Here is a 57,671-nt window from a genome sequence, read left to right as displayed (position 1 = left end):
CAGACCCAGCAGGAACACTTCGCCGTTTTCGGTGGTCACTTTCACGTTCGACGATTTCACCTGATCGCTGCCCAGCAGTTGTGAGCGGATTTTGGTGGTGATCCAGGTGTCATTAGAGGATGTACCGAGGCTGACTTTCTGGCCGGTACGGATTTCGTTGTACACCTCAGTCGCGCCATCGACACCCATCGCGATCTGTTTCGCGCGGCTGGCGAGATCCGCCGACGGTGACTGACCGGTCAGTAGCACTTTGCCCTGATAGGCGGTCACTACGACGCGCGCCTGGTTTTTGATCTGTTCATCTTTTGCCAGCGCGTTGCTGACGCGTAACTCCAGCGTACCGTCATCCACCTGGGTGCCCACGGTGCGGGGATCGGTGGCGGTTTTGGTGGCTACTGCGGCACCGCCAGCGACGACAGCAACGCAGCCCTGCAACATCATGGCGGTGAAAAGAATGGCGACAGCGTTCAATGCTTTCATCTTAGCTCCTTCAGTCATTCCTGGTGGGGGAACAAGGTGTTATCGATCAAATCGCACAGGCAGTTCAGCGTCAGCATATGCATCTCCTGAATACGCGCACTGCGATGTGACGGAATGCGAATTTCCACATCGTGTGGGCCGAGCAGGCCGGCCAGCTCACCGCCGTCGTAGCCGGTCAGCGCCACGATGGTCATATCGCGTGTAACCGCAGCTTCAACCGCTTTAATAATGTCACGGGTGTTGCCACGGGTGGAAATGGCCAGCAGAACATCACCGGCCTGGCCAAGCGCTCGCACCTGCTTGGCATAAATTTCATCGTGCAACCGATCGTTACCAATGGCCGTCAGCATTACGTTGTCGGCACTGAGCGCCAGCGCGGGCAGGCTGGGGCGTTCGGTCTCAAACCGGTTGATCATACTGGCGGCAAAATGCTGAGCGTTGGCCGCTGACGCGCCATTACCACAGCTAAGGATTTTGTTACCGCTCAGCAGCGACTGCACCAACGTCATGGCCGCACGGGAAATGGCATCCGGCAGCGCCTCGGCGGCAGCGATTTGAGTCTGAATACTTTCGGTAAAACACGCTTTAATTCTGTCCTGCACAAGACCACCTGGTTCTACACATCGGCATGAAAGGCATCGGGCAGCCACTCCAGCTCGCGCCCGGTAATGGCTATGATGTCAAAGCGGCAATTTACCGTGTCAAAACTGCCGTTACGTCCCAGCAGCCATAGCGCTGCGGTACGGAGTAGCTTTTGTTGTTTCTGACGCGTTACGCTGGCGGCTGCACCGCCAAAACGCGCATCGCGTCGATAGCGCACTTCGACAAAGACCCAGCAGTCGCCATCCTGCATGATGAGGTCAATCTCACCGCTGCGACAGCGAACATTGCTGGCAATCCATTGCAGCCCGGCGCGCTCCAGATAGCGGCGCGCCTGCTGCTCTTGCTCAGCGCCAATGCGCTGGCGATTTACTGTACCGGAACGATTTGTCCCTGACGATACTGGTTCCATGCCAACTTCCTGTTGATCACGCAATCCGGGGTGGCGCTCAGCTTGCCGGTGTTGCCATCAATGGCAAAGCCCGGAACCTGACGCATCTGGTTAAAGTGGTTCGCCAACGTCCAGGCATCAATGCCCATTGCGTACAGGCGTACCAGCGAATAATCATTGTTAAACGACTTCGCCGCTTGCTGCATCAGCGCCGGGTTGCTACCCGAAAGCAGCGGAATGTCACTGAATTGTAAGCCATCCATCTCCAGACGGAAGTCCGGACCCGCACCGGCCTGGAAGCTGCGTGAGCTGGCGTACAACGCGATATTGTTGCGGCTGCTGGTACGCATCGCAATCATCGGCTTGATCAGCTGTAGCTCATCCTGGTTGGCGACGATATACACCGCATCAAGGCTGCCACCGCTGGTATCGGCTACCGGGGTGCTGGTCTGCGGCGCCGGGATGTTCAATCCGGCAATCGATACGCCCTGCGACTGTGCGGGTTCCACCACCAGCGGTGTGCCACTCAGGTTGATACCGGCACCGCTGTTGATACCCTGTTTCAGCTCGCTGACGGAACCAAAACGTTGTTGCAACACGGTCGAACCACCCAGCGTCTGCCACTCTTGCGCAAAGGCCTTACCAACACGATCGCCATAACTGTTACGCGGCAACAGCAGCAGCGGCTGGCGTTTGCCTTGATCCCACATATGGTGGGCGGCATCGCGCGCTTCGTCTTCAGGAGAAAGCGCAAAGTAACAAATATTCGGATGGTTCTGGATCTGTTCCGGCTCGTTCAGGGCCAGTACGTTAAGCGGCGAGTTGCTGTTAGCGACAGTCTCTACATCACTTTTCAACAGCGGGCCGACGACGATGGTTGCGCCATCCTGCTGCGCCTGCTGCATCACCTGCTGAATCGGCTGACTGCTGGTGTCATACACCTTGACCTGGGCATTGCTATCACCTGCGCTGGCTGCCGGGGCAGGTGCAGCAGCAGGTTGCGGCTGGGTGCTTTGATCCGGGGTGATGGCAGCAGCGGCCGGGCTGACTACGGTATTGGCGGTCGCATCTGGCGTTGCAGCGGCTGGCTGCGGCTGGGCGCTGGCATCCGCGCTCGCCGGTGTCGCTGTCGGCTGTGGTTGTGGGGCTGCGGCCGGGGCGGTTAGCACACCGTTTTTCGCATCGTTAAAGCCTTTCTGAATGGCGTTGGCGAAGATCTGCGCCTGACCATTCAGCGGCAGCAGCAACGCGATGGTGCTGGTCGAAGCTTTGCTGAAGTTCTGCACCTGACTCAGGGCGGTCGGCAGGGTTTTGGCACCCGGATTGAGCGGATAGCGTGTTTGCCAATCCTTGATGGCGGCTTTCAGCATTTCCGGGTCCTGGCTGTTGGTATGCCAGGTGTTGAGCAGATCCAGCCAGCCCTGCAAGGTATTCTCGTCGGCATTGATCACCAGGCTGTTGAGCTGATCTTTGGTCATCTGCGTCAGCGCCTGCCAGGTGGCGTCAATATTGCTCTGGTGATCGTCCGCTTTCAGCAGCGGTTCCTGAGCGATATAGGCGCGCAGCAATGCCAGCGAGGGACGATTCTGAGCGGCAGCGATTTGCAGGCCGTAGAAGCGCGCCTGTTGATCCTGCGACAGACCGTCGGTTTTCACCTGGCTCAACAGTTGCTGTGCACCGTTGAAATCCTGCTGACCAATCTGCATCTGCGCCCGCAGCAACTGTAATTCCTGCTGCTGCACATCAGAGAGCTGCTGCGGCAATTGTTTGATCTGATCGCTGGCCTGTGGATACTTTCCTTCCTTCAACAAGGCACGGATGGCAAGTAATTGCCAGTCGGTCTTGCTATCATCGCTGCTTTGCTGCACCTGTTGCAGGTAATAGTCAGACTGGGCCGTGATCGGACCCTGAACATTGACGGAAGACGTTTGCTGTGGTCCCTGACCGCTACAGGCGGCTAAAATTAGCCCAGCGAGAAGAACAGGTACAAAGCGTCCTGCTTTACGACGTAAGACTTTTGAAGGAAGCATACTGTATCCAGTGATGTTTTTTTCTAGATGCTCAATATTAAATCGGCAATTCGGATGAAACAATGAAACAACTCGATCGGGCAGACATTTCTGCCAGCACGCTCTATATCGTTCCTACCCCGATCGGTAACCTGGGTGATATTACGCAGCGTGCGTTAACGGTGCTTGCGAGCGTCGATCTGGTCGCTGCGGAAGATACACGTCATACCGGGCTGTTGCTACAACATTTCGCCATCAATGCGCGACTGTTCGCACTTCACGACCACAATGAGCAGCAGAAAGCCGAAGTGCTGCTGGCCAAATTGCAGGAAGGCCAAAGCATTGCGCTGGTTTCTGATGCCGGAACGCCGTTAATCAACGATCCCGGTTATCATCTGGTGCGTCGTTGCCGTGAAGCGGGTATCCGCGTGGTGCCCTTACCGGGTGCCTGCGCGGCGATTACAGCATTAAGCGCAGCGGGATTACCGTCCGATCGTTTCTGTTACGAAGGGTTTCTGCCGGCGAAAACCAAGGCGCGCTGCGATGCTTTACGTGCTCTGGCGCAGGAGCCGCGCACCCTGATCTTCTACGAATCGACCCACCGTTTAATCGATAGCTTACAGGATATGGTCAGTGAGCTGGGGGCTGAACGTTATGTGGTGTTGGCGCGGGAAATTACGAAGACCTGGGAGTCATTGCACGGTGCGCCAGTGGCCGAGCTATTGGCCTGGGTGCTGGAAGATGAAAATCGCCGCAAAGGGGAGATGGTGCTGGTGGTGGAAGGCCATAAGGCCGATGAAGAAGCCTTACCGGCAGATGCGCTGCGCACCCTGGCGCTGCTACAACAGGAGCTGTCCTTGAAGAAGGCGGCTGCGCTGACGGCGGAAATTCACGGTGTGAAGAAGAACGCACTGTATCGCTACGCACTCGATCAGCAAGAGGCGTGACAAACGACGGCGGATCGCCTATTATCCCGCGCCGAAGCTGACCAGACAGTCGCCGCTTTGTCGTCGTCCCTCTTCGGGGGGAGACGGGCAGAGGGGAGGAAAGTCCGGGCTCCATAGGGCAGGGTGCCAGGTAACGCCTGGGGGGCGCAAGCCTACGACCAGTGCAACAGAGAGCAAACCGCCGATGGCCCAGTAATGGGATCAGGTAAGGGTGAAAGGGTGCGGTAAGAGCGCACCGCGCGGCTGGTAACAGTTCGCGGCACGGTAAACTCCACCCGGAGCAAGGCCAAATAGGGGTTCACAAGGTACGGCCCGTACTGAACCCGGGTAGGCTGCTTGAGCCAGTGAGCGATTGCTGGCCTAGATGAATGACTGTCCACGACAGAACCCGGCTTATCGGTCAGTTTCGACTTTTTAATGCAAAAACCCCGCTTCGGCGGGGTTTTTGTTTTTGCCCGGAATGAATAACTGTCCACTCCTCTTTCTATGAAAAGAACGCGGCTTATCGGTCAGTTTCGGCTTTTTAATGCAAAAACCCCGCTTCGGCGGGGTTTTTGTTTTTGCCCGGAATGAATGACTGTCCACTCCTCTTTCTATGAAAAGAACGCGGCTTATCGGTCAGTTTCGGCTTTTTAATGCAAAAACCCCGCTTCGGCGGGGTTTTTGTTTTTGCCCGGAATGAATAACTGTCCACTCCTCTTTCTATGAAAAGAACGTGGCTTATCGGTCAGTTTCGGCTTTTTAATGCAAAAACCCCGCTTCGGCGGGGTTTTTGTTTTTGCCCGGAATGAATGACTGTCCACTCCTCTTTCTATGAAAAGAACGCGGCTTATCGGTCAGTTTCGGCTTTTTAATGCAAAAACTCCGCTTCGGCGGGGTTTTTGTTTTCAGCATGCACTGAACCGTAGCGGCGCGATTTATCGCGCTATTCCGTGCTCGGTGCCAGAAAAATCCGCGCGATAAATCGCGCCGCTACGAATTTATCCCCGTCCGTGCGGCTCATCCCAGTTAAATGCCGGTCCAAGCGAGATCACCCCACTCGGGTTGATGGTCTTATGGCTGCAATAATAGTGATGACGGATATGCGGCAGATTGACGGTTTCGGCAATCCCTGGCATTTGGTAAATATCACGCAGAAAGCCGCTGAGGTTGCGATAATCGCTGATCCGGTGGCGATCGCACTTGAAATGCGTGACATATACCGGATCAAAACGTACCAGGGTGGTCCACAGACGCAGATCGGCTTCGGTCAATTGATCGCCGGTCAGATAGCGATGCTGACCCAGGATCTGCTCCAGGCGCGCCAGTGAATGGAACAGCGCCGTTACCGATTCATCATAAGCAGCCTGCGAAGTGGCGAAGCCCGATTTATACACGCCATTGTTTACCGTTTCGTAAATCCAGCTATTCAGCTCATCAATTTGTGGCCGCAACGCCTCGGGGTAGTAATCGCCAGCGCGTGCGCCCTGCGCATCAAACGCGCTATTCAACATCCGAATGATGTCGGCCGATTCATTGCTGACAATGGTGTGCTGATGTTTGTCCCACAGCACTGGCACGGTAACGCGCCCACTGTAGTGAGGATCGGCATGCAGATAGAGTTGATACAGGTATTCGTTCTGATATAGCGAATCGCCGGTAGCGTCGGGGAAATCGTCGTCGAAGGTCCAGCCATTTTCCAGCATCAGCGGATGTACCACCGACACGGAAATCATCTCTTCCAGTCCCTTCAGCTTGCGCATCAGCAGAGTACGATGCGCCCACGGGCAGGCGAGTGAAACGTATAAATGATAGCGGTCGCGTTCGGCGGCAAAACCGGCTTTCCCGGTGGGACCCGCGCTGCCATCAGCGGTAACCCAGTTACGCCACACCGCTTCTGTACGTTTGAAGCGGCCACCGGTTGACTTCGTATCGTACCAGGTGTCATGCCAGACACCGTCAATCAGTTGTCCCATAAGCCCTCCACAAAAAAATGGGGCGAGGAATATCCTCGCCCCTTTTCAGTATACGCTGCTTGTGTACTTAGCGTGCGGTTGCAGTCTGGAAACGCTGACGAATCAGACGGTCGATGCTGTATGCACCTGGACCAACCAGACCCAGCACCAGGAAACCACCAGCGATTGACAGGTTTTTCATAAACATCAGCTGGTTAACACCTTCAGCGAAGTTACTGTGGAACAGGAACGCCGTCAGAATGGTGAAGCCGGCAGTAAACAGCGCCGTGAAGCGGGTCAGGAAGCCGAACAGAATCGCCAGACCGCCACCCAGTTCCAGCAGAATTACCAGCGGCAACAGGAAGCCAGGGACGCCCATTGACTGCATGTACTGTGCGGTGCCTGCATAACCGGTCAGTTTGCCCCAGCCAGCGGTGATAAACAGAATGGTCATCAGAACGCGTGCCAGTAACAGGCCAGAATCTTCGAATTTTTTCATCATCTACTCCAACAAGGTTTTTATTGCAGGTTGCTGGCCTGCGGCAATGTATCCCGCCGAATCACGCCTTGTGATTCATTGGGCTGATGGCTAGAGATGATAATCGCGGGTTGGAAAGGTTGTAAGCGAGATAATCTGTCGATGTTGTTCAGGAATTCTGATTAAAGGAAAAACGGACCTGAAAAAGGTCCGTTGTCAGAAGGAGTTAGCCTAACGTGGTGGCAGCGCTGATTTGATCATCCGCCAGGTGCTCCATAGCCCAAAGCCGCGTTTCGCCCAGCGTAGTAGCCGATTAGGGCTGCGAATTGACCAGATTGCCAGCGCGCTGCTACCAATCGCCAGATAGCGGCGCAAACTGAGGAAGGTGAGCCAGCCCCGATCATACTGCGCGGTGCTCTCCAGCCAGTCACGCCTGGCTGCGCTCAGATCCAGCCGTTGCTGTTGTACCTGATTCAGCAATGCGTGGATGCGTGCTTCGCGCTCGCGGCGGCTCATGAGCGATGCTCCTCCAGCAGTTTGCGATCGGTATCCAGCTCTTTGCGCGTATGGCGCAGCAGTGTGGACTGGCGGGATTTACGCAGTGTCCAGACACCAAAAATCAGCGCCAGCAGGAACAGGACGGCAGTGGTAATCGCAATCGCCATCAGCCGATATTGCGCATCCACCGCCCAGATGATCAGCACCATCAGGCTCATTAACCCGAAAGCGGTAAACAGCATGGTAAGGCCCACCATCATCAGCATCTGAATCAGGTTGGCTTTTTCCTCTTCCAGTTCCACCACTGCCAGGCGGACGCGTGTCTCAACGATACTGACCAACGTGGTAACGATACGTTGACCAATGTTGATGACCCCTTTGCCCGGGCCGTGGCTTTGCTGACTGTCACTCATCATTAACGCCGTGAAAGCAGAATGCCGATGACCACACCCACCGCAGCACCAATACCGACGCCGTGCCAGGGATTTTCACGCACGTAATCATCTGCTTTATGTGCGGCTTCGCGGGTGGATTGCGCCAGGCGTTCGCCAGACTCGCCCAGGCGTTCACGCGAAGTGTCGAGCGCTTCGCGGGCTTTCTGACGCAATTTATCCAGCTCAGTCTTTGACTTCTCGCCGGTGCTGCTCAGCACTTCTTCCAGGGTGTCGGCCAGGTTTTTCAGTTCGGCACGCAAATGTTCTGATGTTGGTTCTTTAGCCATGAAAATCTCCTTTTATGCCCGTCATACTTCAGGCTACAGGTACGTTGGCTGCGTTCATATACCTCAGTCACTTACTGGAGTAAGCTCCTGAAGTCTATGAGCTTGCCGCCTTCCTGTAACCTGAATTATTTAGGGCATGTAACAGTAAGTCCGATTAATAGCGTTCAGCTTCGAGTTGCTTTAACTCGTGCTGCGCTTCTTCCAGCTTGCGCTCGCGTTTAGCGATCTTCTCTTTGTCATTACCTTCCTGGCGCTCTTCTTTCAACTCACGCTCACGTTCGGCGACATCATGCTTTTGCGCCTCAATACGCTCATGATGTGCAGCTTTCAGTTTTTCATCGGTACAACTGGCGCGCACTTCGGTTAGCGCACGCTCCAGCCCGTTTACCCGGCGCTGGTTATCATGCTGCTTTGCCATACCAATTTCGCGCTGAATGTCCTGCTCCTTCTGCTGACATAGTGACTCTGCTGCCAGAAGTGAGCCGGAGAGGGAGAGGAGAACAGCACCCAGGAGTAATTGACGTTTCATCAGGTAAAACCTTCCTTTGTGAATGACCTGCCGCAAACCGGGCAGGAGAGGCTTCCCAGCTTGTCTTGTGCTCGCGCTACCTTTAAGCATAGACAGCGGATGAAAAAATTCAAAGAAGACGCGGGGATAGCGAGGGTTGTGGTCGCCCGGACGAGTATCCGGACGACGCAATTTAGCTGTAAGTCAGACGACTGGGGTCCTGATTTTGCTGCGATGCCTGATGACCGGCGGCCACAACAAAACCTTGTGGCAGCAGGCGACGCAGTACCTTCTGTGCGGCCAGGCTTTGCTCTTCGTTTTCGAAATGAATCACCAATGCATCACCAGAAGGCGTGATGCTTTTAATGCGCACGCCCTGGGCGGAGAGTTGCTGATACAGATAGAAGCCATCCGGCAGCGGGGTGCCGCTGTTGGCAACGCGAATCTGCACCACAGTTTCATGGCTCAGCAGCGCAGGGGCGAAACTGATGGCAACGAGAGCCAGCGCAGCGCCCAACAACCAGGGCAGAAGACGCCTTGGGATGCGGGTCAGAATTTTCATCACTGTGATTTCCCATTCTGATCAGACTGACGTTTACGCCACAGCACCACCAGTGACCCGACAAGACCAAACACCAGCAACACCAGGGGAAGCATCATCAGGCAAAACATCAATTCGTCTTCATAGCGACGGAAAATGGGGGTTTTGCCAAGTGCGAAACCGAGCACTGTAAGGATCACTACCCACAGCAAACCGCTCACCCAGTTAAAGAACTGGAAACGCGCATTGCTGAGGCCAGATAACCCGGCAATGGTTGGCAGCAGAGTGCGCACAAACGCGATAAAACGGCCAATCAGCAGGGCGGAAAGCCCATGACGATGGAACAGGCTGTGCGCGCGTTGATGATATTGCGCGGGTAAATGAGAAAGCCATTTTTGTACCGTGGGGGTATTCCCCAGCCAGCGTCCCTGAATGTAGCTAACCCAGCAACCGAGGCTGGCACCGGTGGTCAGGACCAGAATGGTGAGTGGAAAGTTCATGGTGCCTTTGGCGATCAGCACGCCAACCAGAATCAGCAAGCTATCGCCGGGCAGAAATGCAGCGGGCAGCAGGCCGTTCTCAAGGAAGAGAATCATGAACAGCACGCCATAAATGGCCCACACCAGTGTCGGGTCGGAAAGGGTTTCAAAATCCTGCTGCCATAAGGCATGCAGTAATGCCTGCAAAATATCCATCAATCGGTCCTGAACATCATTGTTAAACGTGCCCGAAGGGCTGGAGCACTAGCTGGCAGTTTGGTTATGCATTTTAGGAGCGCAGCTGAGCCGGATTTTCCGGATCCTTCCAGAATTGATTGTTAAATCAGCAACTTTTTAATGCCCTGTCGCAAAGGGTAAGAAAAGGGCGATAACTGTAACAAAAATCATGGATCTGAGACAGTAGAAAGTTCCCGCAAGAGAGGAGTTTTACCTTTAGATGCAACTGGTCAAAAGGAGCTTTACATGAGCTGACACTATTGCAGATTAACTGACTTTCCTGCCGGAAAAATCAGCAAAATTAGCGGGAATTATCAGTGCCTTCCGGCAGGATGACCGGGTTTTCAGCAAACATGTAACGATCGACATTAAACTCAAAATCGTCTGCGGTAGCGTTAAACAACATCTGTTTAGTATTTTCCAGATGTTGCCACATAGCCAGCTTACTGGCGGCGGGATCTTTGCGGATGAGTGCTTTCAGAATTTGATCGTGATCATCGCACCAACTGAGGATGTTGCGCTGATCAATATGCTCATGCAATTTCAGCCAATAGGGGTTATGCAGGCGGTGCAACCACATCTTCTCGACAATGGCGGCTAAGGCGCTGTTCTGCGTCGATTGTGCAATGCGGACGTGGAACTGCATATCCCATTCAGAATCACGAAAATGGTCTTCCTGGCGGGCCTTCTCCTGAATGGCCATCAGCGCGATGATATCCTGACGAGTCACCTGGGTTGCCGCGAACTCCGCGACATTACTCTCAATCAGCTGACGTGCCTGCAACAATTCAAATGGACCAAAACTGGCGAATTCCAACTGACTGGAGGTCACGATACGGTTTTGCTGTTGGCTGGCAATAACGTGAATGCCTGAACCTTTGCGCACTTCCACGTAGCCTTCGACTTCCAGCATGATGATCGCTTCACGTACCACGGTACGGCTGACCTGCATCTCCTCAGCAATTAAACGCTCGGCAGGAAGTTTATCACCCACCGGGTATTCTCCGGCTTCAATGCGGCGTTTCAGCTCGCTGGCCAGTTGTTGATAAAGACGTCGGGATTCGGTCAGGTCCATTGCGCGGTTCCGCTATGCAGGTAAACGAGGAGTTGTTATACCACTTCGGCCGGGCGGAAGAAATGGGCTGGCTCACACCAGCCCAAAGAGATTAACTACGGACCGCCGCAGTTTGTACGGGTGGCGCGCTTTCCATTTCGGAAACCGGTTTGTTTTTCAGCACACTCCAGATAACGACTGCGCCGATCAGGTCAAACACCGCCAGAGCAGCAAAAAGCGGGCTAAAGCCGAGGGTATCGGCCAGGGCACCCACCACCAGGGCAAACAGGGTGCTGGCGGTCCAGGCTGCCATACCGGTCAGGCCATTAGCGGTTGCCACTTCATTGCGACCAAACACGTCAGATGACAGGGTAATCAGCGCACCGGACAGGGCCTGGTGAGCAAAACCGCCGATACACAGCAGACCAATTGCCACATACGGACTGGTAAACAAGCCGATGGTACCGGGGCCAATCATCAGCACTGCACCCATCGTGACCACCAACTTACGTGAGACGATCAGATTGACACCGAACCAGCGTTGAAACAGCGGCGGTAAATAACCCCCCAGGATGCAGCCGAAGTCAGCAAACAGCATCGGCATCCAGGCGAACAGCGCAATCTCTTTCAGATTGAAGCCATACACCTTAAACATAAACAGCGGAATCCAGGCATTGAAGGTGCCCCAGGCAGGTTCAGCCAGGAAACGTGGCAGCGCAATCCCCCAGAACTGGCGATTACGCAGAATCTGACCAACCGACATTTTGCTGTTGTTACCGGTTTGATGCTGTACTTCCTGGCCGGCAATGATGTAGTGGCGTTCTTCCTCGCTCAGCTTGGTTTGCTGCTTCGGATGTTTATAAAACACCAGCCAGCACAGAGCCCAAATCATGCTCAGCACCCCGGTAACGATAAACGCCATCTGCCAGCTATGCGCCACAATGGCCCAGACCACCAGCGGCGGTGCCAGCATCGCACCTATCGATGAACCCACATTGAAGTAGCCCACCGCCACAGAACGTTCTTTGGCCGGAAACCACTCGCTGCTGGCTTTTAATCCTGCCGGGATCATGGCTGCTTCTGCGGCACCGACCGCACCACGCGCCAGCGCAAACCCACCCCAACTTCCTGCTAACGCAGTGGCGGCGCAGAAGATAGCCCAAAGTATCGCAAACACCGCATAGCCGACCTTCGTGCCCAGCATATCCAGCACATAACCAGCGACCGGTTGCATCACGGTGTAACAGGCCGAATACGCGGCGACGATATATGAATATTGCTGGGTGGTGATGTGAAGCTGGGTCGCCAGCGTGGGTGCTGCTACGGCAATAGTATTACGCGTCAGGTAGCCCAGAACGGTGCCCATCGTCACCAGTCCAATCATGTACCAGCGTAGCCCTTTGATCTTACGCATCATTAACCTCTTCCAGTTTGTCGTTGCGGCGTTGCCGCTGTTGTTATCTGGAGCGGGACTGCTCGTGAGACAGCTCTCTTCACGCCCGCAGACGCTGAAACGCGCCTTTATTTCCTTGCCTGTGCCATCGGTCTGGCATCAATGGAGCGAGAGGTTAACTTGTTATACAACTTTAAAAGTTGAGAGCCATCACAAAAACCCTTCAAGGCGTGTGTGATACTGTTCTTCGACGTAATAACAGCAGGTTAGCGGTATTTTTGCGGCTTTTTTGTCCATATCCACATCAAAGATCTGTCATTAATGTGAGGTTCGTCGCAAAGAATTCCGCCGTTTATCAAAATTGGTATGATAACTTTGTGTCATTAGCCAACGGGCTACAAAAATGAGGAAGCAGGTATGTCGCGTTTTATGACTGAGGATTTTTTACTGGAAAGCGAATTTGCGCGTCGTCTTTATCATGACTACGCCAAAGACCAGCCGATTTTCGACTATCACTGTCACTTGCCGCCACAGCAGATTGCCGAAAATTACCGCTTTACCAACCTCTATGACATCTGGCTGAAAGGCGATCATTACAAATGGCGAGCGATGCGCGCCAATGGCGTACCGGAAGCCCTTTGCACCGGCAACGCCACCGACCGTGAAAAATTCAATGCCTGGGCGCGTACCGTGCCGCACACCATTGGTAATCCGTTGTATCACTGGACGCACCTCGAACTGCGCCGCCCCTTTGGCATCACCAATGTGTTGCTGTCTGAGCAGACGGCAGATGACATTTGGGATCGCTGCAATGCGTTGCTGGCACAGGATGCCTTTACCGCACGCGGCATTATGCAGCAGATGAAGGTGAAAATGGTCGGCACCACCGACGACCCGCTTGACGATTTACAGCATCATCGCGCCCTGGCGCAGGATGACAGCTTCAGCGTCAAAGTGCTGCCGAGCTGGCGTCCGGACAAAGCCTTTAACATTGAGCTGGAAACCTTCCTGCCGTGGATCCACAAGCTGGAGCAAGTGGCGGATGTCAGCGTGCAGCGTTTTGACGATCTACGTCGTGCCTTAAGCAAACGCCTTGATCACTTTGCCGCTCATGGCTGCAAGATTTCCGATCATGCGCTGGATGTGGTGGTGTATGCCGAAGCTGATGAGGCCACACTTGATGGCATCCTGACGCGTCGTTTGCAGGGTGGTTCCCCATCCAGCGAAGAAACCGCGCAATTCAAAACGGCGGTGCTGGTGTGGCTGGGCAGTGAATATGCCCGTCGCGGTTGGGCGCAGCAGTACCACATCGGTGCGCTGCGTAACGCTAATCGTCACCACTTTGAGCTGCTGGGACCGGATACCGGTTTCGATTCTATCAACGATGCGCCGCTGGCGATCCCGCTGGCTCGTCTGTTGGATGCACAAAATCGGCAAAACGCATTACCGAAAACCATCCTGTATTGCCTAAACCCGCGCGACAACGAAGTACTGGCGACGATGACCGGGAATTTCCAGGGTGAAGGGGAACCGGGCAAGATGCAGTTTGGCTCGGCATGGTGGTTCAACGATCAGCTCGATGGCATGCAGCGTCAAATGACGCAACTGGCGCAGATTGGCCTGTTGAGCCGTTTTGTCGGCATGTTGACCGACAGCCGTAGCTTCCTGTCCTATACCCGTCACGAATATTTCCGCCGCCTGCTGTGCCAGATGATCGGCAATTGGGTGGAACGCGGCGAAGCACCTGCCGACGAAGCGCTGCTGGGGCAGATGGTACAAAACATCTGCTTCAACAATGCCCGTGATTACTTCGGCATTGAGTTAGGAGCCTGATGATGCAGCGGCTAAACCGTCACGACTTTCCCGGCCCGCGCTATACCGACCGCGTAATCCAGTTTGGCGAAGGGAATTTTCTGCGCGCCTTTATTGACTGGCAACTCGACTGGCTCAATGAGCATCAGGGTACCGATGCCGGTGTGGTGGTGGTGCGGCCGCGTAATCGAGAAGTGAAAGACTCGCTGAATCAGCAGGATGGGTTGTACACCACGCTGATTCGCGGGCTGAATGCGGCGGGTGAGCAGGTGAGCGAAACCCGCCTGATTCGCAGCCTCAACCGGGAAATTCAACCCTATCAACAATTCGACGATTTTCTGGCCCTGGCGCGCGCGCCAGAGATGCGTTTTGTGTTCTCCAACACCACGGAAGCAGGCATTGCGTTTGCCGAACAGGATCAACTGACCGATGCGCCAGCCTCCTCCTTTCCCGGCAAGCTGACCCAGCTGCTGTGGGCGCGTTACCAGCATTTTGCCGGGGACGCTGCTAAGGGCTGGTTAATCGTTCCCTGCGAATTGATCGACTACAACGGCGATACGCTCCGCGCGCTGGTACTGCGCTATGCCGACCACTGGCAGTTACCGCAGGCATTTGCCCACTGGGTACAGCAGCATTGCGCGTTCTACAACACGCTGGTTGATCGTATCGTCACCGGCTTCCCGGCCGACAGTGAAGCTATCGCTACCCAACTGGGTTACGAAGATCGTTTCCTGGTGGCGGGTGAGGTGTATTACCAGTTTGTGATTCAGGGACCGGCGGCACTGGCACAAGAGCTGAAGTTGGCCGTGCTGGCACCTGAAGTGAAGCTGGTGGAAGACATCACCCCTTACAAGGCGCAAAAAGTGGCGATCCTCAACGGCGCGCACACTGCGATGGTACCGGTGGCGTTCCAGTCCGGTCTGGAGAGCGTCGGAGAAGCGATGGACGATGCGCAGATCGCGGGCTTTGTTGAAGCGTTACTGCGCGATGAAGTGATCCCCACTCTCGACTTGCCGCCTGCTGAGCTGCATGCCTTTGCTGCTGCGGTACAGCGCCGTTTCCGTAACCCATTTATTCGCCATGCACTGCTTTCTATCGCGCTGAACGGCATGACCAAATTCCGTACCCGCCTGCTGCCGCAGCTATTGCTGGCGCAGCAACAACAGGGTAGCTGGCCGCCGCGCCTGACCTTCGCCTTTGCCGCGTTGCTGGCGTTTTATCGCGGTCAGCAGGGCGATAAAAGTTGGCCGTTGCAGGACGATGCCCACTGGCTGCAACGCTATGCCGAACTCTGGCCAGCAGTGCAGGCGCAACAGCTGCCCGTGGAACAACTGGTCAGCACGGTTCTGAGCGATGCCAACCACTGGGGCGAAGATTTAACCCGGCAGCCAGGGCTGGTGGCTGCGGTAAGCCAACACCTGCAAAACATCATCGTTCACGGGATGCGAACGGCGCTGACACAACTGAGATAACGCTATGCAAGATGCGATAAGAATACATTCACGCGATAACGTCGCTGTGGCGTTGCGCGATTTGGAAGCCAATACCCTCGTTGAAATCGATCACGTCCGTGTTGAGCTGCGTCAGGCCGTGGGTCGCGGTCATAAATTTGCGCTGCAACCGCTGGCGACCGATGCGCTGGTGATCAAATACGGATTGCCGATTGCGCACGCTACGCAGCCGATTGACGCGGGTGAAATCATCCATTCGCAGAACGCGCGCACCAACCTGAGCGATCTCGACGAATATGATTATCAACCCGATTTTCTTGCACTGCCGCCGCAGGCCGGGGATCGCGAAGTACAGATTTACCGTCGCGCCAGCGGCGAAGTGGGGATTCGCAATGAATTGTGGATCCTGCCAACCGTGGGTTGCGTTAACGGCATTGCGCGCCAAATTCTGCAACGTTTTCTCAAAGAGACGGACGATGCGGCAGGGATCGATGGCGTGCATCTGTTCAGCCATCCGTTTGGTTGCTCGCAGTTGGGCCAGGACCATGAAAACACCCGCACCATGTTGCAGAATATGGTGCGTCATCCAAATGCTGGCGCGGTGCTGGTGATTGGTCTGGGCTGTGAGAACAATCAGGTGGATGTGTTCCGCGACACCCTCGGCGCGTATGAAAGCGATCGCGTACAATTTATGGTGTGTCAGCAGCAGGACGATGAAGTGGAGGCCGGACTTGAGCGGCTGCACGCGTTATACAACGTGATGCGTCACGATCAGCGCCAGCCGGGCAAACTCAGCGAGCTGAAGTTTGGTCTGGAGTGTGGCGGTTCGGACGGTTTTTCCGGCATCACGGCGAACCCGATGCTGGGGCGTTTCTCCGATCAGATGATCGCCAATGGCGGCACCACGGTGCTGACCGAAGTGCCGGAGATGTTCGGGGCGGAGCGCATTCTGATGAGCCGCTGCCGCGATGAAGCCACTTTTGATAAAACGGTGGCGATGATTAACGACTTCAAACGCTACTTTATCGACCATCAACAGCCGATTTATGAAAATCCTTCACCGGGCAATAAAGCCGGGGGCATCACCACGCTGGAGGAGAAGTCACTGGGTTGTACGCAAAAAGCCGGGCAGAGCCAGGTGGTGGATGTGCTGAAATACGGTGAGCGCCTGAAAACGCCAGGTCTTAATCTGCTCAGCGCGCCAGGCAATGATGCCGTTGCCACCAGTGCCTTAGCGGGCGCGGGTTGCCATATGGTGTTGTTTACCACCGGACGTGGCACGCCTTATGGCGGCTTTGTACCGACGGTGAAAATTGCCACCAATACGCAATTGGCGGAGAAAAAGCCGCACTGGATTGATTTCAACGCCGGACGACTGATTGAGGGCATGAGTATGGATGCGATGCTGGCCGATTTTGTCGAGATGATCGTCGCCATTGCCAACGGCAAGCCTGCGCGCAATGAAGCCAATGACTTCCGTGAACTGGCGATTTTTAAAAGCGGAGTGACGTTATAAACCGCGCAGCGGCGGGATTCATCGCGCAGTTTCGTGCGCGATGCAGGAAAAAAAACGCGCAATGAATCGCGCCGCTACGGGAAATAATTATACTGCGGTGCGCGTCTCGCGTTCTGCTTCGGCCTGACATACCGCCGCGGTAAACAGAATATCGGTTGACGAGTTCAGCGCGGTTTCGGCTGAATCCTGCAACACGCCAATAATAAAGCCCACCGCAACCACCTGCATCGCTAGATCGTTGGGTATGCCAAACATATTACAGGCAACCGGGATCAGCAGCAGGGACCCCCCCGCCACCCCTGAAGCGCCACAGGCGCACAGCGAGGCCACCAGGCTAAGCAGAATCGCCGTCGGCACATCAACAGAAATCCCCAGCGTATGCACTGCCGCTAGCGTCAGCACGGTAATGGTGATTGACGCACCCGCCATGCTGATGGTGGCACCCAGCGGAATCGAGACTGAATAGGTGTCTTCATCAAGGCCCAGGCGTTTCGCCAGCGCCATATTCACCGGAATATTGGCCGCGGAACTGCGGGTAAAGAAGGCGGTGACGCCGCTTTCGCGGATGCAGGTGAATACCAACGGGTAAGGATTGCGGCGGATTTTGTTTAACACCAGCAGCGGGTTGACCACCAACGCCATCAGCAACATACAACCCAGCAGCAGCGACAGCAGGCTGGCATATTCCCACAGCGCATCAAAACCGGTGGAGGCAAGAATCGATGCCACCAGGCCGAAAATACCCAGCGGCGCACAGCGGATCACGCAACGTACCACCCAGGTCGCGGCGTTTGAGGCATCATTGAGGAAAGCTTTGCTGCTCGGGCTGGCGTGCCGGAATGCCAGGCCAAGCCCCAGTGCCCATACCAGAATACCGATGTAATTAGCATTCATCAGGGCATCAATCGGGTTCGCCACCATACTCATCAGCAGGCCATGCAATACCTCAGCGATCCCGGACGGCGGGGTGATTTCAGTTTTACCGACATTCATCGACAACATTTGCGGGAACAGATGGCTGAAAATCACCGCCACCACTGCCGCAAAGAAGGTGCTGAGCAGATACAGCATGATAATCGGGCGGATATTGGTTTTCTGCCCTTGCTGATGGTTAGCAATCGAGGAGATTACCAGCACCAGGACCAACAGCGGTGCCACGGCTTTCAGCGCGCGAACGAACAGTTCCCCCAACAGGCCGACCGCCAGCGCGGCATCACGCGAGAACCAGGCCAGCGCCACACCGGCAATCAGACCCAGCATAATTTGTTTTACCAGGCTGCCCGCAAACAGCGCGCCCAGACGTCCAATGATGTTTGTTTGCATATCACGATCTTTTTATATGGCGGTAATAAGTTTGCTGCGCGGAGCCACCACGCAGCCCTAGTTTAACGGGCGGAGTATAAGGAAAACATGCGTTGAAGAAAGAGAAAATTCTGTCTTTGTGGGAATGATTGGATTTTCGATCTGCTAATGATGTTATCTGTGACAGCAGTATAAAGTGTGACTGTTTATGGTGGCAAAATAAAGCAGGGGCGATTAACGCCCCTGTAGCAGATTATGATGATATCTTCTTCTGGTCGTTTCTGCGGTTAACCCAGGCATTAATCAGCAGTGTTCCCCCCAAAATCACCCCAACCACCGTCAGCGAAACCCCTACCGGAATATGCCAAAACTCGACGATCAGCATCTTGATACCGATAAACACCAGCACAATCGCCAGACCGTATTTGAGCATTGAGAATCGCTCGGCCACGTTTGCCAGCAGGAAGTACATGGCACGCAGACCGAGGATGGCGAACAGGTTAGACGTCAGCACGATAAACGGATCGGTGGTGACGGCAAAGATTGCCGGGATACTGTCGACGGCAAAGATCACGTCGCTCAGCTCCACCATGATCAACACCAACAACAACGGGGTGGCGAACAGCACACCGTTTTTACGCGTGAAGAATTTCTCACCTTCCAGACCATCGGTCATGCGCAGGTGCTTACGCAGCCAGCGCACCAGCGGTTTGTCGCCGACTGCGTTGTCATCTTCTTCTTTCGCCAGCGCCATTTTCAGGCCAGTGAACAGCAGGAAGGCACCGAAGATATACAGAATCCAGCTGAACTGCGTAACCAGCCAGCTACCACCGAAAATCATGATGGTACGCAGCACGATCGCGCCCAATACGCCATAAATCAACACACGACGTTGCAGTTGCGCCGGAATAGCGAAGTAGCTGAACAGCATCAACCAGACAAAGACGTTATCGACTGCCAGCGCTTTTTCCAGAATATAACCGGTGAGGAAAGCGAGGGTTTGGGCGGTGGCAACCTCGCGCCCGGCGGTGCCGTTGAGGTACCACCAGAAGGCGGCGCTGAACAGCAATGAGATGGAAACCCAAACCAGCGACCAGACAGCCGCTTGTTTGAATGACATTGTTTGTGCGCCGCGACGTCCCTGAAGAAAGAGATCGATCGCCAGCATGATAAGCACTACGACAGCAAAGCTGCCCCAGAGTAGTGGTGTGCCTACAGATTGCATAAGCGTATCCTGTCCTGAAAATAAAAAAGGCTGATGTCAGAAGACGTCAGCCGCTTTATTAGGTATAAGCAAACCTCGCCTTCCGGCAAGGTCTCACTTACAACTCAGAATAGATTCCGCGTTGCCTGATGACCGGATGGGCAAATAGCGCATCGTAATGACGATCAATCAGCTTACAAGTTACTCCCCTTTGCTGTTGCGTAAATTACGTGCTGCAAAGTGAATAAGCAATAAGATGTCGGAAATATTTAGACATATTTACACAACAAACCACATTCCGTAGCGGCGCGATTTATCGCGCAATTTCGTGCGCGTATCATCAATTAACCTGATCCGCCGGGAAAACCACGCCAGTCTGGCGGCGGATTTCCGTTAGCAGCGCTGCGGTGATCCGCGACGCCTGCAACCCCGGGTGTTCCACCAGGCCCTGGCTTACCCGTTGCGCAAAGGTTTCGGCCTCATACAACATCGAGTTGATATGCTGTGGTTGGGTCAGATTCTGGCTCTCGCCGCCACGCGGGGTAAAACGCAGTTGCTGGCACTCGGAAATTTTCTCGATCACCAGCGAACCTGCTTCGCCCTGAATCTCACTCGGAATCAGTGAATCGCTGACTTTCGAATGCAAAATCGTCACATCAAAATCGCCGTAGCCCAACACCACCACGCCGTGCGCATCCACACCGCTTGCCAGCAGTGACGCTTGTGCAGTGACCCGTTGTGGTTCACCCCATAACGTCACAGCCGCTGCGAGGCAGTAGTAACCAATATCCATGATCGAACCATTGGACCAGCGCGGATTAAAGGTATTGGGGTTTTCACCATCAAGATAACGCTGATAACGTGATGAATACTGACAATAATTAAGCAGCGCTTTGCGCAGCTTGCCGACCTGCGGTAACGCTTTTTGTAACTGCAAAAAAGTGGGCAGGCTGGCAGTTTTAAAGGCTTCGAACAGCACCACTTTGTTGTCACGCGCGCAGGCGATCATCGCTTCTGCTTCACGCAGGTTGGAGGACAGTGGTTTTTCGCAGATCACATGCTTGCCGTGCGACATAAACAGCAGCGCCTGCTCGCAGTGCAATGCATTGGGGCTGGCGAGGTACACCGCGTCAATGGCATCGCTGGCGGCCATCTGTTCCAGCGAGGTGAAGGTTAGCGGGCAAGGATAATCTGCGGCGAACGCTTCAGCCTGCTGCTGGCTGCGCGAATAGATGGCGCTCAGTTTCATTTTGCCGCTTTCATGTGCGGCGTCGATAAACTGGCGGGTGATCCAGTTGGTTCCCACAATAGCGAAGCGAATCACGTACGGTTTCTCCGGCAAGGGTAAAACGGCAGAGTAACACGCTGACCCGGTGGCGTAATTAGCAAACGCAGGCGAAATTTGATCCTGAGATCCGCATTCCAATATGATGATGCAGCTACGATTTTTAACCCGGAAAGAAGAGGACGCGCGGGTGAGCGGAAGTAAAAATGCCCTGAACTGGACCACATTGCTGATTGCTATCCCCGTGGGGTGTGCGGCCTCGCTGGTCACGCTGGCTTTTCGCGGGGTGATCGATCTGATTAACCGTTTGTTATTTAACAGCGATAACGAAATCACGGTGGCGATGCACGCCTGGCCGTGGATTTTCTGGCCGCTGTTGGTTGGCGCGGGCGGCCTGTTGGCCGGGTGGTTTTTACGTTATGCCGTGACCATCGAGCAGCAGGAAACGGTGAAAACCGATTATCTGGAGGTGATCAACGCCCGGCTGGATGCGGTGCCGACCAAAACATCGCTGTTTCGCGCCCTGTCATCGATCGCCAGTATCGGCAGCGGTGCCTCAATCGGTAAAGAAGGGCCGATGGTGCAGCTCTCGGCATTGTGCGGCAGCCTGATCGGGCGCTGGTTGCCAAAATCGCTTGGCCTGCGTAACAGCGATATTGTGGCGATGGCCGCCGCGGCCGGACTTTCGTCGGTGTACCACGCACCGCTTGCCTCGGCCATTTTTGTTGCGGAGATTGCCTTTGGCATCTCCGCGTTGCAACGTCTGATCCCGCTGGTGATCGCCTCGGCGGTTGCAGTGATGACCATGTGGTCGCTGGGATTCCGCAGCGCGCTTTATCCGCTTTCCAATGTGACTTTCCAGATGGATATCACCAGCCTGCTGCTGACGGTGGTGATTGGGCTGGCATCCGGGCTGGCCGGCTGGTTGCTGATTAAATTGATTGCGCGCAGCAAGACGATGTTCAGTCGGGTACGTTCCCTGCCGCTACGGCTGGGCGCTGGCGGGTTGGCGGTGGGCTTTCTGGCGCTAATCTCCACCGATATTCTGGGTAACGGCTATGAAGTGATCGTCAAAATCATCGATGGTCATTATCTGCTGGGTGGCTTGCTGGCGTTGTTGGTATTAAAAATCCTGGCGACCACGCTTTCGGTTGGCTCCAATGCGGTCGGCGGGTTGTTCACCCCTTCGTTACTGATTGGCGCGCTGCTGGGGGCGTTGCTGGCAAGTTTAGGGGCGGTGTTGCATCTGCCGGTCGGCGATACGTTGTTATACGCGGCGGTCGGTATGGCGGCGGTGCTGGCGGCCGTCAGCCAGGCACCGTTAATGGCGATGCTGATGGTGCTGGAGATGACGCTTAACAGCAGCCTGCTGTTCCCGTTGATGATTGCGTCGGTGCTGGCCTCGATGCTGGTGTACCGCCTGCAATCCGCCAGTACCTATCCGGTGGTCAGTGGGCATCTGAGTCGTTCCGAAGCCAAATACGATTTCGATAATATGCGTGTCGACCAACTGATCATTCCCGGTGCCGCCTTGCAGCCAGAGGAATCGGTGGGGCAGGCGCTGGCGGTCAGCTCGCTGAAGCGTGAGCGTTATGTCTATGTCATCAATGCCAGCGGCCAGTTTCTCGGCGTAGTGTCGATTCACGATATTGCGCGCAAAGTGCTGGCGGAGGAGATCACCCTGCATTCACCGGTCAGTACGGTGATGGACAGTAATTTCCCGTGTATTTATCAGAACCAAAGCATGCGCGAAGGGTGGGAGGCGTTTGCCCGTGTCACGCTGGAACGTCTGCCAGTGCTGAATAACCCGCAGGAGCGCCGTTTCCTTGGCGCGTTGACCAAAACCAGTCTGATTCAGAAGGCGCAGGAATTTTTGTAATTCTGCCACGCGCAGCGCCCGATGCAGGGCGCTGCTGGCGGCTTAACGAATGGCGTAGGTTTCAATTTCTACCCGCTGCCAGGTTCGCAGCATCGAATCCACCTGCACGATGGTGCTGGCCGGACGGATGGTGCCAAAGGTTTCAAGATGCGCCTTTGCCACCTTTTCCGCATCGTTGATGTCACGGACATACACCACGGTACGAACCACATCCTCCATTTCCATATCCGCCTGCTGAATCACGCTGGCGATGGTGTTCATGATCGATTTTGTCTGCTCGTAAGCATCGGCCTTTTCAAAGTCAGGCGTGGCGCAGGTGCCTGAGATATGCAGCTGATTGTCGGCTTTGACCGCCCGTGAGTAACCAAAAACAGACTCATAGGCACCGCCGGAAGAGATTTTAACTTTCGTGGTCAGGGTCATTTTATGCTCCATAGATACACAGGTGATAAAGAGAGGTCAGGACGGCAAGGGCTTGCCGGTACGGTCCTGCATTTTCCACAGCGCCAGCAGACCCAGCACCGCGCCGCCCATCAGGTAAAACGCCGGAATTAGCGTGATACCGGTTTTTTCGATCAGCCAGGTATTCACCAGTGGCGCGGTGCCGCCGAGCAGTGAAACCGACAGGTTGTAGCTAATGGCGAAGCAGCTGTAGCGTACGGTGGTGCCGAATAGCGAAGTCAGGGTGGCAGGGATGGTGCCCTCGAAGAACAACATGCCGAGAATTAACACCGCCATACCGATGACGATCGCCGCCAGGCCATGACTTTGAATCGCCCAGAATACGGGGATCGCAGAAAGGATAATCAGCACACAGCCGGTCAGGAGCATGCGCTTTCTGCCAAACCGGTCACCCAGCATGCCGAACAGCGGGATAAACAGCAGCAGCGCGAGGGTTGCAATCAGCGACAGCCGGGCGCTGAATGCGGCGGATTTCCCCATAAAGCTCACCAGGTAGCTCGGGATATAACCCAGCACGATGTAGTAGTTGATATTGAAGGTGGCGACCAGACCGGCGCAACGCAGCAACTGCGGCCACTCTTTAAGGAATAATGTCCAGCGCGCCGGGGACTGCGCTTCGGCGCGGGCTTTACCGGCCTGCATTTCACGAAATACCGGGGTTTCATCGACGCGCAAACGGATAAACAGCGCGACAATGCCCAGCAATCCGGCAATCACAAACGGCACCCGCCAGCCCCAGGCAATCATGGTGTCATCGCCCAATGTATTGCTGATCACATTGACGATAACCCCGCCCACCAGGAAGCCGGAAATGTTGCCAAACTCCAGCCAACTGGTGAAAAAGGTGCGGCGTTTATCCGGGCTGTGTTCGGCGATAAAAATGCAGGAGCCGCCATATTCACCGCCGGTGGAGAGTCCCTGCAACATGCGCATCAACACCAGCAGAATCGGGGCGGTGATGCCTATGCTGTGATAACCGGGGATCAGCGCGATGCAGAGGGTGGCAATCGACATCAGGCTGATGCTGGCAACCAGCGCGGTACGGCGGCCATATTTATCGCCAATCGGGCCAAACAGAAAGCCCCCTAACGGCCGGATAACAAATCCGGCGGCAAACGCCGCATAAATGGCGATCAATTCGTTGTAGCTGTTGCTGGTGGGGAAGAAAACTTTTGCCATCGTCATCGCCATCGAGGAGTAGATAGCGAAATCGAACCATTCCACCATATTCCCCAGCGTGACGCCGGTGACTGCGCGAGTTAAATTACCGTCGCGCGCCATGTGACGCGATGTCGGTCGCTCCTTTACATAGCGAACTGCTCCCTGAAGTGCTGGATTTATTGTTTGTTGTTTCATTGTCTTACCCTGTCTGTTTGAAGTGGAGTACGACGCCTGTGAAAAAAATGCTTAACGCATATAACTGCCCCCGGAGATAACCAGGGTTTCGCCGGTGATATAGCCCGGTTGTGAACTGAAGGCCCACACCCAGTCGGCGATCTCTCCGACACTGGCCGCACGCTGCATCGGCACGGCTTTAACACCTTCATGAATACGCCCGCTTTTTAGCGTGCCTTCGGTCTCGACCCAGCCGGGGGCGATGGCGTTCACCACGATTTTTTTGCCAACCAACTCAATCGCCAGCGATTTCACCAGCGACACCACCGCAGCTTTCGAGGCGCTGTACAACAGCTGACCCGGCGAGACGGCAAAGGCATCGACTGAGGCAAACATCAGCAACGCGCCACCCTGTTCGCTGATAAATTCGCTGGCGACTTTGGCGGTATTTACGCTACCCAGCACGTTGACGTCGAAAATCTGGCGATAGAGCGCATCGTTGCTGCTCTCCAGCGTGGAAACCGGAAAAATCCCCGCAGCGTTGATCAGCGCGCTAACGCGACTGCCCTGGAGCGCACCGGCCACCGCGTCGCGTAACGCGCTGTAGCTGGTGATATCAGCCACCACCGGCGTGATGCCGGGTTGTGGCGGTATTTCGCTGCGATCGATGGCGATCACCGCCCAGCCTTCGCGCTGAAACTTCTCCATCACGGCTTTGCCCATCCCGGAGGCGGCACCGGTGACCAGGGCAACAGGTTGTTTGTTCATGGTTTTTCTCCCGTCAGGCGGTTAAGGAAGCGTTGTGCAACAGGCTGCTATGCATGGTTTCCAGCAGATCCAGCGTGCGCCAGGTTTCATCGAGGTTGGCTTGCCACAGACGGCGCACGATATCGATACGCGCCTCATGCGGCTGCTGGGCCGCCAGCAGGCTGGCGATGTTGGGGATGCCCTGTTCACGCAGCTGAATCATGCGCGCGATAAGCCGCGTTTGCTGGCAGTAGGTCGGCCATTGCGGGCCGCGTGGGGCAGAAAGCCCGACAAAATAGAGGTTCTCCAGCGTGGTCGGCAGGGTCATGGCGGCGGTGCGTAACGGTACGCCATCCTGCCAGTCGAGCAGGGTCGCATCGAGGAACGGTAAACGGGTGTGAAAACCGGTGGCCCAAAGAATGCTGTCGTATTCTGTGGCGCTGCCATCGCTGAAATGCACCGTTTTGCCGTCGATATGATCGATGGCCGGACGCACGCCGATACGGCCATGCTGAATCCAGTACATCAGCAGGGTGTTGACCACCGGCGGCTGTTGTTCGAGGTCCCAGCTTTCTGGTTGCGGCATGCCGGGATAGTTTTCCCAGCGGCCCACGGAGATCATGGTCAGCACTTGGGTGACCGCATTCTGCATTTCCGGCGGTAACTGATTAAGGAAAGGAATTTCAGCGCGCGGCATACCAAGCAGCGCCTTAGGCTGGAACACTTGACCCCGGCGAATCACGATATCGGTAGTCAGACGATGCTGAGCGGCGTCAACTGCCAGGTCGCAGCCAGAGTTTCCGCAACCCACCACCAGCACCTTGCCTTGCAGCTGATCGGTGTTGCGATACTGGCCGGAATGCAGCGAGATACCGCTGAAGTGGCTAGCTTCTGCCGGGAACGCGCAGTCCCACAGGTGCCCATTGGCGACCAGCACGCCCTGGTAATGACGTGTCTGACCATTTACCGTCACCTGCCAGCCTTCGCTACCTGCCTTACCCAGCGGAACAATGCGTTCAACCGTGCTATTGAAATGGATTTGTGCTCTGAGGCCGAAGTGGTCGGCGTAGCTGTCGATGTAGTGCCGCACCTGATCGCGGCTGGGATAGACCGGCCACGACTCGGGCATTGGGAAGCCATCAAAACCGGAGCTTTTTTTCGGGGTAATCAGATGCAGGGCATCGTAGTCATGATGCCAGTGGCCACCGACCTGGCCACTTTTCTCAAAGCAATCAGCGTCGATACCCAGCTCTTGCAAGGTGCGTAGCGCCGCCAGACCAGCAGCTCCTGCACCAATCACACAATAGCGCGCCTGTGATGTCATACGTCTCTCCTGCAAAGTTATTGCAACATTGGGGTAACGTGATTGACATAGTTTTAAGCGGCTATTTGCACGGGATGAATAGGGTTATGATTTTGGTTCATATAGGTTTGCCCTATACCCAGCGTTTTCCATCAGCATTCGATATGGCTGTACGCCATCTGTACCTCCTGCAAATAACGTCGCATCAGTTGCATCATTTCGCGGGTGGCGGATGAGATCGCGGTATCGGCGCGGTGGATAAAGGCAAACACCTCAAAAGCCGGAGGCTCGATCGGCACCCACTTGAGTTTGTCGCTATAACCCAGGTGGTGGAGGATCGGACGCGTAGCGATAAGATCTCCCAATCCCCGTGCCGCCAGTTCCAGCGCGGTAGCCTGGTGCTCCACTTCAATAATCGGCTCCAGCCGTGCGCCAATCTCCTGCGCCCGTTGGTTGAGCAGACGGCGAATCGGATCGCTGTTATGCCAGGTGGCTTCGCTGAGGATCAGCGGGGCGTTGAGCAGCGCCTGCATATCCTTACTGCCTTCCAGCCGCGCGTCGCTGGCTGAGATATAGCCAATCTGCGTGGACCACACCGGTTCACTGATCACCAGGTTTTTGTTGTTCACCGGCAGCATCACCAGACCTGCTTCAATTTCGCCATCAATTACCGAGCGCGCGACCTCCGAGGAGTTGGTTCCGACCAGTCGCATCCGCACCCCCGGATAGCGCGCGCGGAACTCACAAATCAGATCGGCCAGAAAATATTGGTAAGCGGAACTGAAGGTGCCAAACGAGGCGAGACCATCCTTGAGCTGGCGCACCGACTGCACCGCTTCGTAGCCGCGTTGTGCCGCCTGGGTGGTGGCGCGGGCATGGGGTTCGAGACGTAGTCCGGCTTCGGTCAGGATCAGACGACGGTTGGTGCGAATAAACAGATGGGTGCCCATCTCGCTTTCCAGTCGCAGAATCTGGTCGGACAACGACGGCTGCGAGATATGTAACGCCTCAGCCGCTTTCGAGATGGTGCCAAAATCGATAGCGGCAAGAAAATAGTTCAGCTGCTGAAGTGTCATTGCGCCAACCCATTAAGTGAGGGAAATCAGACGCCTCTGAGCATATGCGCTACCACAGGAAAAGCAAACCGGTCAGGCGGCGTTGCCGCGTAGCGCCTGGTCGGTCATCCACAGCCGCGCATCGAACTCCAGTTGATGGTAATCCGGCTCCATATGACAGCAGAGTTGATAGAAGGCTTTGTTGTGATCTTTCTCTTTCAGGTGTGCCAGTTCATGCACCACGATCATGCGCAGGAAGGGTTCCGGTGCGAGGCGGAAAAAGGTGGAGATGCGGATTTCCGCTTTGGCTTTCAGGTTGCCGCCCTGCACGCGGGAAATGGCGGTATGCAGGCCAAGGGCGTGCTTCATCACCTTGATTTTATTATCCCAGATAACTTTGCTCACCGGCGGCGCGCTGCGCATATAACGGCTTTTCAGGCTTTGCGTGTAGTCGTACAGCGCTTTGTCGCTCACCACATCGTGGGTATCCGGGTAGCGCTGCTGGAGAAAAGCCCCCAGACGTTGGTGGTCAATCAGCGTCTGGACCTGGGTGAGGATATGTTCAGGGTAGCCCTGGAGGTAGATTAATGACATTGGGATTCCCGGCGAAAGACAGTATACTGCGCCCCCTTTTTAGGGCGAAAATCGCGCAAAGTGTACCACGCCGGAGATTCCATGAGCCAACTTGAACTGACTGAACGCACCCTGACGTTGCACCGCTTTCCACCGATGCGTGAAGAAAGCCCGTTGCAGGCGTGGGATGCGGCAGATGAATATCTGTTGCAGCAGGCGCTGCCGGATGGCCCGGTGCTGGTGTTTAACGACAGCTTTGGCGCGCTGACCTGCGGATTAAATCCGCGCCAGGTCTGGCACGTCAGTGATTCCTGGCTCAGTCAGCAGGCGGCACGCCAGAATCTGCATCTTAACCAGCAGGATGAAGATCAGGTAACGTTCCTCGACAGCCTGGCGGCATTACCGTCGGCCCCGGCGGCGGTATTGATCAAAATTCCTAAGACGCTGGCGCTGCTGGAACATCAGCTGCGTGCGTTACGCGATGTGGTCACCCCGGACACCCTGATTCTGGCGGCGGCAAAAGCCAAAGATATCCATAGCTCCACGCTGCAACTGTTTGAACGTATTCTCGGCGAGAGCAAAACCTCGCTGGCGTGGAAAAAAGCGCGTCTGATTTACAGCCGCTACACCGCGCCCAAGCTGCCTGACCTGGCGCAAACCACTGTCTGGCCGCTTGACGGCACCGATTATCAGATCCACAACCATGCCAACGTGTTCTCCCGCAGTTCGCTGGATATTGGCGCGCGCTTTTTTATGCAACATCTGCCGCATGATATCGAAGGGGAGATTGTCGATCTTGGCTGTGGCAATGGGGTGATTGGCCTGATGGCGCTGGAGCAGAATCCCCAGGCGGAGGTGCTGTTCTTTGACGAATCGTACATGGCGGTGGCATCCAGTCGTCTGAACGTTGAAGTGAACCGACCGCAGGATGTGAATCGCAGCCAGTTCCGCGTCAATAACGTGTTGAGCGGCTTCCCGTCCGATCGTCTGCACGCGGTGCTCTGCAACCCGCCGTTCCATCAGCAGCATGCGGTGACTGACCACCTGGCGTGGCAGATGCTGCGTGATGCCAAACGATGTCTGCAATATGGCGGCGAGTTGCGCATCGTTGGCAACCGCCACCTCGATTATCACCACAAAATGAAGAAGCTGTTTGGCAACTGCACGCTGGTGGCGTCGAATGCCAAGTTTGTGGTGCTGCGTTCGGTCAAACTGCGTTAATCACAGGCTGAGCGCCAGCTCGGTGGCTTGTGCGATGGCGCGGCGGGCATCCAGCTCCTGCGCCACATCGGCCCCGCCAATCAGCCTGACCTTTTTGCCGCGCGCAGTGAGCTGATCTGCCAGCACCCGCAGCGGTTCCTGACCGGCACAAATCACCACGTTATCCACCGCCAGCACCTGGGTTTGGTCCTGATGACGCAGGTGCAGACCCTGGTCGTCAATCTTCAGATACTCCACATCGCCCCACATGGTGACGCCGTGGGCCTGCAAACTGGCGCGATGAATCCAGCCGGTGGTGCGCGCCAGCCCGGCACCCGGTTTGCCAGATTTACGTTGCAGCAACCAGATCTGCCGATCAGCGGGCAGCGGCTGGGGGGTAATCAATCCGCCACGAGCCGCCAGTGCGCGGTCAACGCCCCAGCTTTGGTAGAAATCTTCGTGATGACCTGCCTGATGCAGCAGATATTCTGCGGTATCAAAACCGATGCCTCCCGCGCCAATAATGGCCACCCGCTTGCCGACCGGTTTTTTATCCCGCAATACGTCGAGATAGCTGAGTACGCACGGATGATCGATGCCGGGTAACGTCAGTTGGCGCGGCGCAATGCCGGTGGCGACGATCACTTCATCGGCGTCCTCCAGTTGGTCGGCGCTGACGCGGCACTGGGTATGAATCTCCACGCCAGCGGCCTGGAGTTGGTGGCGGAAATAACGCAGCGTTTCGCTGAACTCCTCTTTGCCGGGGATCTGACGGGCGATATTAAACTGCCCGCCAATCTGTGCCTCGGCTTCATATAGCGTCACCTGATGCCCGCGCTGTGCCGCCTGCAAGGCAAATGCCATACCCGCCGGTCCTGCGCCCACCACCGCCAGCCGTTTGGGTTGAGTGGCAGCGGTCACTGGCATCAGCGTTTCATGACAGGCGCGGGGATTGACCAGACAGGAGGTCACTTTGCCGACAAAAATCTGGTCGAGGCAGGCCTGATTACAGGCGATACAGGTATTGATCGCTGCGTCATCACCCGCCTGGGCTTTGCTGACAAAGGCGGCATCGGCGAGAAATGGGCGCGCCATCGACACCATATCCGCAATGCCGTCACGTAACAGCTCGGCAGCCACCGCCGGATGGTTGATGCGGTTGGTGGCAATCACCGGCACGGAAACGCGCTCGCGCAGGTGTTTGGTCACCCAGGCAAAACCGGCGCGTGGCACGCAGGTGGCGATGGTTGGAATACGCGCCTCGTGCCAACCGATGCCGCTGTTAAACAACGTGACGCCGCACTGCTCCAGTTTTTCCGCCAGATCCAGCGTTTCATGCAGCGTGCTGCCGTTGTGCACCAGATCCAGCATTGAGATGCGAAAGATAATAATGAAATCGTTACCGACCGCCTCGCGTACTGCACGCGTCACCGCCAGCGCGAAACGTTGACGGCGTGACACATCGCCACCCCAGTCGTCGTCCCGCTGGTTGGTGTGCGCTACCAGAAACTGGTTTATCAGGTAACCCTCTGAACCCATGATTTCGACGCCATCGTAACCGGCCTGCTGAGCGAGGCGGGCGCATTGGGCGAAGTCGGCGATGGTTTGCCGAATATCAGCGTCGCTCAATGCCTGGGGCATAAACGGATTGATCGGTGCTTGCAACGGTGAGGGGGCGACCAGATTGCGCTGATAACTGTAGCGTCCGGCGTGCAGGATTTGCAGGGCGATTTTGCCGCCCCCGGCATGTACCGCATCGGTGATGGTGCGATGCCAGCCGCACTGACTTTCCTGATTAAGAATGGCCCCACCCTGGGCGACCACTCCTTGCGGATTGGGCGCGATACCGCCGGTAACAATCAATGCCACCCCTTCACGCGCGCGCTCTGCATAGAAGGCAGCGAGCCGGGATGCGCCATCGGCATGTTCTTCCAGGCCGGTGTGCATGGAACCCATCAGAAAGCGGTTTTTGAGTTGGGTAAAGCCTAAATCCAGCGGAACAAACAACTCAGGATGCGGAGTCATAATCACTCATAAATTAAGTGGTCGGATGAGTTAACTTTAGCGTCAATTAATTGGGAAGGAAGTGCAATGCATCCAGCTTGTGAGAAGTGTCAAAAAAGCGCGATAAATCGCACCGCTACACCAGGGGTCCACGCGCAATTTATTGCGCGATCTTGCCTCCGACGCTGAATCAGCTTGCCCGTATCACGTTATGCGTAACAGCTTTTCCGTAACATGGTTTTGAGTGATCTTCATCACAGTTTTAACCCCTGTAACCCGGTTTTATGACCCCCATTGCAACACCACTGAATGGGGAAGTTATGAAAATCGAAACGCAATCCTGCGTGATCACCGGAAAACAACAAGTCAGCGTGGCGCAGCAGCAGGTGGAGTGGAACGGCAAAGGCACGCTGGTACGCATTACGCGCGGGGGTATTTGCGGCTCCGACCTGCATTATTATCAGGAAGGTAAAGTCGGTAGCTATGAAGTCAAGATGCCGATGATCCTCGGCCATGAAGTGATTGGTTTTGTGGTGGAAAGTGATGATCCACGCCTGAAGCCGGAACAAAAAGTGGCGGTTAACCCGTCCAAACCTTGCGGTGAATGCAAATATTGCCGCCGTGAGCAGGAAAACCAGTGCGTTTCGATGCGCTTCTTCGGCAGCGCCATGTATGTGCCGCATGTCGATGGCGGGTTTACCCAGTACAAAGTGGTGGACAGCGCGCAGTGCATCCCTTTCCCACAGGACGCAGACGAAAGCGTGATGGTGTTTGCCGAGCCGCTGGCGGTGTGCATCCATGCCACCCACCAGGCAGGCGATCTTACCGGTAAGCATGTGTTTATCTCCGGCGTTGGCCCGATTGGCTGCCTGATCGCCGCAGCGGCCAAAGCGCGTGGTGCGGCATCGATTGTCTGTAGCGATATCAGCGAACGTTCACTGGCGATGGCCCAGCAAATGGGGGCCACTGACGTGATTCATGCCGCCAACGGCGACTTCACCCCTTACCTGGCAGACAAAGGCTACTTTGACGTGTCTTTCGAAGCCTCTGGTCACCCTTCTTCGTTGCAACGCTGCCTCGACGTGACCTGCGCCAAAGGTACTCTCGTGCAGGTGGGTATGGGCGGAGCAATTCCCTCGTTCCCGATTATGCAATTGATTGCTAAAGAGATTAACCTGGTCGGTTCCTTCCGCTTTACCCATGAATTCAATACCGCTGTCGAGTGGCTGGCACAGGGCGTGGTCAAGCCGCTGCCGTTGTTCAGCGGAGCATATGGCTGGCAGGACATTGATGCGGCGTTGCAGTTTGCGGGCGACAAAACCCGGGCGGCAAAAGTCCAGTTAACATTTTAAGGAGATACGATGAGTCAGCTATTTTCCCTCGAAGGTAAACGCGTACTGATCACCGGTTCGGCGCGCGGAATTGGTTTCCTGCTGGCACGCGGTCTGGCGGAAGCGGGTGCAGAAGTGATCGTCAACGCCACCACCCCAGCCGGGGCCGAGCAGGCGGCAGCGAAACTGCGTGACCTTGGCTTGCGTGCTCAGTCGAAAGCCTTTGATGTTACACAATCGGCGCAGGTGCAGCAGGCGGTAGACGAGATTGAAGCCGAGTGGGGCGCCATTGATGTGCTGGTGAACAACGCGGGTATTCAGCGTCGCCGTCCGTTCCTCGAATTCCCTGAGCAGGACTGGAATGACGTGATTGCCGTGAACCAGACCGCGGTATTCCTGGTGTCACAAACGGTGGCGAAGAAGATGGTGGGACGTCAGCAAGGCAAAATCATCAATATCGGTTCGATGCAGAGCGAATTGGGCCGCGACACCATCACGCCGTATGCCGCTTCCAAGGGGGCCGTCACCATGCTGACACGCGGTATGTGCGTTGAGCTGGCGCGTCACAATATCCAGGTCAACGCCATTGCACCGGGCTACTTTGTTACCGAGATGACCCAGGCACTGGCTGACGATCCGGCTTTCACCGGTTGGCTCACCAAACGTACCCCAGCGGCGCGTTGGGGCAAACCTGAGGAGCTGATTGGTGCAGCGGTGTTCCTCTCCTCAAAAGCCTCCGATTTCGTCAATGGTCACTTGCTATTCGTCGATGGCGGTATGCGCGTGGCGGTGTGATGTGACTGGCGCATTCACCAGGGTGCGCCTAAACCTTAATCACCTCTTGTTTCTCTATGGATAATAAAAAATGCCAATAACCATAATCGTTCTGGGCGTGGTTCTCCTGCTGGTTTTAATGATTGTTTTCAAGGTCAACGGCTTTATCGCTCTGGTGTTTGTCTCCGCTGTGGTGGGGATTGCCGAAGGGATGACGCCGCTGAATGTCATGGCGTCGATCCAGAAAGGTATCGGCTCAACGCTGGGCGGGCTGGCGATGATCCTCGGCTTCGGTGCCATGCTTGGGCGGCTGGTGTCGGACACCGGGGCCGCGCAACGGGTCGCGACCACGTTGATTGCCGCCTTCGGGAAGGAGCGACTGCAATGGGCGCTGGTGGTCACCGGGCTGATTGTTGGTCTGGCGATGTTCTATGAAGTGGGCTTTGTGCTGCTGCTGCCGCTGGTGTTCACCATCGTTGCCGCTGCCGGGTTGCCGTTGTTGTATGTCGGTGTGCCGATGGTGGCTGCGCTGTCCGTTACGCACTGCTTCCTGCCGCCGCATCCTGGTCCAACGGCCATCGCCACTATTTTCGGCGCGAACCTCGGCACCACGCTGTTGTACGGCATGATCATCACCATCCCGACGGTCATTGTCGCCGGTCCAATCTTCTCGAAGTTCCTCAAAAGCTTTGAAAAGTCACCGCCGGAAGGGCTGTATAACCCGAAAATCTTCACGGAAGAGGAGATGCCGGGCTTCGGAATCAGTATCTTCGCCGCCGTGATCCCGGTGGTGCTGATGGCGGTCGCTGCGGTGTTTGAATTAACCACGCCGAAAGAGAATCCGCTGCGTCAGTTCTTTGAATTTATCGGCAACCCGGCAGTGGCACTGTTTATCGCCGTGGTCATTGCAGTCTTCACCCTTGGCCTGCGCAATGGGCGCAAGATGGAGCAGGTGATGGATATGTGTGGCGAGTCGATCGCTGCCATCGCCATGATCATCTTTATCATTGCCGGTGGCGGTGCCTTCAAGCAGGTGCTGGTGGATAGCGGCGTGGGTAACTACATCGCCGATATGATGAAAGGCTCCTCGCTGTCTCCGCTGCTGATGTGCTGGACGGTGGCCGCGATGCTGCGTGTCGCGCTCGGTTCTGCCACGGTTGCGGCGATCACCACCGCGGGTATCGTGACGCCAATCATTGCGGCGACTCATGCCGATCCGGCGTTGATGGTGCTGGCGGTCGGATCCGGTAGCGTGATCGCCTCGCACGTTAACGATCCGGGCTTCTGGCTGTTCAAAGGGTATTTCAACCTCAGCGTGGTTGAGACGTTGAAAACCTGGACGGTGATGGAAACGCTGATCTCGATCCTGGGTCTGGCGGGCGTGTTAATCCTTAACGCGTTGATCCACTAAATAATATGGCTGCACAGGGAGGTGAGCTATGACAACAACGTTGCAGGATATTGCCGAGCGGGCGGGCGTTACCCGGATGACCGTCAGCCGTTATCTGCGCACACCGGATAAGGTCGCAGCACAAACCGGCGAGCGTATCGCACGCGCAATGGCTGAGCTTAATTACGATCCCCAACGCCCGGTAGCGATGCCGGGTCATGCACCGGGACGTACCTTGGGGGTGTTGATCCCATCGTTTAAAAATCAGATCTTTGCCGATCTGCTGAGTGGCATCGAACAGGCCACTCGCGCCAGTCACTGTCAAACGCTGATCGCCAACTACAACTATGATCCCCGTAGCGAGGAGGAGCAGGTACGTAACCTGCTTTCCTGGAATATTGACGGCATTATCCTGAGCGATAAGCACCATACGCACCGTACCGTGAAATATCTGCGTGCGGCTAACATCCCGATTGTTGAGGTGATGGATACCCAGGGGCCGTGTCTGGATATGCAGGTGGGTTACAACAACTTCGATGCGGGCTACGACATGACGCGCACGTTGCTTGAACAGGGGCGGCGCTGCATTGTCTATCTCGGCTCGCTGGACGATCGGCGTGATGAGTGTCGGTTTCAGGGCTTTCGTAAAGCCATGCAGGAGCAGAAGTTACGGGCGGCACGTATCAACCCTCGCGCCATGTCATCCCAGCGTCTGGGAGCCACCATGCTGGAACAGGCATTGCGGCTGCACCCTGAACTGGATGCGATTTTCTGCACCAATGACGATTTGTCCCTCGGCGCTTTGTCGTGGTGCCAGCGTCAGGGGATTGCGGTGCCGGATAAGATCGCCATCAGTGGTTTTCACGGCCTGGAGAGCAGCCGTGAAATGTATCCCAGCCTCGCCAGCGTGGTCACGCCACGCTATGAGATTGGCTACCAGGCGGCAGAGCTGCTGCTGAAGAAGATCGCCGATCCGGCGTTCACGGTGGACAGCGTTGATCTTAACTACCAGATTTTTATCGGTGAAACCCTTCAGTCACGGCAGCGGATCCACGAAAAACGTGACTGATAACCGCTGGCGAAATGGGTGTTGTAGCGGTAGCTGGACCCGCTCTCGGCCATACAATAGGTACACATCTCCACCACCTCAATCTGCGCAGCCGGGATACCGCGTTGTTGCAGTAAACCCCGCGCCAGATGCGGCAAGTCAAACCAGATCCCGTGCTGTTGTGGTTGTGCCTGGGGACGGATAGCACGCAGATTTTTCGGTTGGGTTTCGGACCAGCTCAGGGAGGGCAAACCCGGTTGTGCCTGCATTTCATCCACTAAATTTCTACCCAGTTCGTAGCAGCACGGCCCAATCGCCGGGCCGATGGCGACATGCAGCGTGTTCGTTTGCGCGCCCAACGTGAGTAGACGATCGATGGTGCTGTTCAACACGCCGGACAGCGTGCCTTTCAGGCCAGCATGCACCGCCGCCACCTGGCGACTATGGGTATCGGCAAACAGTACCGGCAAACAATCGGCGGTGTACACCGCCACCGGTCGCGATCCCTCGCCAATCACCGCGTCAGATTCGCAGCTTTTGGGCGGCAGGTTATCGGTCGCCATCACCACGGTCGCGCTATGGCGCTGGTGTCCGTAGGCCGCGTCGTCAGGAGCTGCAACGCCCGCAGGCTGAAAGGCGTACTCCAGCCAGCTCAGCGCATCCAGCAAGGATGAACGTGGAACCTGGAGTGGGTGGTGAGCCATAAGTATCTCCTTTATCTTGCCGATCGCTTTGTACTGCCAACCGCGTTGGTTAACTGCTACATTTTTAACGCTTTACCTAAACTGACCGCAATCGCTTAAGGATGAAATGATGAAAAAAACCACCTGGCTGGCCGCCTCCGGCCTGATGGCATTGGTGCTGACAGGCTGCGCGCAGCCAAACAAACAGCAGGCACAGATGCAGCTTGCCCAGCAATCGGTGCTGGCCGTCAACTGGTTCCAGCAGTCGGGCGAATATCAGGCGCTGAGCTGGCAGGCATTCAATACTGCGCGTATGGCGTTTGATCAGGCCCCTTCGCTGGCGGGTAAGCCGAAAGCGGTGATTGTTGATCTTGACGAAACGATGATTGATAACAGCGCCTACAGCGCGTGGCAGGCGAAGAATGGTCAGCCATTCAGCGGAAAAACCTGGTCTGCCTGGACCCAGGCGCGCCAGGCAACGGCGGTACCGGGAGCGGTCGATTTCGCTAACTACGTGAACAGTCACGGCGGCATCATGTTTTACGTCTCCAACCGTGACCAGAAAGATTACGCCGCGACGGTGGATAACCTGAAGAAACTCGGTTTTACCGGGGTGAGTGAAAAAACGGTGCGACTCAGTACCGGCAGTTCCAACAAACAGGCGCGTTTTGATGCCATCAAAGCGGAAGGCTATAACGTGGTGCTGTACGCCGGGGATAACCTGAATGATTTTGGTGGGGCGACATGGCATCAGGGCAACGCGCAGCGTCAGGCGTTCGTGAGCAGCAACCATCAGCGTTTTGGCACCCAGTTTATCGTCCTGCCTAATCCACTTTATGGTGACTGGGAGAGCGGGATGGCGGAAAACTACAACAAGTTGACGCCAGAACAGCAGTTGCAGGTACGTGAAGCGCGTCTCAAAGCGTGGAACGGTAAATAATTCGTCAGGCAAAAAAGCGCCTGTGATGCGGGCGCTTTTTTATCCGCTTTAGGTCCGGCAATATTTACTTTTCATTGCAACTATTACTCCCCTCATTATTTTCCTGATCTCTTGCCACCACAATCGGTCGATAATGGCGTGTTATTCTGCAATAAAGATTATTTTATGGTGAAATCGTCTAATCATAAATTTTATAATTAAGATATTTCCTGGTAAAAATGGTCTGTCTGGTATGGAAGATCGAAAGTCCTGATCAAAGTACGTGTATTTTTTTGTCATTGCATTAAAAACTCACCATTGAAATTAATAAATAACTTTATGATTTTAATGCGTATCATTCGGCGTAACATTGCGGCCATCTCTTGCATAACCTTACATTTCTCTGACGTAAACTGAATCTCAATTTACATTGAGAGGCATTTTGTCGCACGTAGAAATATTCCTGGTGCATAACTACTCTTAAGTGTCTATAACCATTTTCTGTGAGGGATCTTCAGTTTTTCCCCTGAATCAGGTCTTATTCACGGCGTTATTCGCCTGGATGCGATATTCCCGGACATTAAGAGAAGATAATTGTGACGACACTCAAACCCTTATTAGCGAAAAATCGCAGTTGGGCATTACAGCGCCGCCAGCGTAATCCGCACTATTTCGAAAAATATCTTCATCAGCAGAAACCCCATTCCTTGTGGATTGGCTGCTCCGATAGCCGTGTTCCGGCGGAAGTGTTGACTGGCGCACATCCCGGCGAGCTTTTTGTCCATCGCAATATCGCCAATATGGTGGTGCCTGATGACGACAACTTAATGAGCGTATTGCAGTACGCCATTTTCTATCTCGGCGTACAACGCATTGTGTTGTGCGGCCACTACGGCTGTGGCGGGGTGCAGGCCGCGCTGGGACTGCCGGAAAGCACGCTGGCTAAAGAGGATTCGGCGCTGGCGCGCCGCATTGCAGCTCTGCGCCGTGACCTGGCGCAGGGACTGGCGGCGTATCGTGCTGCCGATGCGCACGAAGAGGAGAGCGACAAACTTAACCGTCTGGTGGAGGCCAACGTGCTGGCCCAATTTGCTCAACTGACTGGCAGCGAACCGGTGCGTTCGGCATGGCAGGCCGGTCAGACGCTGGACGTGTTTGGTTGCGTGTATGACCTGCAATCAGGACATCTCAAAGAGTTAATTCAGCAATCTACAGAGGAATCGATACCATGAATCTGCATACCTTGCGCCAGGATATCCCGGCCGGTCTGGTGGTTTTTCTGGTGGCGCTGCCACTCTGTCTCGGTATTGCCCAGGCCAGTGGCCTGCCGCCGTTTGCCGGTCTGCTCACCGGGGTGATTGGGGGGTTGCTGGTCACTGCGTTAAGCCCGTCGCGCTTCGCCGTGAGCGGCCCGGCCGCCGGGTTAGTCACCATTGTGGTGGCGTCAATCGAGACGCTGGGCAGTTTCTCCGCCTTTCTCACCGCATTGATTCTTGCCGGTTTGTTGCAGTGCCTGTTTGGTTTGTTGCGTGCCGGACGTTTTATCGCGCTGGTGCCGGGTAGCGTTATCAAAGGAATGCTGGCCGCGATTGGTATTTTGCTGATTATCCAGCAGATTCCGGTGGCGCTGGGGGCCGCAGGCGATGCGGAGCTGGTGTCGCTGGTCAATGGCGAGTTTGCCTTCTCCACCTCGGCAATGCTGGTGGCGGGCGTTGGCCTGGTGATCCTTTGGTTGTGGACCACGCCTGTCGTCAAGTCGATCAAAGCGTTGAGCTGGATACCGGGGCCGTTGGTGGCGGTACTGGTCGGCTGTCTGGCGACGCTCTTCGGTTTGGCTGGCCTGCCGCGTATTGCCCTGCCGGAGTTTGACAGCATGGCTCAGCTTGCTGCTGAGTTGGAAACCCCGGACTGGCTGGCATGGCGTAATCCGTCGGTGTGGGTGGTGGCGGTGACGCTGGCGCTGGTTGCCAGCCTGGAAACATTGCTCAGTCAGGAGGCGCTGAAAAAGCTGCGTCCACAACATCCGGCACCGTCACCCAATAAAGAGATGTTTGCTCAGGGGGTGGGAAATCTGACCGCCGGTTTACTTGGGGCGATGCCGATCACTGCGGTGATTGTGCGTAGTTCGGTTAACGTCAGCGTGGGTGCACAAACCAAGGTGTCGATTCTGCTGCATGGCGTGCTGCTGCTGATTTGCGGTTTGTGGTTCAGCGATTTACTGAATGCCATCCCACTCGCCAGCCTCGCTGCGGTGTTGTTGTATACCGGGTATAAACTGGCGACGCCACGCTTGTTCATCGAACAAATACGTATGGGTGCGCAGCAATATGTACCTTTCCTCGCCACCATTGGCGGCATCATCGTGTTTGGCATGCTGGCGGGGATTGGCATCGGTATTGCAACCCAGCTTTTGTGTAGCCTCTATCAAAGCCATCGTAATGCGTTGCAACTCACCCGTTATGACGACCATTACGTATTGCGCTTCCAGCAGAATCTGACCTTTATTCACAATCCCAAATTGCAGGGACTACTGGCGGAGATCCCGGAAAATAGCGTGGTGATTGTGGACCACGATAATGCTGAGTATCTCGATCCGGATGTGAAGGCGGTACTCCAGGATTTTGGCGAAAGTGCGGATAAACGTGGCATTCGTCTGAGTCAATGGCCAGTCGCGGTAAAATAGCAATCGGTTAGCCACTGAAATTTGTGTTTTGGCTTAAAAATCGGATATCTCGGATATCCGATTTTTTTGTTTACAGGGCATAATTATCCCGCTTTTCTCCAACATCCTTTAGTACCGGCGATGGATTCAGCCGCAGAGTTGAAGGATGAACACGAGCTTAATTAACGAATCAGATTACTAACTTTTCAGGTTTAATGCCTGCTGATGCCCACCGGCGTATGGCAGCGACTTTCCAGGTTACAGGGTTCAGACGTATGCGCGTTAAGCTGTTTGCAGAGAATAATTTTAAGAAGAATGCTCTCTCACTGTTCCTCATCACGCTTTTCTTCTGCTTTATCGGCAGCCATTTGCGTGTGCCGCAGGAGCTGTCGCTGTTCTGGCCGGTCAACGCGCTGATTGCCGGGTTGATGGTGCGTAATCCTTATCTGCACCGCATCTCCAGTTATGTGGTGTGCTTTGTCGCTATGGTGTTCAACGATACGGTATTTTCAGGCTGGGCGCTGCCTGCGGTCACCCTCAATGTGGCGAATATCCTGTTTATTCTGGTCGCGGTGAGCATGCTGATTAAGCATCTGCTGCCGCCCTCGGCGAATAGCCAGGTGATCAACGCGATGCGTATTTTCCCCGCCTGTTTGTTGGCGGCGCTGGCCTGTGCTACCTGGGGTGCCTGGGCGCAGGAAGTGGATTTCAACGCACGCTTTATTACTGCCTGGGGCGACTGGTTCAGCGAACAATTCTCCACGTCGTTGATGTTGCTGCCGGTATTACTGGCACGCCCGCTGCGTACCGTCCCCTGGCGTTCATTATTGCATCCCGGAAAACTGCTGCCGCTGACGGGCGTGGTGCTGTCGCTCACCATTGGCGCGATGATTGGTGGCGCGGGTAGCCTGACGTTCCCGGTCCCGGCATTGATTTGGTGTGCGATTGTCCTGCCAATCCCCATCACCAGTCTGGTGCTGCTGCTCACGGGCATCACCGAGATTATCCTGGTTTCTCACGGGGTGATGAATATTCAGGGCGATGATGCCTTGTTGCCCATCAGCCATCTGACCTCGGTTCGCCTCGGCGTCGCCACCATCACCATCAGCCCGTTGCTGGTGGCTGTCAGTATGGATGCCATCCGTCAGCTAAACCAACGTTTGTCATTACGCGCCAATTTTGATTTTCTCACCCAGCTGTTATCGCGTTCCGGGTTGTATGAAAATCTGCGCCAGGAGCCATTCTCACCGCAGCGAGCGGCAGGTGTGGTGATGCTGGATGTCGACTATTTCAAAACCATTAATGACAATTTCGGTCATGATGCGGGTGATGGTGTGCTGGAAGAGATCGCTCGCCGCATTCAGGATGTGGTGAATAATCGAGGTCTGGTTTGCCGTTTTGGTGGCGAAGAGTTCGTGGTGGTGGTGTTTGATTACAATCACAGCCAGCTTTATCAACTGGCCGAAGCGATTCGTCAGTCGATGGTCAGAGAGAAATTCTGGTTGCAGGGAAATACCGTCACCGTGACGGCCAGCCTGGGGCTGGCGCTTGGCAATGCAGTGAATGAGCGTGAGTGGCATGGGGTGGTGAACCGCCTGATTTCGGCGGCTGACAAAAATCTTTACCTGTCGAAGCGCAACGGTCGCAATCAAACCTCGCCCGCTGTCGAGCCACGCGCGCTGGTTAACGACGTGGCCTGATAATCACATGCTGCTTTTCAGGGCGCTGCTCTGCTGATGGCGCTCCAGCGCCAGTTCGATCAGCCGGGTAATCAACGAGCGATAATCCAGACCGGCTGCCTGCCAGAGCTTCGGATACATGCTGATGTTGGTGAAACCAGGCAAGGTATTGACTTCATTGACGATGATTTCCCCGCCTTCAGTCAGGAACACATCGACACGCGCCATCCCGCTGCATTCCAGTGCCTGAAACGCTTGCAATGCCACGGCGCGAATCGCTTCGCTATCGTCTGTGCTGATCGTGGCGGGGACAACTACCTGTGCACCGTTCTCGCTGATGTACTTGGTGTCATACGAATAAAACGCATCGTGCACCACCACTTCACCGCAGGGGCTGGCGACCGGCTCATCATTACCCAATACGGCGCATTCAATTTCGCGTCCCTTAATACCTTGCTCAATCAATACCTTGCGATCGAAGGTAAAGGCGAGATCGAGCGCTGCCGCAAACTCTTCGAGACGGCTGACTTTACTGACGCCAACCGAAGAACCCTGATTCGCCGGTTTAATAAACAGCGGCAGGCCAAAACGATCCACCACCGCCTGTGCATCAAGCCGGGCACGTTGCGCCTGAGTGACGCTAATCCAGGGGGCAACCTTAAGACCGGCATCACGCAGCAGACGTTTGGTGAAATCTTTATCCATGCTGACGGCGGAACCCAGTACGCCAGAACCGACAAACGGTAGATTAGCCATGCGCAGCAGGCCTTGTAGCGAGCCATCCTCGCCCAGCGTACCGTGGACAATCGGGAAAATGACATCAACCTGCGACAACGGGTGGGCATTCTGACGCGTGATCAACTGCTGCGATGCCTGGCCGGGCACCAGCGCCACATTCTCGCCAGAGCGATTGAGGGCAATCAGTGAGGGGTTTTCTGCATTTAGCAGAAAGCCGGATGCATCATTCAGATGCCACTCGCCCTGTTTATCGATGCCCAGCAACACCACTTCAAATTTGCTGGTATCAATAGCCTCAAGAATATTTTTGGCTGATTGTAATGACACTTCATGCTCGGCTGATTTACCACCGAAAATGATCCCCACACGTTGTTTTGCCATTGTTTTTTGTCCGATTGCGATAAAGCGAATGGCTAAGATAGCACGGGGTGGTAAGAGGGGAAATCAGATGAGGAGAAGGGCGGAGAGCGGCAAAAAAATCCCCTCGAAAGAGGGGATGAGTGATTTAATCAGGCCAGCATCTGGGAAATGATGAATGAACCGTAACGTAGTTAGGTTTCCGTTAATGCGGGTGTGAATGTAACCGTGTGTTTTTGCAACGCCCATCAGGCGCATTGTACTCATGTTTTTTTAGAAGATGGCGTGTTAGAGAAAAGGGATGCCCAGCCTCATAGTCGCAATTCTGGAAGTGGCATTTATAAGGTGTATCACCGGTGTGGGTATTAATATGAATGCTCAATCCACGACGTGTCGAAAAACTTAATCCGCAGTCATCACAACAATAGCGATGCTCTTTGTGACATCGATTGATATGGATCTTAAGTTCAGATAAGGATTTGAACGTTTTTTTGCAACCGCTCTCCTGACAAAAAAAATCTCTTCGTACAGCATGAACTATTCTAATATGCTGGCTTAATTCACCAGAGGTATTAAATCCTCGGTTACACTTTTCACACCGATAATTTCGCAAGTTTTCATGCTTCGCAAGGTGTTGTGCCAGCGCACTCGGATAGAAAAAAGAGCGATTGCAACCAGCCTGATCACAAAAATAGGTTTTATCCCGGGTATGGGTATTATAATGTTTCGCCAAACCACTACTGTGAATATAATCCAGTCCACAACCCTCCCAGTCACATTTAAAAGGACGGCCATCAGAATGAATATCTTTCAGATGAGCATGGTAATTTTTCTGTAAGTTGCTTTGGTAATTACAGTTGGCCCACAAGCAAACGTAATTGTGACTGGGAGGGTCAATGATAAAACTTTCATCCAATAGCGATGTTTTATCAATTTTTCCATATAAAGCTCGACCAGTTTTCACATCCCAGTTGGGATTCTTCCATAATTCCTGTTGTTTCCATGCAATAAAGCCCTGTTTATAAGTGATATGCGTTTTATCACTATTTTTGCGAGCCAGACCATCATGATCGTTAAAGGTTTCAGGATTGTTCTCAACCATGGAAAATAGATTAAGCCCGTCAATCCTCCCCGCAGGATCAGGATTCATCCAGCGCATTATCCAGGAGGAATAATATCGATAACCATAATAAACCAGGCCAGTTATGTCGCGCTCTTTACCTGAATAATGAAGGGTTTTATAACATGCTTCTATTTGGCTTCGAGTTAACCAGATGGCTGTTCCGCCGTAAGGATAATATTCTTCGCGGCTGATGACTCCCGCTTCGCCATCAATTTCCAGTGTACTGCTGTGATTCCGATTCTGAATGCTGTGGCGTTGAAGTTGGTTATCGGTCCCTTCAGGCATGCCTGACAACCAGCAGTAGATTCGCAAATTATTGACGGTTATCACCGTTAATTTTTCTTTCTGTCTGGTTCCCGCATAGCGCATACGCATTTCAATTCCTGGCAAATAACGGATGACATGCTGTTGCACCGAATTGGCATTTTTTTGTGACGAGGACTTTAGCACGCGTGTGCCAGGCACGCAGTAACGATACTGCTCACGCTGCATGATATTTCCGTTTGATTGCATTGTACTTTTCTCCATCAGGATGAAAAGCGCAGGATTATAGAAATCATATCCAAAAAATAGTCTTCCCTGATGTCAGGGTTGCAAAAAAAATTCCCCTCGGAAGAGGGGATGCCTAATCTATTCAGGCTAACACCAGGGAAATAATGTCTTAACTATACCAAAGTATAGCTTGCGTAAATGTCGGGTTGATCAAAAAAATGGCAAATAGATTCTGGTGAGTAGTAACAGCAGCAGGATCATGCCGACGATTTCGCTTAATGCTTGCCAGCTACGCGATGGTTTTAACTGGACGGCATTACGTAATGACTTGAAATTTATTGATGTTATTTTTTTCAAGGTAACGAATTATTAATCTGATATTTTTATTTTTTTTCATAAAAAAATATGAAAATTCCTGGTATTTAATTGCACGAAACTGTTTATTGCCAGCCTTTTTTTCTGCGATACATGCCGAAATATGTAATTTCAGGCGTTGCATTCCTTCAGAACTCTCATTTATATTGCGCAAGAATTACACACGGAAAGATTTGTCCTGCCATTTTCCCTGCCATTTTTACAAGGAGTAAATATGAGCAATTCTTATCAAAATGAGATCCCGAAGGCGCGAGTCAATATCAAACTGGACCTACATACAGGGGGGAGCCAGAAGAAAGTTGAACTGCCACTTAAGTTATTGGTTACGGGGGATTTTAGTCATGGTCAGGAAACTCGCCTGATTTCTGAACGAGAAAAAGTCGAAGTTAACAAAAACAATTTCAACAATGTACTGGCGGAGTTTTCGCCTGCCATCAATCTGAATGTACCGGATACACTTGCCGCTGACGGCAGCGAACAGTGGCTGAACCTGACTTTCCGCGAGATCAGCGACTTTGAACCGGAACAGGTTGCCCGCCAAATCCCGCAACTTAAAGCGATGCTCGCGATGCGCAATTTGTTGCGCGACCTTAAATCCAACCTGCTCGATAACGTTACCTTCCGCAAAGAATTTGAAGCCATCCTGAAAGATCCCGCGCTGAGCGATGAATTGCGCGCTGAACTGACCTCCCTGGTGCCAGAAAAGGCCTAATCACCCGTCATTTAATGGATTAATACGAGAGAATAGTCATGCCTGCAAAGAATGAAACTGCTACTGGCGGTCAAACGACTGTGCTTGAAAGACCAGCTTCGGCCGGTATTTATAACTCCCTGTTCGAAAAAATTAATCTCAATCCGGTGTCGCAACTTCGTGAGTTAGACATCTGGCAGGACAATCAGGCAATGTCCGATGCCAGTGCGGATGAACGCGTTACCGCAGCGATGCAGGTGCTACTGGAATGCCTGAAACAACATGGTTCGAAAGTTGAGAAGCTCGACAAAACGTTGCTGGATCTCCACATTGCACACCTTGATCAACAAATCAGTCGCCAGCTTGACCTGGTAATGCATCACCCCGTTTTTCAGCAAGTTGAGTCCACCTGGCGTGGTCTGAAATCTTTGGTTGATAAGGCCGATTTTCGCCAGAACGTCAAAATTGCCCTACTGGACCTTTCCAAAGAAGCTCTGCGTCAGGATTTTGAAGATTCACCGGAGATTATCCAGAGCGGCCTCTATCTGCAAACATATGTCAGCGAGTATGACACTCCCGGTGGTGAACCCATTGCGGCGATGATCTCGGCGTGGGAGTTTGATGCTTCCGCCCAGGATATTGCCCTGTTGCGTAATATCGCCAGGGTGGCGGCCTCGGCACATATGCCATTTATCGGTTCCGTCGGCCCGGCATTTTTCCTGAAAGAAAATATGGAAGAGGTCGCCGCCATTAAGGATATCGGCAATTACTTCGACCGCGCCGAGTACATCAAGTGGAAGTCCTTCCGGGAAAGTGATGATGCGCGTTATATCGGCCTGACTATGCCCCGTGTGCTGGGACGTCTGCCTTATGGTCCGGATACCGTGCCGGTGCGTAGCTTTAACTACGTCGAGGAGGTGAAAGGCCCGGATCATGATAAATATCTGTGGATTAACGCGTCCTTCGCCTTTGCCGCCAACATGGTGCGCAGTTTTATCCACAATGGTTGGTGTGTACAAATTCGCGGCCCACAGGCGGGTGGTGCAGTACAGGACTTACCTATCCACCTCTACGATCTTGGCACGGGTAATCAGGTAAAAATACCTTCCGAAGTGATGATCCCGGAAACCCGTGAATTTGAGTTTGCCAATCTCGGCTTTATTCCGCTGAGCTACTACAAAAACCGCGATTATGCCTGCTTTTTCTCGGCTAATTCGACGCAAAAGCCGGTTCAGTATGATACTGCCGATGCCACCGCCAACAGCCGCATCAACGCACGACTGCCTTACATTTTTCTGCTATCGCGAATTGCGCACTATCTGAAGATGATCCAGCGTGAAAATATCGGTACCACCAAGGATCGACGTCTGCTGGAGATGGAGTTGAACACCTGGGTACGTAGCCTGGTCACGGAGATGACTGATCCCGGCGATGATCTTCAGGCATCGCACCCCCTGCGCGACGCTCGGGTGGTGGTGGAGGACATTGAAGATAACCCCGGCTTTTTCCGCGTGAAGTTTTTCGCGGTGCCGCATTTCCAGGTGGAAGGCATGGATGTCAACCTGTCGCTGGTTTCACAGATGCCAAAAGCGAAATCGTAAGGGTGGTAATCAGGGATGAAAACCGAACAACCGCTGTGGGGGCGGGGGGTGATGATCTCGCCCCAGCATTTCCAACAGCAGACGGCCTGGATGGATTGGCGCAGTGAGTGTCTGGCAAACATGGGGCTCAATCATCCCTGGGGGGTATTTCAGGCTGAGTTTGAACTGGAATCGCTAAGGCAGGGTCGGCTTCAGCCCCGGCATCTGCGGGTCCGTTTTCGCGATGGAACGTTGATTGATACGCAAAATGCCGATCCACTCCCTCCGACACTGACATTGAGTTCTGAGCACAAGGAGGGGGTCGTGGTGCTGGCGCTCCCGCAAATGTACGCCAACGGCGGCAATTGTCTGCAACCCGATCAGGTGGCGGAACGTCCGGTGCGTTTTCGTCAGCACTGGCGCGACATTCGCAATCTGTTTGGTGATGACTCAAAACAGATTGCCGTGTTGCATCCGGAGCTGGCGCTGCGCTTTGCCCATCAGGACAACAGCGATTGGTTGACCTGTCCACTGGTGCGTCTGCAACGGGATGCGCAGGGAACCTGGACAATTGACAGTCAGTTTCTTCCCCCGCTGCTGGTGATGAGTGGACATTGCGGGTTAATGACTTCTCTGGAACAACTGATGACGCAGCTGCGTGCGCGGCTGGCTCGTCTGATGGGGATGCGTCGTGAAAGCAACCAGCGTATGGCTGATTTCGCTGTCGCAGATGTGTCGTTGTTCTGGTTGTTAAATGCGTTGAACAGCGCTGAGCCGGTACTGGCAAATTTCTTGCGCTATCCGCAAAGCGCGCCAGAGCGGTTATATCCGGAACTGGCACGGCTGGCGGGTAGTTTGCTGACATTTTCCCTTGAGCACCAGGTCAACGCGATACCTTGCTATCAGCATGATGATCTCAACAATGTATTTCCGCCGTTATTGAGGCTGCTTTCCCAGCTGCTGGAAGCCAGCCTGCCTTCACGCGTGGTGGCGATTGAGATGAGCCATGATCGCAGGCTGCGCCAGTGGCGTGCTCGCCTCAATGATCCTCGTTTGCGTGAAGAGGCGGATTTCTATCTTTCCGTACGCTCACCCTTACCCGTGGTGCAACTTCAGGAACAGGTTCCACGTCAGTGCAAAGTGGGTAGCCCGGATGATGTTGTCAGCCTGGTGAACACTTCACAGTTGGGGGTTCCACTCCAGCCATTGAGCCATGTTCCAGCCGCCATTCCGTTGCGGCTGGAAAATCAATATTTCTCACTCGACCTGTCGCATCCGGCAGCACGCGCGATGCTGGAGAGCGGCTGCTGCATGTTTTACGTCCCCGGTACCCTGGGGGACCCGGAACTTGAACTCTTTGCGGTACTAAGAACATGAGTGACAACCAACTGGAAAGTCCCGTGGATATTGATGCACTGATGCTGAACTGCTGGCTCCAGGTCATCGGTCTTCGGCATCAGCCACAATTCAGGGAGGGAGAGGGCAAAGCGTTATGGCAGCGTTGCGTGACTGACATCGAGCGGGTTCAGAAAGTCCTGCGTAATGCAGGCGTCAGTGACGAAAGCCGTCACGATATCCTGCGCGCGCATTGTGCATTACTCGATGAAGCGGTCAAGGGGCGTGGCGTGCAGGATGATGCCTGCACGCAGTGGTATCACCTGCCGCTTCAGGGGCACTTTCTGCATACCATCGATGCCGGTGAAACGTTGTGTGACCGGATGCGGCAGGTACTTAGCCAGCCCGCTGCGGATGCTCAGGTAGTGAAGTGCTTTCATCGGGTGATGTTGTTGGGATTCCTTGGCGGCTATCCGTCGCTGGACGTTACGGAGCGTCAAAACCTGATCGGGGCGCTCAATGAACGTGTTCCCCCTTGCTCGCTCACCACTGATCAGCCTCTGTTGGTTGGGGCTGGCAGCGGTTTGTCGCAGGGCGTGTTGAGCCACTGGCCGGTTCGCCTGGGAATTGCCGCGTTGCTGCTGTTGGCTTTGTGGTGGGGGCTGGATCGCTGGCTGGATCAACTGATAGCGACACTGTTGCCCGAGGTGAAAGGATGAAGTCTGCACTTCAGCGTTGGAAGATGTGGTGGGCTGATTTCCGTCGCCCTCTACATTCTGCTCCGTCATTCAGTAAGGCTTTGCCAGACGCGGACTATCGCCTGCCGGTGGTGCTGTCTTGCGGCGATGACGCAGAGGGCTGGCCGCAGGGAGAATTTGTCCGACTCGTGCCACAGGGGTGCTGGATACGCATCATGGCCAGCAGCGAGCTCCAGCATGTTTTGCGTCAGTTGCTGCAATGTCGTCCTGGCTGGGGTGGGCAGATTGCCGTCTGTATCAGCGTTAATCCGCAGCAGCATACACAACACTCAGCGCTGGAAAACCAGCTTCATGAATTACGTTGGCAAATTGGTGTGCTGCGGCGTGAAACGCGGCAGGCGTTGCCGTTGCTGATAACCATCAGAGTGGCGGGCAACGTCACGCTGACGGCAACTCCTCTGTGGCAAGTTACGACCTCAGAGGCGGGAACGCAGATCTGGTACCAGGGACAGGCACCACAATCCATCGAGCAGTGGTTAGCAAAGGCGGATAGCACCGTGCTACAGCAGCAGGTGCTGTTTAACTCGGTGGAGCGCGGTTTCGGCCAGCAGGTGCGCCAGATCTTTACTGCGCAGCATCCGGATGTTGATGCAGTGCCACCTTATGCCATCCTCAGCGCGCTGCAATCCGCGCTGGTGCAGGAACAGCCGGATTCACTTTGGCGGCAATGGCTGTCCAGGCACACCACCTTGCAGTCGGTTGCTGGCTGGTCGGCAAACCAGGATGAGTATGCCCAACCTGATTTCTTCCTACCCTTGTTACCTCGCGGGCAGGGCTTTACCCCTTTTCGCCGGGTGCTGCCGGTTGTCCTGACGGGCTTGTTTGTCTCCGCGATCATCGCGATGAGTTGCAGCGCATGGCACAACCAGTCGCTTATCCGTCGTATCGCGTTTGATCTCGCCAGTTACCAGGCTATTGCCATGACTGAGGTAGCGCCAAAAGCGGCGGCAGTTGCGGTACTGAGAGAGGATGCTGCTCAGCTGAACCACTGGGCTCGACAGGGTGCACCTTTGTATCTGGGACTGGGGCTGTATCGTGGTGAGCGTCTGCACCTGCCCGTCTTGAATGCTATCCGTAGCTGGCAGCCTTCTCCATTGCATCCACATCAGCCTGAACCCCAACCGACGATTGCCCAGCTTGACAGCCTGGCTTTGTTTGATTCTGGCAAAGCAGAGCTGAAGTCGGGCTCTACCAAAGTACTGATTAATGCCCTGATTGGCATTCGAGCCAGACCGGGCTGGCTGATTGTGATCAGCGGCCATACCGACAATACCGGCGATCCCGGATTTAATCAGCAGCTTTCACTGAAACGTGCCGAAGCCGTGCGTAACTGGATGCGGGACACCGGTGCTATAGCGGAGAGCTGCTTTGCGGTGCAGGGATACGGTGTCAGTCGTCCTCTTGCTACCAACGATACCTCGGAGGGGCGCGAGACCAACCGGCGTGTCGAAATCCATCTGGTGCCGCAGGCAGATGCCTGTCAGGTGCCAGATGACACCCTGCTGTCATCACGGGATGGTGACGGTAATCAACACTTAACGGAGTGAAAATTATGGCGATTCCAGTTTATCTGTGGCTGAAGGACGATGGCGGCGGGGCGATTAAAGGCTCGGTCGAGGCTGAAAACCGTGAAGGAAGCATTGAGGTGGTTGCAATGAAACATCAGGTGCATATCCCCACCGATGACAACACCGGCAAGGTGACAGGCACACGTATCCATGCGCCATTGCAGTTTACCAAAGCGATCGACTCCTCCAGCCCCTATCTCTATAAGGCAGTGACTACCGGCCAGACGCTGGACAGTGCTGAACTGAAATATTACCTCATCGATAGTGGTGGGAACGAAGTGGAGTACTTCAACATCAAGCTGGAAAAAGTAAAGGTGGTGAAGGTGAGTCCACTGATGCATGACATCAAAGACACCACCAAAGAGAAGCGTAATCACCTGGAAGAGATTGAGCTGCGCTACGAGAAAATCACCTGGAACTATAAAGACGGCAACCTTGTTCATTCTGATGAGTGGAATGCGCGACCTGTCGCGGTTGCGGCTGGCTAACCAGCGCGGGCGGCATTGCCGCCCGCTTTTATTCTGCTCGGCAAATAACACCGGAAGTTAACACCTGATGGGCATGGGTTACGGCCAGGGGCGGTAGCGTGCCTGAATTGGAGAAAGAGATATGGAACATCAATCCGCCGTTTTGTTGCGACGCCTCAATCCCTTCTGCGCGCGAGCCCTCGAGGCTGCGGCCTGTTTATGTCAGACGCGAACCCACGCAGAGATCACGCCTGAACACTGGCTGCTGAAGTTACTGGAGGCAGGTGAAGGTGATCTGACGGTGATCGCCCGTCGTTATGCATGGGATTTGGATGCCATCTGGCAATCTTTGTTGCGGTATCTGGATACTCTGCCTCGTACCGTACGCAGCAATCCCTCGCTTTCAGCTCGCTTGCAAACATTGCTGAAGCAGAGCTGGTTGTGTGCTTCGCTGGAAAATGAAAGCACTCAGATTCGCACGCTCCATGTGTTGATGGCGATCGTGGATACCCCAGCGCTGTTGGTGTGTGATGAACTCTGGCCGCTACTGACATTGGGTAAAACTCAGCTTGATCGCTTGTGCCCACTGCTTGAAGAACAGTCCGATGAGCGGGTCAGACCGCCTGAGATTTTTAGTGCCGCAGCGGCATTGCCTGCTCCCGGTGTAAAACACGATGCACATCAGGCGGTGCTGGATCGTTTTACCCTTGATCTCACTGCCCGCGCCCGCGCTGGCCATATCGATCCGGTATTTGGGCGTGACAATGAAATCCGTCAGATGGTGGATATCCTCGCTCGCCGACGCAAAAACAATCCGATTCTGGTGGGGGAACCTGGCGTGGGTAAAACCGCGCTGGTGGAGGGGCTGGCGCTGCGTATCGTGCAGGGAAACGTACCGGATAGCCTGAAGTCAGTTAGCGTTCGTACTCTTGATGCGGGCCTGCTCCAGGCGGGGGCGGGTGTAAAAGGTGAGTTTGAACAACGGCTGAAAAATATCATTGCGGCAGTACAGCAGGCAACCAGCCCGGTGCTGCTGTTTATTGATGAAGCCCATACCCTGATCGGCGCAGGCAATCCGGCGGGTAGCGTCGATGCTGCCAATCTGCTGAAACCGGCACTGGCAAGGGGGGAACTCCGCACTATCGCGGCCACTACCTGGAGTGAATACAAACAATATTTCGAACGTGATGCAGCATTGGAACGGCGTTTTCAACGTGTGCAGGTTGATGAGCCAGATGATGAAACCGCTTGCCTGATGCTACGCGGCCTGAAACCCCGCTATGCACAACACCACGGCGTCTACATTTCAGACGAGGCGGTGCGTGCTGCGGTGGCCCTGTCGCGGCGTTATTTGACGGGCCGCCAACTGCCGGATAAAGCCGTTGATCTGCTGGACACCGCCAGTGCGCGGGTACGCATGAGCCTGGACACTGTGCCGGAATCGCTGGTACGACTCAGGGCGCAAATTGTCGCGCTTGAGATCGAACAACAAGCATTGCTGGAGGATTGTGCTGTCGGCCATTATGACGGCAACAATCGCCTGGCGGAGACCCGGCAGCTTATCCGCCAGCACAATGACGATCTGGCTGTGCTGGAAACGCGATATCAACAGGAAAAAAAACTAACGGAACAGCTGCTGGCTTGCCGCAGCGATCCTTCCCGCGAACAGGAGATTGCCGCGCTACAGGATGAGCTGATTAAGGTTCAGCAGACTGCACCACTGCTGGCGCTCGATGTGGACGCACGCACGGTGGCGAATGTCGTCGCTGACTGGACCGGCATCCCGCTCTCCTCACTAATGAAAGACGAGCAGAGTGAGTTGCTGATGCTGGACACCGTGCTGGCTCAGCGCATTGTTGGACAAGATCACGCGCTGCATGCAATTGCACAACGGTTGCGGGCAACCAAAACCGGCCTCGCGGCGGAAAATGGCCCACAAGGGGTATTTCTGCTGGTGGGTAGCAGCGGCACCGGAAAAACCGAAACCGCCCGGGCGCTGGCGGATACCCTTTACGGTGGTCAGCGCTCGCTTATCACCCTCAACTTCAGCGAATATCAGGAAGCGCACACTGTCAGTCAGCTTAAGGGTTCACCTCCGGGATACGTCGGTTATGGTCAGGGCGGTATCCTTACGGAAGCGGTACGTAAGCGTCCCTATAGCGTGGTGCTGCTGGATGAAGTGGAAAAAGCGCACCCTGATGTGTTGAACCTGTTTTATCAGGTATTCGATCGCGGAGTTATGCGCGACGGTGAAGGTCGCGAGATCGATTTTCGCAATACCGTTATCCTGATGACCTCTAATCTCGGCAGCGATCCACTGATGCAACTCCTGGAGGAGCATCCCGACACCAGCGATGCTGAGCTACAGGAACGGTTACGTCCACTGCTGCGTGACCATTTCCAGCCAGCCCTGCTGGCACGCTTCCAGACGGTGATCTACCGGCCACTCACACCGGCAGCGATGCGCACCATCGTTGCCATGAAGTTGGACCTGGTCAGCCAACGCCTGGCTCAACACTATGGCGTCTGTACCAGGCTTGAAGAAAACCTGTATGACGCCCTCACCTCCGCCTGCCTGCTGCCGGATAGCGGCGCACGTAATATCGACAATCTGCTGAACCAACAGATTCTCCCGGTACTAAGCCAACAACTACTGACGCTGATCGCTGCCGGGCATAAAACCACCGTCCTGAAGCTGGGCTGGGATATTGAGCAGGGCATTGTGCTGTCTTTGGAAGATCAGAGCGTTGGTGTGGCTGGTGGATAAGCATGGCTACATTCACCCGCTGCGTAAAACGATACCTGTGCTGAACAGCGTAATACTCGCTGCCGATTAGAGACCCCTTAAGGATGGAGGAGCCGAAAGTATGTCCGAAATAATCCGTCGTATTTCTTGTGCCGCTTTTTTAGCCGGCATGGTGTTTTTGTCGATCTGTATGCCGTCAAAGGCCGGGGCCGGGGTGATTAAAGCGATTAATCACACCCACTGGGCAATTAATCGCTTCAGCATCAATGGTCAGTCCGGCATCGATATTATCGGCCCGTATCAGGGCGGCGGGGGGGGCTGTTGTTTTAGCGTGCCGGAGAAATGGCAGCCGGGAATGACGGTGAGGGTGGACTGGGAGAGCGGTGAAGCATCTACCAAAGGATTTCCGGGGTTTGCAGATTACGAAAAATATAAAGCCTGGGAAAAGAAAATGCAGGCACAGAACCGTCAGCACAGCCAGACGGTGCCGCTGCCGGATTATAACGGCCAGGATACCTGCGGCATCACCGTCCATTTCCTGCCCTGCGACGAGATTAAGGTGACCACCAGTTGCTGGTCGCCGCGTAATGCGAACTACCCGATTAAAGAACCCTTAAGGATGGAGGAGCCGAAAGTATGTCCGAAATAATCCGTCGTATTTCTTGTGCCGCTTTTTTAGCCGGCATCGCGTTTTTGTCGATCTGTATGCCGTCAAAGGCCGGGGCCGGGGTGATTAAAGCGATTAATCACACCCACTGGGCAATTAATCGCTTTAGCATCAATGGTCAGTCCGGCATCGATATTATCGGCCCGTATCAGGGCGGCGGGGGGGGGCTGTTGTTTTAGCGTGCCGGAGAAATGGCAGCCGGGAATGACGGTGAGGGTGGACTGGGAGACCGGGGTGGGTGATATGGAGGGTTTTCCGGGATTTGCTGACTGGGAAAAATATCTGTCCTGGAAAAAAGAAATGAAGGCCCTGAGCCGCCAGCATACCAGGACGGTGCCGCTGCCGGATTATAACGGTCAGGATACCTGCGGTATCACCATCCATTTTCTGCCCTGCGACGAGATTAAGGTGACCACCAGTTGCTGGTCGCCGCGTAATGCGAACTACCCGATCAAAGAACCCTTAAGGATGGAGGAGCCGAAAGTATGTCCGAAATAATCCGTCGTATTTCGTGTGCCGCTTTTTTAGCCGGTATGGCGTTTTTGTCGATCTGTATGCCGTTAAAGGCCGGGGCCGGGGTGATTAAAGCGATTAATCACACCCACTGGGCAATTAATCGCTTCAGCATCAATGGTCAGTCCGGCATCGATATTATCGGCCCGTATCAGGGCGGCGGGGGAGGCTGTTGTTTTAGCGTTCCGGAGAAATGGCAGCCGGGAATGACGGTGAGGGTGGACTGGGAGAGCGGGGTTGGATCTTCTGATGATTTTCCCGGATTTGCTGACTGGGAAAAATATCAGGCCTGGACGAAAAAGAACCACGCGCAAAAACGCCAGCTCAGTAAGACAGTGTCGCTGCCGGATTATAACGGCCAGGATACCTGCGGCATCACGGTCCATTTCCTGCCCTGCGACGAGATTAAGGTGACCACCAGTTGCTGGTCGCCGCGAAATGCGAACTACCCGATTAAAGAACCCTTAAGGATGGAGGAGCCGAAGGTATGTCCGAAATAACCGACAAAGCACAGGTCTGGTATCCCCCGGCATTTCCGGCGCAGGGCCGTTTACCGGCGGCTGCCACGCTGGTGGGCGAAAACTGCAAAAAGCAGAACAGCCGGGAGCGGGCGTATCGTCAGGAGCTCTGTCTGGCTGCCGGACGGCGGGTGGAGCCTCCCTGCTGCAAAACGCTGCATATCAGCCTGTTTTTCGACGGCACCGGTAATAACCTGAATAACGACCTGTATCTGTCTGACCCGCCACATCCGACCAATATCGCCCGGCTGTTCAGTGCCACCATCGGCAGTGGTTATGCTGGCGGTGTCGGTGCACAACAGGCGCAGTTATTCGATATCGGGGCGGAGAACTATTTCAAATTCTATATTCCCGTCGTGGGCACGCCGTTCCCGGAAATTGATGACCTGGATTACAGCGCGTGGGGGCTGGCATTCGCCAGTAACGGGGAGGGGCGGATTAACTGGGCGCTGTTGCGTATTATTGATGTGCTGAAGTTTACCCTGACAGAGCTGTGGATGACCAATGGCGAAAGCCGCGCAGCGCTGGAAAATATGAAAACCAGCTGGGCCCATTTCGGTTTTGGCGGCAGTCATAACCGCTATGAGGAATTTACCCGGCAGCTGCGGGCGCTGAAAGCCCGGCTGAAAAACGCACTGGAGCAGCCGGAGCCGGGCAAACCGAAGTTGCTGGGTATCAAACTGTATATTTACGGCTTTTCCCGGGGAGCAGCGGCAGCGCGTGCCTTTGTCAGCTGGCTCAGTGAACTGCTGCCCCCTCCCGCAGCGGNCGAAGACAGACCCGAGCAGTGTCTGGCGGTGGAGGGGATGAAAATTCCCCTCAGCGTGGAGTTTCTTGGTCTGCTGGACACGGTGGCTTCGGTGGGAGTGGCACATATGGCCCCTCTGGCTGACGGGCATATGTCGTGGGCGGATGGCACGCTGGCGCTGCCGGATGAGACCACCTACGGCGGCCTGATTAAACGCTGTGTGCATCTGGTGTCTTCCCATGAGCAGCGCCTGTGTTTTCCGCTGGATTCCATCCGGCGGAGCAACGGGAAGTATCCGGCGAACAGCGTCGAGGTGATGTATCCGGGCATGCATTCTGATGTGGGGGGCGGGTATCAACGGGGGGATCAGGGAAAAGGGTGCGGGCAGGACGATAGTTTTTTACTTTCTCAGGTTACCTTACATGATTTATATGCAACGGCATTTGAAGCAGGTGCCCCCTTAAAAATGCCGCCAGTATCATTACCTAAAGCCTTAGAGGGCCAACAGTGGCGTTTGATGTCACCTGATATACAAGAGAAATTTGTCATTGATGTACCACTTGTAAATCGCTTCAACGCCTGGCGCGAGCACACCCTTAATCTCCCCACCCCCGACACCCCTGATGATCTACAGGCCGCCGATTACCAGCCCACTCAGGCCCCGGTATGTATTGAAGTGGCCGCCGATGCACAGATGGCCTGGATAACCGGCTGGCGCATCAACCGTTATGCGCTGAAAACGCTGTTGCAGACGCCTTTCTATCAGCGCGCCACAGACACGCAGGCCGGTCCGGAGGTCCGCAGGCAGGCCAGAATCCAGCGGGATAAGGACCAGGCTGCCGTGGAGGCCAGAAGACGTAAATCGGCCAGGCTGAAAGATTATCTCCCGGAGCCGGGTATTAAAGATTTCGACCCGGATATGGCGCAGACGCAGTTAAGGGAGGCGGCACAGGAATTTGCAGAGGATTATCACAAAGTCTTTCGCAGCCTGAACAGCGCAATGGAGGTGTTGGTGGATAAGACGCAGCAGGTGGTCTTTCTGCTGAACAGCGATGATGAGGAGACGGAGTACTTCAGAATGAAAGCGGCAGGGGAGCAAAAACACCGGGAA

At 54.8% G+C, this 57,671-nt stretch carries 51 protein-coding genes, 1 other RNA gene and 1 pseudogene (1 of these 53 running past the window's edge); 26 read left to right on the top strand and 27 right to left on the bottom strand.

Translation table 11 applies throughout. The annotated features are described in order from the left end of the window. The 4 genes in view from dolP to CTZ24_RS17735 are tightly spaced (at most 14 nt apart) and all read right to left on the bottom strand, a layout consistent with a single transcriptional unit that may run on beyond the window. Positions 1–480: the 5' portion of a division/outer membrane stress-associated lipid-binding lipoprotein gene (dolP, locus tag CTZ24_RS17750; protein ID WP_021183530.1), read on the bottom strand. 93 nt of this gene lie to the left of the window's left edge; 480 of the gene's 573 nt are visible here — the first part of the coding sequence; its start codon is at positions 478–480; its stop codon lies beyond the left edge, outside the window. A 14-nt stretch (positions 481–494) separates the two neighbouring features. Continuing rightward, complete coding sequence (gene diaA, locus CTZ24_RS17745) at positions 495–1,082, bottom strand: DnaA initiator-associating protein DiaA (RefSeq protein ID WP_013510648.1); 588 nt, start codon at positions 1,080–1,082, stop codon at positions 495–497. A 14-nt stretch (positions 1,083–1,096) separates the two neighbouring features. After that, positions 1,097–1,492 carry a YraN family protein gene (locus CTZ24_RS17740; protein WP_013510647.1) on the bottom strand — a complete coding sequence of 132 codons (396 nt, stop codon included), beginning with the start codon at positions 1,490–1,492 and terminating at the stop codon, positions 1,097–1,099. Then, positions 1,450–3,501, bottom strand: a complete 2,052-nt coding sequence (locus CTZ24_RS17735) for a penicillin-binding protein activator (protein WP_208724248.1) — start codon at positions 3,499–3,501, stop codon at positions 1,450–1,452. The genes CTZ24_RS17740 and CTZ24_RS17735 overlap by 43 nt, the downstream gene beginning before the upstream one ends. Before the next feature lie 62 nt (positions 3,502–3,563). On the opposite strand from CTZ24_RS17735, the gene rsmI reads away from it, so the two are divergent. Continuing rightward, entirely contained in the window at positions 3,564–4,427 is an 864-nt protein-coding gene (rsmI, locus tag CTZ24_RS17730) for a 16S rRNA (cytidine(1402)-2'-O)-methyltransferase (protein ID WP_208724247.1), read from the top strand. A 33-nt stretch (positions 4,428–4,460) separates the two neighbouring features. After that, an RNA gene (rnpB, locus tag CTZ24_RS17725) (RNase P RNA component class A) lies at positions 4,461–4,839 on the top strand. A 568-nt stretch (positions 4,840–5,407) separates the two neighbouring features. Here rnpB and CTZ24_RS17720 read toward each other — a convergent pair. The 10 genes from CTZ24_RS17720 to CTZ24_RS17675 all read right to left on the bottom strand — a co-directional run bounded on the left by CTZ24_RS17720 (position 5,408) and on the right by CTZ24_RS17675 (position 12,291). After that, on the bottom strand, positions 5,408–6,382 hold the full coding sequence (locus CTZ24_RS17720) for a glutathione S-transferase family protein (RefSeq protein WP_208724246.1): 975 nt from the start codon (positions 6,380–6,382) through the stop codon (positions 5,408–5,410). A gap of 67 nt (positions 6,383–6,449) precedes the next feature. Next, complete coding sequence (locus tag CTZ24_RS17715) at positions 6,450–6,860, bottom strand: DoxX family protein (RefSeq protein WP_036625565.1); 411 nt, start codon at positions 6,858–6,860, stop codon at positions 6,450–6,452. Between the two features lie 210 nt (positions 6,861–7,070). Next, positions 7,071–7,355: a YqjK-like family protein gene (locus CTZ24_RS17710; protein WP_208724245.1), complete on the bottom strand. Its 285-nt coding sequence runs from the start codon at positions 7,353–7,355 to the stop codon at positions 7,071–7,073. Continuing rightward, the gene (locus CTZ24_RS17705; protein WP_200864654.1) at positions 7,352–7,750 is read right to left on the bottom strand and encodes a phage holin family protein; all 399 of its coding nucleotides are present in this window, start codon (positions 7,748–7,750) and stop codon (positions 7,352–7,354) included. Before CTZ24_RS17705 ends, CTZ24_RS17710 begins: the two co-directional genes overlap by 4 nt. A gap of 2 nt (positions 7,751–7,752) precedes the next feature. After that, positions 7,753–8,058: an ElaB/YgaM/YqjD family protein gene (locus CTZ24_RS17700; protein WP_208724244.1), complete on the bottom strand. Its 306-nt coding sequence runs from the start codon at positions 8,056–8,058 to the stop codon at positions 7,753–7,755. Between the two features lie 154 nt (positions 8,059–8,212). Continuing rightward, positions 8,213–8,587 carry a DUF1090 family protein gene (locus CTZ24_RS17695; RefSeq protein WP_021183522.1) on the bottom strand — a complete coding sequence of 125 codons (375 nt, stop codon included), beginning with the start codon at positions 8,585–8,587 and terminating at the stop codon, positions 8,213–8,215. A gap of 172 nt (positions 8,588–8,759) precedes the next feature. After that, positions 8,760–9,128 (bottom strand): EnvZ/OmpR regulon moderator MzrA, encoded by a 369-nt coding sequence (gene mzrA, locus CTZ24_RS17690; protein ID WP_021183521.1) that lies wholly within the window; start codon positions 9,126–9,128, stop codon positions 8,760–8,762. Then, positions 9,128–9,802 (bottom strand): DedA family protein, encoded by a 675-nt coding sequence (locus CTZ24_RS17685; RefSeq protein ID WP_013510637.1) that lies wholly within the window; start codon positions 9,800–9,802, stop codon positions 9,128–9,130. Before CTZ24_RS17685 ends, mzrA begins: the two co-directional genes overlap by 1 nt. Before the next feature lie 322 nt (positions 9,803–10,124). Then, entirely contained in the window at positions 10,125–10,898 is a 774-nt protein-coding gene (gene exuR, locus CTZ24_RS17680; RefSeq protein WP_021183520.1) for a transcriptional regulator ExuR, read from the bottom strand. 91 nt (positions 10,899–10,989) lie between these two features. Next, positions 10,990–12,291, bottom strand: coding sequence for an MFS transporter (locus tag CTZ24_RS17675; RefSeq protein WP_036625639.1), 1,302 nt, complete (start codon positions 12,289–12,291; stop codon positions 10,990–10,992). Between the two features lie 396 nt (positions 12,292–12,687). Between CTZ24_RS17675 and uxaC the strand changes: the two genes are divergently transcribed. The 3 genes from uxaC to CTZ24_RS17660 are packed head-to-tail and all read left to right on the top strand — an operon-like array spanning position 12,688 to position 17,049. Further along, entirely contained in the window at positions 12,688–14,103 is a 1,416-nt protein-coding gene (gene uxaC, locus CTZ24_RS17670) for a glucuronate isomerase (protein ID WP_208724243.1), read from the top strand. A 2-nt stretch (positions 14,104–14,105) separates the two neighbouring features. Next, positions 14,106–15,554, top strand: a complete 1,449-nt coding sequence (locus tag CTZ24_RS17665) for a tagaturonate reductase (protein WP_208725586.1) — start codon at positions 14,106–14,108, stop codon at positions 15,552–15,554. 4 nt (positions 15,555–15,558) lie between these two features. After that, positions 15,559–17,049, top strand: a complete 1,491-nt coding sequence (locus CTZ24_RS17660; RefSeq protein ID WP_021183516.1) for a UxaA family hydrolase — start codon at positions 15,559–15,561, stop codon at positions 17,047–17,049. A gap of 87 nt (positions 17,050–17,136) precedes the next feature. Here the strand turns inward: CTZ24_RS17660 and sstT are convergent, their stop codons facing one another. From sstT to CTZ24_RS17645, 3 genes are all read right to left on the bottom strand, one after another. Next, positions 17,137–18,372 carry a serine/threonine transporter SstT gene (gene sstT / locus CTZ24_RS17655; protein WP_208724242.1) on the bottom strand — a complete coding sequence of 412 codons (1,236 nt, stop codon included), beginning with the start codon at positions 18,370–18,372 and terminating at the stop codon, positions 17,137–17,139. A gap of 232 nt (positions 18,373–18,604) precedes the next feature. Beyond that, complete coding sequence (locus CTZ24_RS17650) at positions 18,605–19,576, bottom strand: TerC family protein (protein ID WP_036625557.1); 972 nt, start codon at positions 19,574–19,576, stop codon at positions 18,605–18,607. A 319-nt stretch (positions 19,577–19,895) separates the two neighbouring features. Continuing rightward, positions 19,896–20,879, bottom strand: coding sequence for a Gfo/Idh/MocA family protein (locus tag CTZ24_RS17645; protein WP_208724241.1), 984 nt, complete (start codon positions 20,877–20,879; stop codon positions 19,896–19,898). A gap of 151 nt (positions 20,880–21,030) precedes the next feature. On the opposite strand from CTZ24_RS17645, the gene CTZ24_RS17640 reads away from it, so the two are divergent. Then, positions 21,031–22,719, top strand: coding sequence for a chloride channel protein (locus CTZ24_RS17640; RefSeq protein WP_021183512.1), 1,689 nt, complete (start codon positions 21,031–21,033; stop codon positions 22,717–22,719). 42 nt (positions 22,720–22,761) lie between these two features. On the opposite strand, the gene CTZ24_RS17635 is transcribed toward CTZ24_RS17640, so the two are convergent. The 6 genes from CTZ24_RS17635 to CTZ24_RS17610 all read right to left on the bottom strand — a co-directional run bounded on the left by CTZ24_RS17635 (position 22,762) and on the right by CTZ24_RS17610 (position 28,215). Further along, entirely contained in the window at positions 22,762–23,142 is a 381-nt protein-coding gene (locus tag CTZ24_RS17635) for a Rid family hydrolase (protein ID WP_208724240.1), read from the bottom strand. A 36-nt stretch (positions 23,143–23,178) separates the two neighbouring features. Further along, positions 23,179–24,537: an MFS transporter gene (locus CTZ24_RS17630; RefSeq protein ID WP_208724239.1), complete on the bottom strand. Its 1,359-nt coding sequence runs from the start codon at positions 24,535–24,537 to the stop codon at positions 23,179–23,181. A gap of 51 nt (positions 24,538–24,588) precedes the next feature. Then, the gene (locus CTZ24_RS17625; RefSeq protein WP_208724238.1) at positions 24,589–25,284 is read right to left on the bottom strand and encodes an SDR family NAD(P)-dependent oxidoreductase; all 696 of its coding nucleotides are present in this window, start codon (positions 25,282–25,284) and stop codon (positions 24,589–24,591) included. 13 nt (positions 25,285–25,297) lie between these two features. Continuing rightward, positions 25,298–26,587 (bottom strand): flavin-containing monooxygenase, encoded by a 1,290-nt coding sequence (locus CTZ24_RS17620; RefSeq protein WP_208724237.1) that lies wholly within the window; start codon positions 26,585–26,587, stop codon positions 25,298–25,300. A 131-nt stretch (positions 26,588–26,718) separates the two neighbouring features. After that, on the bottom strand, positions 26,719–27,642 hold the full coding sequence (locus CTZ24_RS17615; protein WP_021183507.1) for a LysR family transcriptional regulator: 924 nt from the start codon (positions 27,640–27,642) through the stop codon (positions 26,719–26,721). A 72-nt stretch (positions 27,643–27,714) separates the two neighbouring features. Further along, a complete protein-coding gene (locus tag CTZ24_RS17610; RefSeq protein WP_208724236.1) occupies positions 27,715–28,215 on the bottom strand; it encodes a M48 family metallopeptidase in 501 nt (166 codons plus the stop codon). A gap of 81 nt (positions 28,216–28,296) precedes the next feature. Here CTZ24_RS17610 and rlmG point away from each other — a divergent pair, with 81 nt between their 5' ends. Next, a complete protein-coding gene (gene rlmG / locus CTZ24_RS17605; RefSeq protein ID WP_208724235.1) occupies positions 28,297–29,415 on the top strand; it encodes a 23S rRNA (guanine(1835)-N(2))-methyltransferase RlmG in 1,119 nt (372 codons plus the stop codon). Here the strand turns inward: rlmG and CTZ24_RS17600 are convergent, their stop codons facing one another. Further along, positions 29,416–31,419 (bottom strand): NADPH-dependent 2,4-dienoyl-CoA reductase, encoded by a 2,004-nt coding sequence (locus tag CTZ24_RS17600; protein ID WP_208724234.1) that lies wholly within the window; start codon positions 31,417–31,419, stop codon positions 29,416–29,418. A 299-nt stretch (positions 31,420–31,718) separates the two neighbouring features. Between CTZ24_RS17600 and idnD the strand changes: the two genes are divergently transcribed. The 4 genes from idnD (at position 31,719) to idnR (ending at position 35,962) form a co-directional block, all read left to right on the top strand. Beyond that, the gene (idnD, locus tag CTZ24_RS17595; protein WP_208724233.1) at positions 31,719–32,750 is read left to right on the top strand and encodes an L-idonate 5-dehydrogenase; all 1,032 of its coding nucleotides are present in this window, start codon (positions 31,719–31,721) and stop codon (positions 32,748–32,750) included. A gap of 9 nt (positions 32,751–32,759) precedes the next feature. After that, positions 32,760–33,524 (top strand): gluconate 5-dehydrogenase, encoded by a 765-nt coding sequence (gene idnO / locus CTZ24_RS17590; RefSeq protein WP_021183502.1) that lies wholly within the window; start codon positions 32,760–32,762, stop codon positions 33,522–33,524. Between the two features lie 70 nt (positions 33,525–33,594). Further along, the gene (locus tag CTZ24_RS17585; protein ID WP_021183501.1) at positions 33,595–34,914 is read left to right on the top strand and encodes a gluconate:H+ symporter; all 1,320 of its coding nucleotides are present in this window, start codon (positions 33,595–33,597) and stop codon (positions 34,912–34,914) included. A gap of 28 nt (positions 34,915–34,942) precedes the next feature. Continuing rightward, entirely contained in the window at positions 34,943–35,962 is a 1,020-nt protein-coding gene (idnR, locus tag CTZ24_RS17580) for a DNA-binding transcriptional regulator IdnR (protein WP_208724232.1), read from the top strand. Here idnR and CTZ24_RS17575 read toward each other — a convergent pair. After that, on the bottom strand, positions 35,926–36,645 hold the full coding sequence (locus CTZ24_RS17575) for a purine nucleoside phosphorylase YfiH/LACC1 family protein (protein ID WP_208724231.1): 720 nt from the start codon (positions 36,643–36,645) through the stop codon (positions 35,926–35,928). The genes idnR and CTZ24_RS17575 overlap by 37 nt on opposite strands. 109 nt (positions 36,646–36,754) lie before the next feature. Between CTZ24_RS17575 and CTZ24_RS17570 the strand changes: the two genes are divergently transcribed. From CTZ24_RS17570 to CTZ24_RS17555, 4 genes are all read left to right on the top strand, one after another. After that, a complete protein-coding gene (locus CTZ24_RS17570; protein WP_036625550.1) occupies positions 36,755–37,564 on the top strand; it encodes a 5'-nucleotidase, lipoprotein e(P4) family in 810 nt (269 codons plus the stop codon). 569 nt (positions 37,565–38,133) lie between these two features. After that, positions 38,134–38,775 carry a carbonic anhydrase gene (locus tag CTZ24_RS17565; protein WP_208725585.1) on the top strand — a complete coding sequence of 214 codons (642 nt, stop codon included), beginning with the start codon at positions 38,134–38,136 and terminating at the stop codon, positions 38,773–38,775. 2 nt (positions 38,776–38,777) lie between these two features. Then, a complete protein-coding gene (locus tag CTZ24_RS17560) occupies positions 38,778–40,226 on the top strand; it encodes a SulP family inorganic anion transporter (RefSeq protein WP_208725584.1) in 1,449 nt (482 codons plus the stop codon). Between the two features lie 254 nt (positions 40,227–40,480). Then, entirely contained in the window at positions 40,481–41,905 is a 1,425-nt protein-coding gene (locus CTZ24_RS17555) for a GGDEF domain-containing protein (protein WP_208724230.1), read from the top strand. Positions 41,906–41,908: 3 nt separating this feature from the next. Here the strand turns inward: CTZ24_RS17555 and ddlA are convergent, their stop codons facing one another. Continuing rightward, positions 41,909–43,003: a D-alanine--D-alanine ligase gene (gene ddlA / locus CTZ24_RS17550; RefSeq protein WP_021183493.1), complete on the bottom strand. Its 1,095-nt coding sequence runs from the start codon at positions 43,001–43,003 to the stop codon at positions 41,909–41,911. Between the two features lie 181 nt (positions 43,004–43,184). Beyond that, on the bottom strand, positions 43,185–44,615 hold the full coding sequence (locus CTZ24_RS17545) for an RHS repeat-associated core domain-containing protein (RefSeq protein ID WP_208724229.1): 1,431 nt from the start codon (positions 44,613–44,615) through the stop codon (positions 43,185–43,187). A 568-nt stretch (positions 44,616–45,183) separates the two neighbouring features. On the opposite strand from CTZ24_RS17545, the gene tssB reads away from it, so the two are divergent. The 11 genes and pseudogenes from tssB to CTZ24_RS17490 form a co-directional block, all read left to right on the top strand. Continuing rightward, a complete protein-coding gene (gene tssB / locus CTZ24_RS17540; protein WP_021183490.1) occupies positions 45,184–45,681 on the top strand; it encodes a type VI secretion system contractile sheath small subunit in 498 nt (165 codons plus the stop codon). 38 nt (positions 45,682–45,719) lie between these two features. After that, positions 45,720–47,261 (top strand): type VI secretion system contractile sheath large subunit, encoded by a 1,542-nt coding sequence (tssC, locus tag CTZ24_RS17535; protein ID WP_208724228.1) that lies wholly within the window; start codon positions 45,720–45,722, stop codon positions 47,259–47,261. Positions 47,262–47,276: 15 nt separating this feature from the next. After that, positions 47,277–48,617, top strand: coding sequence for a type VI secretion system baseplate subunit TssK (gene tssK / locus CTZ24_RS17530; RefSeq protein ID WP_208724227.1), 1,341 nt, complete (start codon positions 47,277–47,279; stop codon positions 48,615–48,617). Next, entirely contained in the window at positions 48,614–49,294 is a 681-nt protein-coding gene (tssL, locus tag CTZ24_RS17525; protein ID WP_208724226.1) for a type VI secretion system protein TssL, short form, read from the top strand. Before tssK ends, tssL begins: the two co-directional genes overlap by 4 nt. Then, on the top strand, positions 49,291–50,880 hold the full coding sequence (locus CTZ24_RS17520) for an OmpA family protein (protein WP_208724225.1): 1,590 nt from the start codon (positions 49,291–49,293) through the stop codon (positions 50,878–50,880). Before tssL ends, CTZ24_RS17520 begins: the two co-directional genes overlap by 4 nt. A 5-nt stretch (positions 50,881–50,885) precedes the next feature. Further along, positions 50,886–51,389, top strand: a complete 504-nt coding sequence (tssD, locus tag CTZ24_RS17515; protein WP_208724224.1) for a type VI secretion system tube protein TssD — start codon at positions 50,886–50,888, stop codon at positions 51,387–51,389. 121 nt (positions 51,390–51,510) lie between these two features. Then, a complete protein-coding gene (gene tssH, locus CTZ24_RS17510) occupies positions 51,511–54,135 on the top strand; it encodes a type VI secretion system ATPase TssH (RefSeq protein ID WP_208724223.1) in 2,625 nt (874 codons plus the stop codon). 148 nt (positions 54,136–54,283) lie between these two features. Beyond that, a complete protein-coding gene (gene tli1a / locus CTZ24_RS17505) occupies positions 54,284–54,763 on the top strand; it encodes a Tli1a family immunity protein (protein WP_244634052.1) in 480 nt (159 codons plus the stop codon). 56 nt (positions 54,764–54,819) lie between these two features. Next, a pseudogene (tli1a, locus tag CTZ24_RS17500) lies at positions 54,820–55,279 on the top strand (Tli1a family immunity protein). 35 nt (positions 55,280–55,314) lie between these two features. Next, on the top strand, positions 55,315–55,794 hold the full coding sequence (tli1a, locus tag CTZ24_RS17495; protein WP_437180280.1) for a Tli1a family immunity protein: 480 nt from the start codon (positions 55,315–55,317) through the stop codon (positions 55,792–55,794). Beyond that, positions 55,782–57,671, top strand: a 1,890-nt coding sequence (locus CTZ24_RS17490; protein ID WP_208724220.1) for a T6SS phospholipase effector Tle1-like catalytic domain-containing protein, incomplete at its 3' end; no start/stop codon positions are given. The genes tli1a (CTZ24_RS17495) and CTZ24_RS17490, both read left to right, overlap by 13 nt.

Source organism: Pantoea phytobeneficialis, assembly GCF_009728735.1.
Lineage (GTDB): Bacteria > Pseudomonadota > Gammaproteobacteria > Enterobacterales > Enterobacteriaceae > Pantoea > Pantoea phytobeneficialis.
The sequence above is the reverse complement of the archived record's forward strand: the minus strand, read 5'-3'. Positions and strand labels throughout refer to the sequence as shown.

Excerpts from the sequence above, each read along its gene's own strand:
- uxaC (WP_208724243.1), top strand. The coding sequence starts at position 12,688 with ATGTCGCGTTTTATGACTGAGGATTTTTTACTGGAAAGCGAATTTGCG.
- CTZ24_RS17715 (WP_036625565.1), bottom strand. The coding sequence starts at position 6,860 with ATGAAAAAATTCGAAGATTCTGGCCTGTTACTGGCACGCGTTCTGATG.
- CTZ24_RS17660 (WP_021183516.1), top strand. The coding sequence starts at position 15,559 with ATGCAAGATGCGATAAGAATACATTCACGCGATAACGTCGCTGTGGCG.
- ddlA (WP_021183493.1), bottom strand. The coding sequence starts at position 43,003 with ATGGCAAAACAACGTGTGGGGATCATTTTCGGTGGTAAATCAGCCGAG.
- CTZ24_RS17625 (WP_208724238.1), bottom strand. The coding sequence starts at position 25,284 with ATGAACAAACAACCTGTTGCCCTGGTCACCGGTGCCGCCTCCGGGATG.
- tssC (WP_208724228.1), top strand. The coding sequence starts at position 45,720 with ATGCCTGCAAAGAATGAAACTGCTACTGGCGGTCAAACGACTGTGCTT.
- CTZ24_RS17630 (WP_208724239.1), bottom strand. The coding sequence starts at position 24,537 with ATGAAACAACAAACAATAAATCCAGCACTTCAGGGAGCAGTTCGCTAT.
- CTZ24_RS17585 (WP_021183501.1), top strand. The coding sequence starts at position 33,595 with ATGCCAATAACCATAATCGTTCTGGGCGTGGTTCTCCTGCTGGTTTTA.
- CTZ24_RS17705 (WP_200864654.1), bottom strand. The coding sequence starts at position 7,750 with ATGAGTGACAGTCAGCAAAGCCACGGCCCGGGCAAAGGGGTCATCAAC.
- tssH (WP_208724223.1), top strand. The coding sequence starts at position 51,511 with ATGGAACATCAATCCGCCGTTTTGTTGCGACGCCTCAATCCCTTCTGC.
- CTZ24_RS17635 (WP_208724240.1), bottom strand. The coding sequence starts at position 23,142 with ATGACCCTGACCACGAAAGTTAAAATCTCTTCCGGCGGTGCCTATGAG.
- exuR (WP_021183520.1), bottom strand. The coding sequence starts at position 10,898 with ATGGACCTGACCGAATCCCGACGTCTTTATCAACAACTGGCCAGCGAG.
- CTZ24_RS17700 (WP_208724244.1), bottom strand. The coding sequence starts at position 8,058 with ATGGCTAAAGAACCAACATCAGAACATTTGCGTGCCGAACTGAAAAAC.
- CTZ24_RS17650 (WP_036625557.1), bottom strand. The coding sequence starts at position 19,576 with ATGCAATCTGTAGGCACACCACTACTCTGGGGCAGCTTTGCTGTCGTA.
- idnO (WP_021183502.1), top strand. The coding sequence starts at position 32,760 with ATGAGTCAGCTATTTTCCCTCGAAGGTAAACGCGTACTGATCACCGGT.
- CTZ24_RS17545 (WP_208724229.1), bottom strand. The coding sequence starts at position 44,615 with ATGCAATCAAACGGAAATATCATGCAGCGTGAGCAGTATCGTTACTGC.
- tssL (WP_208724226.1), top strand. The coding sequence starts at position 48,614 with ATGAGTGACAACCAACTGGAAAGTCCCGTGGATATTGATGCACTGATG.
- CTZ24_RS17675 (WP_036625639.1), bottom strand. The coding sequence starts at position 12,291 with ATGCGTAAGATCAAAGGGCTACGCTGGTACATGATTGGACTGGTGACG.
- CTZ24_RS17710 (WP_208724245.1), bottom strand. The coding sequence starts at position 7,355 with ATGAGCCGCCGCGAGCGCGAAGCACGCATCCACGCATTGCTGAATCAG.
- tssB (WP_021183490.1), top strand. The coding sequence starts at position 45,184 with ATGAGCAATTCTTATCAAAATGAGATCCCGAAGGCGCGAGTCAATATC.
- CTZ24_RS17665 (WP_208725586.1), top strand. The coding sequence starts at position 14,106 with ATGCAGCGGCTAAACCGTCACGACTTTCCCGGCCCGCGCTATACCGAC.
- CTZ24_RS17520 (WP_208724225.1), top strand. The coding sequence starts at position 49,291 with ATGAAGTCTGCACTTCAGCGTTGGAAGATGTGGTGGGCTGATTTCCGT.
- CTZ24_RS17685 (WP_013510637.1), bottom strand. The coding sequence starts at position 9,802 with ATGGATATTTTGCAGGCATTACTGCATGCCTTATGGCAGCAGGATTTT.
- CTZ24_RS17575 (WP_208724231.1), bottom strand. The coding sequence starts at position 36,645 with ATGGCTCACCACCCACTCCAGGTTCCACGTTCATCCTTGCTGGATGCG.
- rsmI (WP_208724247.1), top strand. The coding sequence starts at position 3,564 with ATGAAACAACTCGATCGGGCAGACATTTCTGCCAGCACGCTCTATATC.
- CTZ24_RS17615 (WP_021183507.1), bottom strand. The coding sequence starts at position 27,642 with ATGACACTTCAGCAGCTGAACTATTTTCTTGCCGCTATCGATTTTGGC.
- CTZ24_RS17695 (WP_021183522.1), bottom strand. The coding sequence starts at position 8,587 with ATGAAACGTCAATTACTCCTGGGTGCTGTTCTCCTCTCCCTCTCCGGC.
- tssK (WP_208724227.1), top strand. The coding sequence starts at position 47,277 with ATGAAAACCGAACAACCGCTGTGGGGGCGGGGGGTGATGATCTCGCCC.
- CTZ24_RS17720 (WP_208724246.1), bottom strand. The coding sequence starts at position 6,382 with ATGGGACAACTGATTGACGGTGTCTGGCATGACACCTGGTACGATACG.
- CTZ24_RS17555 (WP_208724230.1), top strand. The coding sequence starts at position 40,481 with ATGCGCGTTAAGCTGTTTGCAGAGAATAATTTTAAGAAGAATGCTCTC.
- CTZ24_RS17610 (WP_208724236.1), bottom strand. The coding sequence starts at position 28,215 with ATGTCATTAATCTACCTCCAGGGCTACCCTGAACATATCCTCACCCAG.
- mzrA (WP_021183521.1), bottom strand. The coding sequence starts at position 9,128 with ATGAAAATTCTGACCCGCATCCCAAGGCGTCTTCTGCCCTGGTTGTTG.
- idnR (WP_208724232.1), top strand. The coding sequence starts at position 34,943 with ATGACAACAACGTTGCAGGATATTGCCGAGCGGGCGGGCGTTACCCGG.
- CTZ24_RS17600 (WP_208724234.1), bottom strand. The coding sequence starts at position 31,419 with ATGACTCCGCATCCTGAGTTGTTTGTTCCGCTGGATTTAGGCTTTACC.
- CTZ24_RS17570 (WP_036625550.1), top strand. The coding sequence starts at position 36,755 with ATGAAAAAAACCACCTGGCTGGCCGCCTCCGGCCTGATGGCATTGGTG.
- tli1a (WP_437180280.1), top strand. The coding sequence starts at position 55,315 with ATGGCGTTTTTGTCGATCTGTATGCCGTTAAAGGCCGGGGCCGGGGTG.
- CTZ24_RS17740 (WP_013510647.1), bottom strand. The coding sequence starts at position 1,492 with ATGGAACCAGTATCGTCAGGGACAAATCGTTCCGGTACAGTAAATCGC.
- CTZ24_RS17735 (WP_208724248.1), bottom strand. The coding sequence starts at position 3,501 with ATGCTTCCTTCAAAAGTCTTACGTCGTAAAGCAGGACGCTTTGTACCT.
- CTZ24_RS17620 (WP_208724237.1), bottom strand. The coding sequence starts at position 26,587 with ATGACATCACAGGCGCGCTATTGTGTGATTGGTGCAGGAGCTGCTGGT.
- tli1a (WP_244634052.1), top strand. The coding sequence starts at position 54,284 with ATGGTGTTTTTGTCGATCTGTATGCCGTCAAAGGCCGGGGCCGGGGTG.
- tssD (WP_208724224.1), top strand. The coding sequence starts at position 50,886 with ATGGCGATTCCAGTTTATCTGTGGCTGAAGGACGATGGCGGCGGGGCG.
- idnD (WP_208724233.1), top strand. The coding sequence starts at position 31,719 with ATGAAAATCGAAACGCAATCCTGCGTGATCACCGGAAAACAACAAGTC.
- sstT (WP_208724242.1), bottom strand. The coding sequence starts at position 18,372 with ATGCAAACAAACATCATTGGACGTCTGGGCGCGCTGTTTGCGGGCAGC.
- rlmG (WP_208724235.1), top strand. The coding sequence starts at position 28,297 with ATGAGCCAACTTGAACTGACTGAACGCACCCTGACGTTGCACCGCTTT.